Genomic DNA, 56,389 nt, shown 5'->3' with positions numbered 1-56,389 from the left:
GCCAATCCTCGCGACATTATCATCAGACCCATTGTGACCGAAAAGACTTCTGACATGATGAAGGACAACAAATACACTTTCCAGGTGGCAATGGGCGCAAACAAGACTGAAATCCGCCAGGCCATTGAAGCCATCTTCAATGTGAAGGTTGTGAATGTCAACACCATCCGCGTTCTGGGCAAAACCAAGCGTATGGGCAAATATGAAGGCAAGCGTTCCGATTACAAGAAAGCAATTGTAAAACTGGCTGAAGGTAATACAATTCCGCTCTTCGAAGGAATGTAATTCGTCTAAGGAGGTCAAACAATGGCTATTAAAAGCTTTAATCCGTATTCTCCTTCCAGACGCAGCATGACTGTGTCCACCTTTGAAGAGATCACTACGGACAAGCCCCATCGCCCTTTAGTTGTTAAACTGAACCAGCATGCCGGCCGGAACAACACCGGTAAAATGACGGTTCGTCATCAGGGCGGCGGTCACAAAAGACAGTATCGTATCATCGATTTCAAACGGAATAAAGACAACATCCCCGCAAAAGTTGCGACCATCGAATATGATCCCAACCGGAGCGCCAACATTGCTCTGCTGAACTATGCAGACGGTGAAAAACGCTACATCCTGGCTCCTCAGGGCCTGAAGGTGGGCGACGTTGTTGTCAGCGGTCCCGAAGCCGATATCAAAGTGGGCAACGCACTGCCCCTGCAGAACATCCCTCTGGGTACCATGGTCCACAATGTGGAACTGAAGATCGGCAAAGGCGGCCAGATGGGCCGGAGCGCCGGTGCTGCCATCCAGCTGATGGCCAAAGAAGGCAGCTATGCCCTGCTGCGTATGCCTTCCGGCGAACTGCGTCAGGTACACATCAACTGCCGTGCCACCATCGGTCAGATCGGCAACCTGGATCATGAAAACCTGACTCTGGGTAAAGCAGGCCGTTCCCGCTGGCTGGGTGTCCGTCCCGCCAACCGTGGTGTGGCAATGAACCCGAACGACCATCCTCATGGCGGCGGTGAAGGTCACTCCCCTGTTGGTCGTAAGCGTCCTGTTACTCCCTGGGGCAAGAGTGCTTTTGGTACCCGTACCCGGAAGAACAAGAAGGCTTCTTCCAAACTGATCCTGAAACGCAGAACGAAATAACAGAGTTTGTTGAAAGGAGGCATACAGAGTGTCCAGATCCGTTAAAAAAGGACCTTATGTCCAAGCTAGTCTGCTGAAGAAAATTGAAGCGCTGAACGCTGCCCAGGATAAGAAAGTCGTTAAAACCTGGTCCCGCAGCTCCACGATTCTCCCTGAATTCCTGGGTCACACCATTGCTGTCCATGATGGCCGCAAACATGTGCCTGTGTATATCACCGAAGATATGGTCGGCCATAAATTAGGCGAATTCGCTCCTACCCGTCTGTTCAAGGGCCATGGCGATAAAGCCGCTGCCGTAACGAAATAATCAGGGGAAGGAGGATAAAATAGATGCAAGAAGCTAAAGCTGTTGCCAAATACATCCGTATCGCACCTCGCAAACTGCGCATCGTGATCAACCTGATCCGGGGCAAGTCTGTGAACGAAGCCTTTGCAATCCTCAAGTTTACCCCGAAAGTTGGTTCTGAGGTTATTGAAAAAGTTCTTCGCTCCGCTGTTGCGAATGCTGAACACAACTTTGACATGAACGCTGACAATCTGGTCGTTTCCAACGCTTTCGTTGACCAGGGTCCCACCATGAAGAGAATCCATCCGCGGTCCCGTGGACAGGCCTTCAAGATCCTGAAACGTTCCAGCCATGTCACCGTGGCTGTTTCCGAAAAATAATCATCCTGACAGAAGGAGGGAATGAATAGTGGGTCAAAAAGTTAATCCACATGGTTTCAGAGTGGGCGTAATCGATGATTGGGATTCCAAATGGTTCGCCGACAAGGACTATCAAAAGAATCTGTTGGAAGACATCAAGATTCGTGATTTCATTAAAGATAAACAATTCCAGGCTGGTATCTCTCGGGTTACCATCGAAAGAACGGAACAGAAGATGCGGATCAGCATCTACACCGCTAAACCTGGTATCGTCATCGGCCGTCAGGGCAGCAACATCGAACTGCTGAAAAAAGACCTGGCCAAAATGACCGACAGCAAACTGGACATCAACATCATCGAGGTTAAACAACCGGATATGGATGCCACCCTGGTTGCTGAAAACGTTGCTTCCCAGCTGGAACGCCGGATCGCTTTCCGCCGTGCCATGAAGCAGTGCGTGGGCCGTACCATGCGTCTGGGTGCCAAAGGGATCAAGATCCAGTGCGCCGGCCGTCTGGGCGGGGCTGAAATCGCCCGTACCGAAAGCTATCGTGATGGCAGCATTCCTCTGCATACCCTGCGTGCCAACATCGACTATGGGACTGCTGAAGCTCATACTACTTACGGCCGGATCGGCGTAAAGGTATGGATCTACAAAGGCGAAGTCCTGCCGACCAAGGCCGTGAAGAAGGAAGCTCCTGAAGCGCAAGAAGGAGGGGCGAAATAATGTTATTACCGAAGAGAGTACAGCATCGTAAACAGCATAGAGGCCGCATGAAAGGCCGTGCAATGCGGGGCAACAGAGTGGCTCATGGTCAGTTCGGCCTGGTGGCCCTGGAACCGTCCTGGATCACCAACCGGCAGATCGAAGCCGCCCGTATCGCCATGACCCGTTACATCAAACGTGGCGGTCAGGTATGGATCCAGATTTTCCCTGACAAGCCTGTAACTGCCAAAGCTGCTGGCAGCCGTATGGGTAGTGGTAAAGGTTCTCCTGAATACTGGGTAGCCGTGGTTAAACCTGGCCGGGTTCTGTTCGAAATGGCAGGCGTTACTGAAGATATCGCTAAGGAAGCTATGCGTCTGGCCGGCAACAAGCTGCCGATCAAGACCCGCTTCGTTACGAAGGAACAGCTGGATGCCGAAGTCACCGCGCGTGAAAATGGAGTAGGTGGTGAAGCTTAATGAAAACTAACGAAATCAGAGAAATGTCTGTTGAAGAGCTGGAATCCAAGCTGGCAGGCTTAAAAGATGAACTTTTTAATTTGCGTTTTCAAATGGCAACCGGACAACTGGACAATCCGATGAAGATCAGAGAAGTCAAGAAATCCATTGCCCAGATCAAAACGATCCAGCGGGAACGCGAAGTGAACGCTTAATCCGGGTTAGACCCTAAGCGAAGGAGGAAACATTCCGTGGCTGAAGAGAGAAACTTGCGTGTTACGCGTACTGGTAAAGTCGTAAGCGACAAGATGCAGAAAACCGTTGTGGTCGCTATTGAACGTCTGGTTCAACACCCTCTTTACAAAAAAGGCGTAATGCATACCATTAAACTGAAGGCTCATGACGAAAACAATGATGCTCATACTGGGGATATCGTGAAGATTGCTCAGACCCGGCCCCTGTCCAAAGACAAATGCTGGCGCGTCGTTGAAATCGTAGAACGGGCAAAATAAGATAGACTGCTGAGCATAGCTTGGCAAGGGAGGTAAACCATGATTCAACAGCAGACTGTGCTGAATGTTGGGGACAATACCGGCGCCAAAAAGATTATGTGCATCCGTGTGCTGGGCGGTTCCTATCGGAGATACGCCAACATCGGTGACATCATTGTGGCTTCTGTCAAAGATGCTACACCCGGTGGCGTTGTCCAAAAAGGTGATGTAGTGAAGGCCGTTGTGGTGCGTTCCGTAAAAGGCACCCGCCGTCCGGATGGTTCTTACATCCGTTTCGACGAAAACGCTGCGGTTCTGATCAAAGACGATAAGACCCCTCAGGGCACTCGTATTTTTGGGCCTGTTGCCCGGGAACTCCGTGATAAAGACTTCATGAAGATCATTTCCCTGGCACCGGAAGTGCTCTAAGAACAAGGAGGTGTTGCAGAAATGGCTGAAGCCGTGAAATTGCACGTGAAAAAAGGCGATACCGTGGTGGTATTGGCTGGTAAAGATAAAGGCAAGGAAGGCAAAGTGACCGCTGCTTTCCCGAAGAAATCCAAGGTGACTGTGGAAGGCGTGAACCAGGTAAAACGGCACACGAAACCTTCTCAGAGCAACCCTCAGGGTGGGATCATTACCAAGGAAGCTCCTATCAGCGTTTCCAACGTAATGCTGGTATGCCCGTCCTGCAAGAAACCGACCCGTATCAAAAAAGTGGCCGCTGGCAATGGTTTTGTCAGAGCCTGCAAAAAATGCGGGGAAGTCATCGATAAATAATCTTCGGGAAAGGAGGAAAACAGATGGCAACGAGACTGCAAGACAAATACAATTCCGAAGCTGTGAAAGGCTTAATGGAAAAATTCAATTACAAGAACGTCAACGAAATTCCGAAACTGGAAAAAGTTGTTTTGAATATTGGCTGCGGTGAAGCAGTGACCAACAGCAAGGCTATTGAATCTGCTGTGGCTGACATGACCATGATCGCCGGTCAGAAACCCATCATCACCAAGGCAAAGAAATCCATCGCTGCATTCAAACTCCGTGAAGGCATGCCCATCGGTGTGAAAGTCACCCTGCGTGGCAGCCGGATGTATGAATTCCTGGATAAATTCATGAACATTGCCCTGCCCCGGGTACGTGACTTCAGAGGGGTCAACCCCAAGTCCTTCGACGGCCGTGGCAACTATTCCATCGGCCTGAAAGAACAGCTGATTTTCCCTGAAATCGACTATGATAAAGTCGACAAAGTCCGCGGCATGGATGTTATCATCGTAACGACTGCTAAAACCGATGAAGAAGGCAGAGAACTGCTGAAGCTTCTGGGTATGCCGTTTGGGGCATAAGGAGGGAAAACCGTGGCAAAGACCGCATTGATTGAAAAATGGAAAGCGGAACCGAAGTTCAAGGTCCGCAAATATAATCGCTGCAAAATCTGTGGCAGACCGCATGCTTACATGCGCAAATTCGGCATTTGCCGTATCTGCTTCCGGAAGTATGCTTACGAAGGCGCTATTCCCGGCGTAACGAAAGCAAGCTGGTAAGAGCGGAAAAAGGAAGGAGGGCTTTTATAAATGACCATGACTGATCCGATTGCCGATATGCTTACGAGAATCCGTAATGCCAATTCGGTTCATCACGATAAAGTTGAAATCCCCTGCTCCAAAATCAAAACTGCCATTGCAGAGATTTTGAAGAGCGAAGGATTCATTAAAGATTTCGAAGTCGTAGCCGGTGAACACCAGAATGTGATCCGTGTACAGCTGAAATACGGTCCCAACAAGGAAAAAGTTATTTCCGGCATTAAGCGTATCTCCAAACCCGGTTTGAGAGTCTACACCCAGAAAGACCAGCTGCCTCGCGTACTGGGCGGCCTGGGCATCGCCGTAATCTCCACTTCCAAGGGCATGATGACCGACAAGGCTGCCCGGAAAGCTGGATTGGGCGGCGAAGTAGTGGCTTACGTTTGGTAAGATATTCCCTAGACCGGAGGTGCTTATAAGTGTCAAGAATTGGAAAAGCTCCGATTACCGTCCCTGATAAAGTTACGGTAACGGTGGAAGATAACCTGGTCTCCGTTAAGGGACCGAAAGGCGAACTGAGCCGTCAAATCAGCAAAGAACTGACCGTGGCCCTGAATGATGGGGTGATCACCGTGACCCGTCCTTCCGACGACAAGGTGCACCGCAGCCTCCACGGCCTGTCCCGTACCCTGATCAACAACATGATCATCGGCGTTACGGAAGGGTATTCCAAACACCTGGAAATCCAGGGTGTTGGGTACCGTGTAGCCAAGAAGGGCAAAGCCCTGAGCTTCACCCTGGGCTTCTCCCATCCCTGCGTGATGGATCCTCCCGAAGGCATTTCCTTCGACTGCCCGAACTCCACGGAAATCATCGTTTCCGGTATCGACAAGGAAAAAGTTGGTGCTGTGGCTGCTGAAATCCGCAGCCTGCGTGCTCCCGAACCCTACAAAGGCAAAGGGATCCGCTATGTAGGCGAACATATCATCCGCAAGGTTGGTAAAGCCGGCGCCAAAGGCAAGAAATAATTTCTAATAGGAAGGAGTGAATCTCTTGCTGAACAAGAAAGATAAAAACGCAGCACGTCAGAAACGTCACCTGCGTATGCGCAGAAATATTGTGGGAACGGCTGAAAAACCCCGTTTCAATGTATATCGCAGCCTGAGCAACATCTACGCTCAGATCATCAACGATGAAACTGGTGAAACTCTGGTTTCCGCCAGCACCGTGGAAAAGGCCAACAAAGCCAACTACGGCGGCAACATCGAAGCTGCTAAAGCTGTCGGCACTGAAATCGCCAAAAAAGCTCTGGAAAAGGGCATCAAGACTGTTGTATTCGACCGCGGTGGTTACCTGTATCACGGCCGTGTAGCAGCCCTGGCTGAAGCGGCTCGCGAAGCTGGTCTGGAATTTTAACAGAGGGAGGACAAAAGAGTGGCTAATTACGAAAAACAAGATGATGGCTTCAAAGAAAGAGTAGTCTTCATCAACCGCGTAGCTAAGGTCGTAAAAGGCGGACGTCGTTTCTCCTTCTCTGCTTTGGTTGTTGTTGGTGATGAAAACGGCAAGGTTGGCATGGGCCTGGGCAAAGCTGCCGAAGTTCCCGAAGCAATCCGCAAGGGTGTGGATGATGCCAAAAAGAACCTGATCACCGTTCCTCTGAAAGGCACCACCATTCCTCACGAAGTAATCGGTGTGTTCGGTGCAGGCCGCGTCCTGCTGAAACCGGCTATGGAAGGTACCGGGGTTATCGCCGGCGGTGCTGTCCGTGCCGTCCTGGAACTGGCTGGCGTTCGGGACATCCTGACCAAATCTCAGGGTACTTCCAACCCCAACAATGTGGTCCGGGCAACTCTGCAGGGTCTGAAATCCCTGAAGAACGCCAAAGAAGTTGCTGCTCTGCGCGGCAAAACTGTTGAAGAACTGTTAGGCTAAGGAGGTAGCATGATGGCACAGGTAAAAATCACGCTGACCCGTAGCTTAATCGGGTATCCCAAAGACCAACGCGCTACTGTCAAGGCTCTGGGTCTGACCAAGATCCGTACCAGCGTTGTGAAAGAAGACTCTCCTGCTCTGCGCGGTATGATCCACAAAGTGGAACATATGGTCAAAGTAGAAGAAGTGAAGGCGTAATAAGGAGGTCTGCAAATGTATTTGCATGAATTGGCTCCCGCTGCCGGCTCCAAAAAAGCTCGCGTCCGTGTAGGCCGCGGTCTTGGTTCCGGCCTGGGCAAAACATCCGGCAAAGGCCAAAAAGGTCAGAAATCCCGTAGCGGCGGGGTGAAACGTCCTGGGTTCGAAGGTGGCCAAAAGCCGTTGTACCTGCGTCTGCCGAAACGCGGTTTCTACAATAAATTCGGCAAACATTACACTGAGATCAATGTGGAAGTATTCAACTGCTTTGACGACGGTGCTGTAATCGATCCTGTAGCCCTGATCGAAGCCGGCCTGGTGAAAAACATCCGTGACGGCATTCGTGTCCTGGGCAATGGCGAACTGACCAAAAAGGTCACGGTAAGAGCCATGGGCTTCAGCAAAACTGCTCAATCCAAGATCGAAGCTGCCGGCGGTAAGGTAGAGGTGATCTAATTGGCATCAGCCCTTGATAACCTGTTAAAGGCTACGGAACTCCGAAAGAAAGTATTATTTACCCTTGCGATGTTCATAGTATTCAGGGCTGGTACGCAAATTCCCGTTCCGGGGGTTAACGCAGCCATGATCGAACGGCTTTTCACCAGTGGAAACCTGTTCGGTCTTCTGGATCTGTTCTCCGGCGGTGCTCTCAGCAAATTCTCCATATTTGCCATGAGCATTACTCCTTACATCAATGCGTCAATTATTACGCAGCTGCTGACAGTGGTGATCCCGACTTTGGAAGAATGGTCCAAAGAGGGAGCGGAAGGAGCAAAAAAAATCAACAAAATCAACCGCTATGCGGCGGTGGGCCTGGGCGCCATTCAGGCAATCGGGATGGCATATGGCTTGCGGGCGGCAGTCAACAACCCTGACTTCTTCTCCTTTGCCATGATCGTCATCACCCTTACCGCAGGCTCTCTGCTGCTGATGTGGATTGGGGAACAGATTACGGCCAAAGGGATCGGGAACGGGATTTCTCTGATCATCTTTGCCGGGATCATTTCCCGACTGCCCAACGGGCTGGCTGTGATCGGCCGGTACCTGCAGGCAGGAACTATCAACGTCTTCAACGTATTGATCTTCGCTGTGCTGGCTGTACTGATGGTGATGTTCGTGGTGGCCATTACGGTTTCCTACCGGAAAGTCCCCGTCCAGTACGCAAAGCGGATCGTAGGTCGGAAGATGTACGGCGGACACACCACCTACATTCCCCTGAAGGTGAATCAGGCTGGTGTTATGCCCATCATCTTCGCTTCTTCCGTATTGATGTTTCCTGTGACCATTGCGCAGTTCATCAAGATCCCCTGGATCCAGAAAGTGGCCGGCTATTTAGCATGGGGCACACCGTTGCAGACCTCGCTGTACATCCTGCTCATCCTGTTCTTCACTTACTTCTATACCGCAGTAAGCCTGAACATCCCGGATATGTCCGACAACATCAAGAAATACGGCGGCTTCATCCCCGGGCTGCGGCCTGGCAAACCGACCACGGACTATCTGGACAAGGTGATGAACCGGATCACCCTGGCGGGTGCTGTTTTTCTGGCGTTCATTGCTATTATGCCCAACATGATCGTCTGGCTCACAGGAATTTCCGGAGTATACTTCGGCGGAACGGCTTTGTTGATCGTAGTTGGCGTAGCGCTTGACACAATGAAACAGGTAGAGTCCATGACCCTCATGCGGCACTACCAGGGTTTCATGAAATAAGGAGAGAGAACATGCATATTCTTTTAATGGGACCTCCTGGCGCAGGCAAGGGGACCCAAGCGGAAAAATTAGTTGCCGATTTCCCCATTCCCCATATTTCTACGGGAGATATGTTCCGTGCGGCTGTGAAAAATGGGACGGAATTGGGGAAAGAAGCCAAGAAATATATGGACGCCGGCGGTTTGGTTCCGGACAGTGTCACAATCGGCATTGTGAAGGAACGTCTGAGCCAGCCGGACTGTGCCAAAGGATTCATCCTGGACGGTTTTCCCCGTACCAAAGATCAGGCAGAAGCCCTGGACGACATCCTGAAGAATCTCGGGATCTCCCTGACTGCTGCGGTCAACATCAGCGTGCCTGATGAAGACCTGGTAGCCCGGGTTACCGGCCGGCGGATCTGCAAAAACTGTGGTGCCACCTATCATGTGGTGTACAATCCTCCCAAACAGGAAAACGTATGCGACAAATGCGGTGGGGAACTTTACCAGCGGGATGATGACAAAGAAACCACTGTGAAAAAACGTTTGGAAGCGTACCATAGCCAAACTGCTCCTCTCATTGCGTATTACAAGGCGGAAGGCGTGTACAGGGAAATTGACGGCACTCAGCCCATCGACAAGGTGTATGCTGACGTGGTCGCTGCTGTAAAAGGGTAAGGAGGCATAAGCGTGTCAAAACAAGATGCGATCGAAGTAGAAGGTACTGTCTTGGAATCTTTACCCAATGCGATGTTCCGGGTAAAACTGGAAAACGATCATGAAATCCTGGCACATATTTCCGGAAAAATACGTATGAACTTTATTAAGATCCTCCCAGGGGATAAGGTGACCGTAGAGCTGACGCCCTATGATCTGAACCGGGGTCGGATTACTTATCGGTTCAAATAAGAGGATTGGCAAGAGGAGGTTCAAGCAACATGAAAGTAAGACCGTCTGTAAAACGCATTTGCGAAAAATGCAAGATTATCAAACGCAAAGGCCGCGTCATGGTCATTTGCGAAAACCCGAAACATAAACAGAGACAAGGATAAGAAGGAGGTGCTTTGAATGGCTCGTATCGCCGGTGTAGATTTGCCTAGAGATAAACGTATCGAATACGCTCTGCCGTACATTTACGGGATCGGTCTGACCCTGTCCCGGGAAATCCTGGCTAAAACCGGGATCAACCCTGACACCCGTGTCCGGGATCTGACGGAAGCGGAAATTGCCAAGCTGCGTGAAATCCTGGATCATGAATACAAAGTGGAAGGGGACCTTCGCCGTGAAGAATCCCTGAACATTAAACGCCTGGTGGAAATCGGCTGCTACCGCGGCCGGAGACATCGTGCAGGCCTGCCTGTACGGGGTCAGAACACCAAGAACAATGCTCGTACCCGCAAAGGCCCGAAAAAAGTGGCCGGCGCTAAGAAGTAAGTCTGTCTAAGGAGGGATTAGACGAGTGGCTGGTAAAAAAGTTGTCCGTGCCAAACGGAAAGTAAGCAAGAACATTGAAGCTGGTGTAGCACATATCCGCTCCACCTTTAATAACACGATCGTAACGATTTCCGATCTGAACGGGGCTGTCCTGAGCTGGGCTTCTGCCGGCGGTCAGGGCTTCCGCGGTTCCCGGAAAAGCACTCCTTTTGCAGCTCAGATGGCTGCTGAATCCGCTGCCAAAGCCGCTATGGAACATGGTCTGAAACGGATCGAAGTATTCGTCAAGGGCCCCGGCGCTGGCCGTGAAGCTGCTATCCGCGCTCTGCAGGCTGCAGGCCTGGAAGTGGAATCCATCAAAGATGTGACTCCCATTCCTCACAACGGCTGCCGTCCGCCGAAACGCAGAAGAGTATAATTGGAGGTGAAAGACTAGATGGCTATTGATAAGACTCCTGTTCTGAAAAGATGCAGATCTCTGGGCATGTCTCCGGCTTTCGTTGGGGTTATGAAAGAATCCAACCGGCAGCCGAAACGCCAGTTCAAAAAGAAGAGCGAATATGGTATGCAGCTGGCTGAAAAACAGAAAGCCAAGTTCATCTATGGCGTTCTGGAAAAACAGTTCCGCGGCTACTATGAAAAAGCCAAGAAAATGGAAGGCATCGCTGGTGCCAACCTGCTGATCCTGCTGGAACGCAGACTGGACAACGTGGTATACCGCATGGGCCTGGCCCATACCCGCCGTCAGGCTCGCCAGCTGGTGACCCATGGCCACATTGCCGTAAACGGCAAGCGCCTGGACATCCCCTCTGCTCTGGTTAAAGCCGGGGATGTAGTCTCCGTAATGGAAAACAGCCGCAGCTCTGCCTACTTCAAAGGCATGGCTGAAGTCCTGGGCAAGACCTCCGTTCCTGCCTGGATCTCCGTGGACGCTCAAAACCTCAGCGGAAAGGTTGACCGTCTGCCGGTTCGGGAAGACATCGACGTACCTGTTGAAGAACAGATGATCGTCGAATTGTACTCCAAGTAATCCGATACTGTTCTCCACTTACTTATACCGCGTATTGTGGTAATGCGCGAAAGGAGGCTTCCGCATGAAGGAAATCGAAAAACCTAGCCTGGTTGTCGACGAAATTTCTCCTGACGGACGTTATGGCAAGTTCGTCTGGGAACCTTTGGAACGTGGATACGGTATTACTTTAGGTAACAGTCTGCGTCGTGTACTGCTTTCTTCCTTGTCCGGCATGGCTGTGACGGGCATTAAAATCGATGGAGTCCTCCATGAGTTCTCTACCATTGAGGGAGTCAGAGAAGACGTTGCGGATATCGTATTAAACATCAAAGCCCTGTGCTTCAAAGTGGGTCTGGATGACCAGACCTCCTTTGAACCCAAGACGTTCTACATCAAGAAGGCTGGCGAAGGCGAAGTGACCGGCGCCGACGTGATCACCGATCAGGACACGGAAGTTCTGAATCCGGAGCTGCACATTGCAACCCTGGACAAGAACGGATCCCTGAACATGGAAATCTACGTTGACGTGGGCCGTGGCTACGTCCAGGCGGAGAAGAACAAATCCAAGGATCAGCCCATCGGCTTCATCCCTGTGGATTCCATCTACTCCCCCATCACCCGTGTGAAATTCGGTGTCACCGATACCCGGGTGGGCAACGTGACCAACTACGACCGGCTGACCCTTGAAGTATGGACCGATGGGAGCCTGGGGCCGGATGAAGCTGTGACTTCTGCAGCCGAAATCCTGATCAAGTATCTGGCTCTGTTCAAGACCACCAACGTGCCCCGCATCCAGGGGGACGAAGATGGTACCAAGACCAGCGATGAAGGCACCAAGTCTTCTGTGCTGCAGATGTCCATCGATGATCTGGATCTGACTGTCCGTTCCAACAACTGCTTGAGACGGGCCGGCATCAATACGGTAGAAGATATCATCAACAAGACGGAAGACGAGCTGATTTGCGTCCGCAACCTGGGCAGCAAATCCTTGGAAGAAGTCAAGAACAAAATCGAAGAATTGGGATTGCACCTGCGCAATTCTGATGAAGAATAGGAGGAAGACGAAAGATGTCCTACAGAAAATTCAACCGGAACACCAGCAACCGGAAAGCTATGTTCCGCAGCGTCTTGACCGCCTTCTTCAAAAACGAGAGAATCGAAACCACTGAAACGAAAGCAAAAGAAATCAGCGGTCTGGCTGATAAAATGATCACCCTGGCTAAAAAAGGTGATCTGAGCGCTCGTCGTCAGGTTCTGGCATTCCTCGTGGATGAAGATGCCACCAAGAAGCTGTTTGATGTAATCGCCCCCAAATACGCTGACCGCAACGGCGGTTATACCCGTATTTACAAAACGGCTCCCCGCCGCGGCGATGCTGCTGAAATGGCAATCCTGGAACTGATCTGAGTTCTGTAAAAAAGGGCTGTTGCGCATGCAACAGCCTCTTTTTTGTCACTGGTCAACGGTCACTGGCCGATGGAAAGAACCCGTGGCTGACGGGTTCTTTTTTATTGTATCCGGATTTCACCTTATGATATACTGAGTCTGCCGGATTCATGTTTTCCCGGCAGACTGGTAAAAAATCAGAAAAAACAGAAAGGATGAGATCCATGAAACTGCTGCAAGGCATCCGTACGCTGGTGCTGGGGGGAATCCTGACTATGGCCGGGGCTTCCGGAGCTCTGGCGGAATACACCAGCTGGCAGGATACGGACTATGATTTCAGCCAGGTGAAGACGGTGTACCTGTCGGATATGGATATGAGCGGCTACCATCTCCAGAGTGGTACCAAGGCTCAGAAAATGCTTCAGGACTACCGGAAAAAAGCCGGAAAGGCCAAGGGGGTGAAAGTGGTACTGGCCCCGGAGATCCAGTTCCGGGCTCTTTTGCCGGGAGAAGGGGAAGAAAAAGACCCCCTGGTTTCTGCTGGAAAAACAGAGAAATCAGGGGAAAAAGACGGGAAAAGTCAGGTCCAGACAACAGATGGGGAAAGAAGAGCAGTGGCCATCCCCCAGGCAGCCCTGGACGCAGGGGCCCAGCTGTACATCCTGGCCGCCCTGGACAACTGCCAGGTGGATTCTTACCTGGTGCCCGCCCATACGGAATGGAAGACCCGGGAAATCGATGACAGCTACCGGGATGACCAGGGAAACTGGCATACGTTTTATCGGACCATCACCTATCCGGAATACATCCCGGATTATTACGTGCCCTATGCCAGCGTCACCGTCCGGTTCCTGTGGTTCGACACCAGAACCGGGAAACTGGTGGCCTCCAGCGAAGATGCCCGGGTACGGGACAGTGAAAACGATCCCTTGGGAGTGTACAACCGGATCATCGACCGGTTCTTCAAGAATCTGAGGGAGACGGTGAAAAAGTGAAAGGGGCTGTTGCATGCGCAACAGACCTTTTTTCACAATCGATACGTTACTCCCAGAAGGGCCGTGCGGCCGTAGGCGGGGCAGTCGCCCAGGGTCCGGGAGCCCACGTCTTCGTAACTTTCGTCCAGCAGGTTCCTGAGCTTCAGCCAGGTGTTCCAGTGCTGGTTGAATCTGTAATTGACATTGGCGTCCAGGGTGAAGGCATTGCCGGTGTACCATCCCTTGTCCCGGCCCCAGGCGGCCTGGAACAGCAGGCTGTTGGTCCACCGTTTGTCCCGGTAGGTGAGGGCCGCCTTGACGGCATGGGGCGCCACTTCATCGGTGTATTGGGGATCGATGCCGCTGCCGTAGGTGGTGTCCGTACGGGTCCAGGCGTAGGAGGCGGTGAGACCGTATCGGGGACTGAACTGGTCTTCCCAGGTGACCTGGATCCCGTCCTTGTTCTGGCTTTCCAGATTTTTGGGTGTCCAGGTCCCGGCTGCCCTGTACCATACAATGGGATTGTTGATGTGGGACACAAAGGCGTTGGCCCCCAGGGTGCTGTGGCTGTTGAGCCGGTACCGGATGCCTCCGTTCCATTTGAAGCCGGTTTCCGGCTGGAGGTGCTCATTTCCCCGGATCTTCCAGGCTCCGTCAGAATCCCGGTTGTAATTGTTGTAGTACAGTTCGTCCAGGGTGGGGACGGAATAGATCCGCTGGAGGGATCCGTAAAAGGTCAGTCTGTCGTCCGGCCGGTATTCCAGGGAGTCTCCGTACACATATTCATTATCGAACCGGGTGTTGTGATTGAACAGGGAGGTGCTCTGGAGGGACAGCTTGCCGTACCGGGTCTTGGTGGTCACATAGCCGGACAGATTGCTGATGCCCTGGTTGTAGTTCTTGGCAAAGTTATGGGCATCCAGCAGGTTCTGCTCCGTATCCAGGGAGGTGTGCTGCCAGGTGATCCCTGCCGTGACGGTGGAATGCTTCCCCACTTTCCAGCCGTCCCGCCAGTCCAGTCCGTTGGTGTAAGCCTTCCACCGGCTGTAGCTGGGGAGTTCATCCTGCTCTTCCGTTCCTGCGGGGTAGTAAGAATCAGCCTGGCTGTAGTTGTGATACAGGGAAATCCAGCCGGGAGCCGCTGTGTCCTCTTTGTAGTTGTAGGTCAGATTCACATTGTTGGCCAGCTTTTCCGGGCGTGGGAGATTTTGGCGGCATCCTCCCGGGCCAGAGCCGGCAAAGGCCGGAACCCGGAAGAAACCATTCCCAGCACCGCCAGGAAAAGAGAAAAGGAAATTTTTCTGGAAGGAGTCATGATCCTGGTCCTCCTATTCCAAGGCTTTCCAGAGGGGCCGGTCCTCCTCCAGCACCATATAGCTGTGGGGAGTGCCGGCTTTGGGCAGGGAAACGGAGCCCGGGTTCCAGTACCGATTGTCCTGGCCCCAGGGCTCGTTGGCGGGGATGTGGGTGTGGCCGTGGAGGAGGATGTCTCCGGGCTGGAGGAGAGGCGGGTGCTGGAGGTTGTACCGGTGGCCGTGGGTGACGAAGATCAGGTGATGGTTCCATTCCAGCAGGGCATAGTCCGCCAGCACCGGGAACTGGAGGACCATCTGGTCCACTTCCGCTTCGCAGTTGCCCCGAACGCAGAAGATCCGGTCCTTCAGGCCGTTCAGGAGGGCAATCACCTCTTTGGGGGCATAGCCTTCCGGCAGGTCGTTCCGGGGCCCGTGGTACAAAAGGTCGCCCAAAAGAAGCAGTCGGTCGGCCCCTTCGGCACGGAACCGTTCCAGCAGCTGCCGGGTGAACAAGGCGGACCCATGGATATCAGAAGCAATGAGCCATTTCATGAGTATCAGTCCTTTCATGGGTCCATTATAACAAAAAAGGAGCTGTGAAAAAATAATTCACAACTCCTATATTTGCCAGCGACAGCTGGCTTCCATCAGCTAGAGACTAGTGACTAGAGACTAGTGACAGGGTGTGAAAAGTATTTTCACACCCTTTATTACTTCAATCCCCAATACCGGATCCCGTTCCAGTAGAGAGGTTTGTACACTTCCGCCTTTTCCGGCAGGTGCACGTCCCGGAGGATGTACCGGAGGAATTCTTCCGGACCGGTCCGGTCCACCATGTAGCCGATGTGTTCCTTGCCCCCGGGAGCTTCCGGGTCGATGTACTTCCGGGCGTAGTCATACACATTGCTGACAATCTTCACAACGCTGTCCGCATCCGCCCATTTGATGAAGTCCACACCCATCCGGGGGTTCTTCTTGCCGCTGCGGCCCAAAAGAGTGATCCGGAAATACTGGGTCCTGCTCCGGGTCCAGGCCCGGTTGGGGCAGGCATGGGCGCAGACTCCGCAGCCGATGCATTTTTCCACGTTCCGCACCGGGCGGAATTTGTCCATGTGCAGGGCTTCCACGGAAAGCTGTTTGCATTTCTTCACACAGGCGCCGCAGCTGATGCACCGGGAGGGATCGAACTGGGGCTCGGTCATGCCGATGATCCCGAAATCGTGCATCCGCACCTTGCAGCAGTCGTTGGGGCAGCCGGTAAGGGCCACCTTCACATGGAGGTCGTTGGGGAAGATGGCCTTTTCGATCCGTTTGGCCAGGGCGGTGGTGTCGTAGTTCCCGAAGGGGCACACCCGGTTCCCCACACAGGCCATGATGTTCCGGGTCCCGGAAGCGGGATAGCCGGTGCCGGGGGCTTCCTGGTTGATGTCCAGTTCCTCGATGATGGGCTGGAGAGCCTTGTTCACTTCGGGAACCTTTTCAAAGGGAATCCCCAGGATCTCGAAGCCCTGGCGGATGGTCAGATGGACCTGGCCGTTGCCGTAGGTTTCCGCGATTTCCTGGATCTTCCCCAGTACATCGGCGGTGAGATGGCCGCCGGGCACCCGCACCCGGGAAGAGGTGATGCCCCGGTGCTTGGTCACCCGGTAGGCGTTCTTTTTCAGTTTTCCACAATCCATATCCAGCATGGGACGCCTCCTAGTCAATGAAGGACCGGACCTGGGTGTATTTGAACACCGGTCCATCCTGGCACACGTAGATTTCGCCGATCCGGCAGTGGCCGCATTTGCCCACGCCGCAGCACATTTTCCGGGATTCAGAGACCCAGATCTTTTCTTCGTCGAAGCCCAGGCCCAGCAGGGTCTTGATGGAGAATTTGATCATCATGGGAGGACCCACCACCACGGCAATGGCGTTGTCCGGATCCTGGAGGTTCATTTCCGGGATGTACTGGGTCACCAGGCCCACATGGCCGTCATAGTCCGGGTCGTCATCCGCCTTGTCCACGGTGTAGATCAGGTTCATGCCGCTTTGTTTCCACCGTTTCAGGTCTTCCCGGAACAGGATGTCGTGGGGGGATTTGAAGCCCACGATCACCGTCAGCCGTTCGCATTCGTCCATATGGTCCGCAAAGTAGTCGATGACCCCGTGGATGGGGGAAAGACCGGACCCACCGGCCACCAGGATGATCTCCTTGCCTTTGAACATGTTCACGTCGAACCCGTTGCCGTAGGGTCCCCGGAGGAAGAAATGGTCCCCCACGTAGTTTTCGAAGATTTCGTTGGTGAGGCTGCCCACTTTCCGGATGGTGAAATCCAGGGAATGGTCGGTGATGCCGCTGACGGAAATGGGGGCCTCCCCGTATTTGGGGATGGAGATCTCAAAGAACTGGCCCGGTTTCACCGGATGTTCCTTGCCCCGGTCATAGGCCATCCGGAAGGTGTATTCCAGGTCCGCATGCTTGATCACTTCCAGGATCTCGGAGCGGAAGGGCAGGTAGGTGTTATCTTTCATCTTTCGTGACCTCCTTCATGCCGTCCGCCAGTTTGTCGATGCAGCGGACAAAGGAAATGTATTCCGGGCAGATGGCATCGCACCGGCCGCAGCCCACGCACATCTGGTATCCGGCCCGTTTCTTGAAGTCCAGGACCTTGTGGAGCACCTTGAAGCGCATCCGTTCCCCGCCCTTCTGGCGGAACTTCAGGCCCCCGGCCACGTCGGTGTAGCCGTCGATCATGCAGGAAGCCTGGACCCGGCGCCGTTCCCCGGCTTTGCCGTTTTCCGTGTAGAAAAGATCCTGCATGGACCAGCAGGTGCAGGTGGGGCACACCAGGGTGCACCGGCCGCATTTGATGCACCGTTTGTCGTATTCGTCCCAGATGGTGCTCTGGGCTACGGCACTGGTCAGGTCCTCCGGCACCGTGACGGTGAAGTCGTTGGCTTCCACAGCGTCAGGGACCACGTCTCCACAGAGGGTTCCGGCCTTTTCCAGGGCGGCGGCCAGGAAGCTGTCGGCGGCTTCAGCCTGGTAGCCCTCTTTCCGGCGGTTCAGGGCTGCGTCCCAGCCGGCAGTACGGTTGGTGCCCATGCTGACGCAGAAACAGCCCTCAAAGGAATGGTCACAACCCATGAGGACGAATTTAATCTTGTCCCGGCGGGACCGGTAGTAGGAATCTTCCGGTCCGTTCTGGAGGAAGATGTAGTCGAACCGCTGTACCGCAGCCAGGTCACAGCTCCGGAGCAGGACAATCTTGCCCCGGTCCGGATCCTTGGCTTCCGTGACCGTTTCTTCCGTAAAGTACAGCAGGGTCTGGCAGACCGGCAGCACCGCTTCCTTCCAGGAATAGTCGGACCGCTGGTCCCAGATCACTTCTTCCGGCGCGGTCACCGTCCCATAGCGGATCACATCCGTTTCAGAAAAGCGGCCGGTCCCTTCGAACCGTTTGGGAGCGTAGATGTCATACTCCCGGCTCCAGTCGGCGAATACCTGACGGAGTCCTTCTTGTGTCAGTTGATAACCCATGTTTTTCTCCTCTTGCAGCGCAGTTATAAGGGTCATGGGTCCGCCACCCGTGCGGCAGACCCTTAGCGGGGACATTATAACATACAGTCTGTACAGATGTCTGTTGTTTCTGCAACTATTGGAATCATTGAACGGGAAGAGGATTTTATGGTATACTTAACCGATTATAGAGGGTGAAAAGTATTTTTCACCCTGTCAGCGGTCAATGGTCAATGGCCGAAGGAAGCCAGCTTTGCTGGCGGTGAACGAATCAGCAAAAGGAGTTCTTGCATGAGTGTTTTGGATGTTGCCCATCTTTCCCACAGCTATGGGGGACGGGAAATTTTCGACGATGTTTCTTTCCGCCTGGAAAAGGGGGAACATGTGGCCCTGGTGGGGGCCAACGGGGAAGGGAAATCCACCTTTATGTCCATCATCACCGGGAAACTGACCCCCGATGAAGGGAAGGTGACCTGGGCCCGGCGGACCAAAGTGGGCTACCTGGACCAGCATTCCGCCCTGGAGCCCGGGAAGACCATCCGGGAAACCCTCCGCACCGCCTTCCAGGACCTGGTGGAACAGGAACAGGAAATGCTGGCAGACTACGACAAAATGGAAAGCGCTTCCCCGGAAGAAATGGAACGGCTTATGGAGGAAGTGGGGGAAATCCAGGAACGGCTGGAAGCGGCGGACTACTACAACCTGGATGCCAAAATCGAAGAAGTGGCCGGAGGCCTGGGGCTCCGGGACATCGGCCTGGAACACAAGGTGGACGAACTGTCCGGGGGCCAGCGGACCAAGGTGCTGCTCACCAAGCTGCTGCTGGAGAACCCTGACATCCTGCTGCTGGACGAACCCACCAACTACCTGGATGCGGAGCACATCCAGTGGCTTACCCGGTATCTCCAGGACTACGAAAACGCCTTCATCCTGATTTCCCACGATGTACCCTTCCTCAATGCAGTGACCAACATCATCTGGCATGTGGACAACCTGAAGCTGGACCGGTATACCGGGAACTACGAGAAGTTCGAGGAGATGGCGGCCCTGAAGCGGCGCCAGGAAGAGGCGGCCTACGAACGGCAGCAGGCGGAGATCAAAAAGGAACAGGACTTCATCGCCCGGAACAAGGCCCGGGTGGCCACCCGGGGCATGGCCAACAGCCGGCAGAAGAAACTGGACAAAATGGAGCTCCTTACCAAACGGGCGGAAAAGCCCAAGCCTCATTTCCGGTTCCTGGAAGACCGGACCCCGTCCCGGTTCGTGCTTACTGCCAGCAATCTGGTGCTGGGGTATGATGTGCCTCTCACCAAACAGGTGGACCTGAAGCTGGAACGGGGCCAGAAAATCGCCATCCGGGGTACCAACGGCCTGGGAAAATCCACCCTGCTGAAGACCCTGCTGGGGATGATCCCGCCGGTGGCCGGCAGTGTGGAACAGGGAGATTTCGTGTCCGTAGGGTATTTCGAACAGGAAAGTGCCAAAGGGAACCAGAACACTGCCCTGGAGGAACTGTGGCAGGAATACCCGGGGATGACCAATTCGGAAGTCCGGGCTGCCCTGGCCGCCTGCGGCCTCACCAACGACCACATCACCACCAAAATGACGGCTCTTTCCGGGGGTGAAGCGGCCAAGGTGCTGCTGTGCAAGATCATGCAGCGGCCGGCCAACCTGCTGGTGCTGGACGAACCCACCAACCATCTGGATGTGGAAGCCAAGGAAGAGCTCCGGCGGGCTCTCCGGGAATACAAGGGAACTCTGCTGCTGGTGTCCCACGAACCGGAATTCTACGAAGACTGGGTGGACCAAGTGTGGAACATCGAGGGATGGTCCACGAAAATTGTGTAAGGAGTAAAGAAGTCAGAAGTCAGAAGTCAGAAGCCGAATGATAAATTTGCAGGCAAATTTTTTGAATGTGTAAAACCATTGATCGAAAGGGAATCTCATGATGATTTCGGTCCTGGTTCTGCATCATCAAAAGGACCTGGCTGTTGAGACAGGTCCTATCCGGAGGCTTCAGACTTTGGACTCCAGACTTCCGGCTTGGGATTGCTGCCAGGCAGCAATCCCCATTGACGAGGGGAGAAAAAATGGAAGACAGCAAAGCGAAAAACCTGACTTTGGATGAACTGTATCACAAGATGCTGAAACGGGCGGCGGAAGGGAAGAATGTGGAAGACATCGACAACGCCGATCCCAAGATGATCGAATGCCTGGCCCATCCGGAAGAAACCAGCCTGGTGTGGCGGGTGAAGCCCTGCACCTGTTCGGAAGACAAGCAGGCGGACTGTGTGAAGGTCTGCCAGTGGGATGCCATGCATCCCAGTGCTGACGGGGTCCAGATCGATCCGGACAAATGCGTGGGCTGCCAGGCCTGTGTGGATGCCTGCAAACTGGAATCCCTGAAGACCAAGAAGGACATCATCCCCGTGGTGGAAGAACTGAAGAAGGGAGATACCCCCATCTATGCCCTGGTGGCTCCCGCCTTCTCCGGCCAGTTCGGCCCGGAAGTCACCGCCGGCAAACTGCGGACGGCCCTGAAGCTGCTGGGCTTTTCCGGGATGCTGGAAGTGGCGGTGTTCGCCGATATCCTGACTCTGAAGGAAGCCCTGGAGTTCGACAAGAACGTCAATAAAGAAGGGGACTTCCAGCTCACCAGCTGCTGCTGCCCCATGTGGATCGCCATGATCCGCCGGCTGTACCACCAGCTGATGCCCAATGTGCCCGGTTCCGTGTCTCCCATGATCGCCGGGGGCCGGACGGTGAAGGTGCTCCATCCGGAAGCGAAGACCGTGTTCATCGGGCCCTGCATGGCCAAGAAGGCGGAAATCAAGGAACCGGATCTGAAGGGAGCCATCGACTACGTGCTCACCTATGAAGAGCTCCGGGATCTGTTCTCCACCACCCAGCTGGATCTGACTTCCCTGGAAGAAGACAATGTGCCTCACGCCTCCAAGGCCGGGATCCGCTACGCCTACGCCGGCGGGGTGGCGGCAGCTGTGGATGCCACGGTGAAGAAGCTGAACCCTCACCGGAAGATCGAAATGAAGATCCGCCGGGCGGACAGTGTGCCTGAATGCCGGGCCATGATCGACAGCATCCTGAAGGGGAACCACGAGGGGAACTTCTTCGAAGGCATGGGCTGCAAAGGCGGCTGCGTAGGCGGCCCCAAAGCGCTGGTGAACCGGGAGGAAGGCAAGAAAAACGTACAGGCCTACAGTGATGAGGCCCAGTACAAGACTCCTGCGGAAAACCCCTACGTAATCGAGCTGCTGAAAAAGCTGGGCTTTGCCACGGTGGAAGAGTTCCTGGCCAAGAGCGATCTGTACGACCGGAAGTTTGATTGAGAAAAATCGGGAGTGCCTGAGGCACTCCCGATTTTTGTCAACAGCTCTTTTTTTATTCCGTCTTCCCAAAATTCTGCAGCAGCAGATCCAGGAACCCCTGGACGGCCGGGGTGAACAGCTGGCCCCGTTTCCAGATCAGGCTCATGGTATCCAGAAGGGGAGGGCTGCAGGGCCGGAAGCAAAGGGGACTGCCGCTGGTGTTGATGAGCCCGTCCAGCCCCATGGCCAGCCCCAGCCCCCCGGCCACCATTTTGGCCCCGTTGGTCAAGAGGGTGTAGGTGCCTGCAATATGCAGATGGTCCAGGTCCCGGCCCAGCCATTCCTGGGGGATCCCGGTAAGCATGGCCTGCCGGGACAGGATCAGAGGCTGGTCATGGACCTGTTCCGGGGTCAGTTCCGGGTACAGGGCCAGGGGATGGGTACGGGGCAGAAGGAATCCCCAACGGTCCACTGGGGTCAGGGGAACCACCTTGTATTTTCCCGGATCCGAAGGCCCGTAGATCAGACCAAAATCCACCAGGCCCTTTTCCAGCATTTCCCGTACTGCTTCTCTGTCTCCGCTGCGGATATGGAACCGGAGCTGGGGATGGAGCTGGGCAAACTGGCTGGCCACCTGGGATATCTGCCGGATTACGTCGGTTTCTCCGGCACCCATGTAAATGTCCCCGGCAATCTCAGAAGAGGTGTGGATCTCCGAACGGGTCTTCTGGAACAGCTCCAGGATCTCTTCCGCCCGTTTCCGGAACAGCTGGCCTTCCGGGGTCAGGCTCAGATGCCGCTTTCCCCGGATCAGCAGGGGACGGCCCAGTTCCTGTTCCAGATTCTGCATCTGCCGGGATAAAGTGGGCTGGGTAATATGGATGAACTGGGCAGCCCGGGTAATGTTCCCTTCCCGGGCCACCACTAAGAAGTTTTTCAGGGTTTCACTGTCCATCAGGATCCCTCCTTTGTATTTATTATATCATGCAAAAAATGTATTATAAATGATGAAAACTAACTATTTCACATGAATTCTATCTTCTGTTATACTCAGAACCATCAGAAACAAACCACATGATTTGGAAGACAAAAGGAGAAAACCATGTTAGGAAATTTTACATACTGCAATCCCACCAAACTGTTCTTCGGCAAAGGGGCCCTGGAAAACATCCGGACGGAGCTGGACAAATACGGCAGCCGGGTGATGCTGGTATACGGCGGGGGTTCCATCAAACGGAACGGCATCTATGACCAGGTGGTCCGGGTGCTGGCGGAAACAGGCAAGCAGGTGGCGGAGATTTCCGGGGTCATGCCCAACCCGACGGTGGACAAGCTCCGGGAAGGCATCGCCCTGGCCCGGCAGCACAAGGCGGACTTCATCCTGGCCGTGGGAGGCGGTTCCTGCTGCGACTATGCCAAGGCTCTGGCCGTATCCATCCATTGTGAGGAAGATCCCTGGGAAAAATACTTTGTGAAGTTCGAAGAACCTTCCTGCCCCATTGTTCCCGTGGGCTGCGTGCTCACCATGGTGGGGACCGGATCTGAAATGAATGCCGGGGCTGTCATCACCAACCCGGAACAGAAACTGAAGATCGGCCATGTGTTTGCCAGTGAAGAAGTGATGCCCCGGTTCTCCGTGCTGGATCCCACCTATACCCTGACCCTGCCCCGGTACCAGATGGTGGCCGGCATCTACGACATTTTCAACCACATCTGCGAACAGTATTTTTCCGGGAACGATGACAATACCAGTGATTACTTGGCGGAAGGCCTGATGCGTTCGGTGATCCATGCCAGCCGGATCGCCAGCCAGGATCCTCAGAACTATGAAGCCCGGAGCAACCTGATGTGGGATGCCACCTGGGCCCTGAACACCCTGATTGCCAAAGGCAAGACCACCGACTGGATGGTCCATATGCTGGGCCAGGCCGTGGGAGCTCTGACCAATGCCACCCATGGCATGACCCTGGCTGCCGTGTCCCTGCCCTGTTACCGGTACATCCTGCCCTATGGGCTGTGCAAATTCAAACGGTTTGCGGTCAATGTGTGGAATGTGGACCCTCAGGGAAAAACGGACCGGGAAGTGGCGGAAGCTGGACTCCAGGCTATGGAAGACTGGATGCACGGCCTGGGTCTTGTGATGAAGACTTCCCAGTTGGGGGCCACCGAAGCCATGATCCCGGATCTGGTCCGGGGCACCCTGATCCTGGAAGGGGGCTACAAAGTCCTGGACCAGGAAGAAATTGCCGCCATTTTCCGGGAAAGCCTGTAAAAAGAGAAAATTACGGACAGGGAAGGAGAAAAACATGAAAGCAAAAAAAATCAGTGCATGGACCAGCAGTCTGCTGCTGGTACTGACTCTTTTCGGAAGCACCGTGGCAGGAGCTTCTGAACGGGTGGCGGATCAGTCCAAAGATCCCTGGTTCGCTCCTCTGCCCAAAGTAATGCCGGCTCCCCGGTATGCGGACCACGGGGTGGACAATTTCTACAAGAGCAGCAAGGTGACCAGGAAGCCGGTGACCTTCAAGAACCAGTTCAACATGAAGGTGGCCGGGAACCTGTACATTCCCAAGACTTACCAGAAGGGCCAGAAACTGCCGGCGGTGATCGTGGGCCATCCCATGGGGGCCGTGAAGGAACAGAGCGGTACTCTCTATGCCCAGAAAATTGCGGACCAGGGCTTCGTAACTCTGGCGGTGGATACGCCGTACTGGGGATCCAGTGAAGGGACGCCCCGGAACAGTGTGCTGCCGGACATTTATTCCGAAGCCTACATGGCCGCCGTGGATTATCTGGGGACCCGGGATTTCGTGGACCGGGACAACATCGGGGCTTTGGGGGTATGCGGCAGCGGCAGTTTCATCATCAGCGCCGCCAAGATCGATCCCCGGATCAAGGCCATCGCCACCGTTTCCATGTACAACATGGGGGCGGCCAACCGGGACGGGCTCCATCATTCCCAGACCCTGGAACAGCGGGAAGCCTATATTGCCGATGCGGCCCGGCAGCGGTATGCGGAATTTGAAGGGGCACCCCGGAAGCTGCTGGGGGGAACCACCCATACCCTGAATGAGCAAACCGATCCCATCCAGCAGGAATTCTACGATTTCTACCGGACCACCCGGGGTGCGGCAGCAGGCAAAGGGCAGGATATGAACACCACCACCCATCCCACCTACACCAGCAATGTGAAGTTCATGAACTTCTATCCTTTCCAGGATATCGAGACCATTTCTCCCCGTCCCCTGCTGTTCATCACCGGTGATCAGGCCCACTCCAGAGAATTCAGCGAAGACGCCTACCGCCGGGCCAAGGGACCCAAGGAGCTGTATTATGTGAAAGGGGCCGGCCATGTGGATCTGTACGATAAAACCGAACTGATCCCCTTTGACAAGATCACCTCTTTCTTCAGCCAGTATCTCCATTTGAAAAAATAAATAAAGGAGCTGTGAAAAATCATTTTTTCACAGCTCCTTTTCCTTTTTCTCCTTCCCAAGCCCCGGCACCGTGTCTACATTGGGTCCCTGGACCGTGTGGCCGGCGCCGGCAGGGGCATGGGGTGCGTCCGCCAGGCCTGGCTGGGGATGGGGACCGTGGTAGGACAGGTTGTTTTCCAGGATCCCGTCCGGATTGGTGGCCACATGGGGATGGACATAGGTGGTGCCTCCCCCGGGGGTGGATCGGAAATAGCCGTTTACGTGGTGGACGGGAACCGGGTGATCGCCTGTGGGAGCGTATCCGTCCCCGGTGCCGTGGAACCCATCTGGAGCCATATGGCCTCCATGGCCGGCGTCGGTAAAGGCGGCTCCGTCGAAGGCCCCCAAAATCTTCAGGAACGGCAGCAGGAAGGAAATCACCACCAGGGGCAGGCCGAACAGCACCGTAAGAGCGTTGCGGCTTTCATACCCTTTCCGGTAGGCCATCCAGAGAAACAGATGGACCAGGAGCACCGGCAGCCCGGCGGCCAGGAGAATGGCCAGGTAGGCCAAAAAGTGCCGGAGCTGCCAGGACAGGGCAAACAGGTGGTTCAGGGTCACCAGCTTGTAGCAGGCTTCCACCAGTTTCCCGCCCAGGTGCATGTGATCGGCGAAGAGATGATAGTACACCAGGTACACCAGGAAGCCGCTGGCCAGCAGCTGGGCGTTCTGGATCACGTACCGGATCCGGAGGATGAAGAACACGATGCCGATGATGAGAAAGATAATGGCCGCCGGTGGAAATATCCGGGACAGGAACAGCATGGCTCCCGCAAAGGCCAGCATGGTCCACAGCATGGGGGCGGTTTCCACCAAAAGGAAAAGCCCCCAGCCTGCCATGGCGGCGGTCATATGCCCCCGGCCTGCCCAGCCCAACGTGTAATATCCCAGTCCCCACAGTGCCAGCATACTCCCCCAGTGCCAGGGGCTCCGTATCTGGCTCCGTACCCATTCTGCCCTTGTCATTTCAACAGCTCCCTTTGAAAAAGTCTGTCATACGTTATACGACGCTTAAAAAATAATTTTAGCAAATTGATCGGAAATTTTCAAAGTTCTTTTGCAGGGCTGTGATAAAACCGGATAAAAAGTTCACCCTAGGAGGGGGGGCAAGGTATAATTTTCTCTTCTTCATTTTTTTATTGACTCTACTACAAAGCAGCATTGCCAATTACGGACCCAGCTGCAGTCCCCATGGGACACTTGGACGCAGCCCTGAAATGGTGATGGGAACGGACCCAAAGTCCGCCCTGGGAGGGGCGGGGGACCATCCGCAAGGATGGTGGTGGGGGCATCGGCGCCAGCCGATACTTTGCAGGTACGGCAGACAACAATGGAGTGAACGGGTAGGAGCAAAGTCTCTGGGTCTACAGTTTCCATTGCTGCATTTCCAGCCGCTGAGCCCGTACCCATGTCAAGGTATTCGGTCCTTTCAGGACCTCATGCCCCCACCACCGGGCAAGCCCGGTCCCCCGCCCCTGCAGGGCGGACTTGGCCTCCGGCCTTGCTGGTACTTTGTACGAATATACATCGATTCTCCAGGAGCCGGGAGGGCAGGCCCAGGAGGAGTCGGCGGGACAACGCCGGGTGTTGTCGCTCCTGGGGTGGAGCACGCGGGCGATGGGGTCCGGTTTCCTGGTCCGTAGCCGCAGCCTTTGACCGACAGGGCAAGGCGATAGGCTGTGAGCCTCCCGCCAGGGACGAACGGGCCTGTCCTCCCGGCGGAGAGCCCTTGCGGGTGTATGGGTATAGAAGTTTTTGCCCTCTGTGCGGCCGGGACGGGTTTGCCTGCGGCGAAACCCCTACATCGTTGGGGTCAAAGACTCGTACATCTGGCGAGCCGCCGGTTGTGCGGTCTCTGCGGGCCCATGCTCTTCACTCTGCACTCTTCACTTTCGGACATGAATGAATAACTATACTGTGATGAAGGTTTTACTGAGAACTTGTTGACACATACGGGAAAACAAGATGAAATTGACAACGGGGTGGGGGTATGTTAAAATTTTTACGGTTTGAAGATTCGTTCATGGATTTTCAGAAATTTCACGGACCACTGGACAGGGGTACTGCCTTTTCGGGGCAGCTGTCCGGTCAAGGCCATACGGACAGCCGGGTCCACTGCCGAATTGGCGGCAACTGGTTTGCAGCCTTATTGATTGAACTTTTGGGTTCAACTTTTATAAGTTGGTTACTTCATAACCGCAATGCGTCTGTGCGCAGACTTGTGAAACGGTCAATAAGAGTCGTTCGTAACGGGGGATCCCCTGATAGAAGCAAACCGAAATACCGGATGAGACCTTAAAACGCAAGCTGCAAGGGGGCAGCTTGCGTTTTTTTGTACAGAAGTAAAAAATGAACTGGGGAGGGAAAAAGCTTGGAAAAGCAATATCGGTTGAAACAGGATCGGGCGCCCATCTACGAAGCTCTGGAAAAGTTCCGGAAAATGCGGGTGGTGCCCTTTGACGTACCCGGCCACAAACGGGGCCGAGGCAACCCGGAACTGACGGAGTTCCTGGGCGAAAAATGTGTGGGGGTGGATGTGAACAGCATGAAGCCCCTGGACAACCTGTGCCATCCGGTGTCGGTGATCCGGGAGGCGGAACAGCTGGCCGCTGACGCCTTCGGAGCCAGCCAGGCCTTCCTGATGGTGGGGGGCACCACCAGTGCCGTCCAGTCCATGATCCTGTCCGCCTGCAAACGGGGAGACAAGATCATCCTGCCCCGGAACGTCCACAAAAGCATGATCAATGCCCTGGTGCTCTGCGGAGCCATCCCGGTGTACGTGAACCCGGACGTGGACAAGCGGCTGGGGATCAGCCTGGGGATGAAGCGGGATGCAGTGGCCAAGGCCATCCGGGAGAACCTGGATGCGGTGGCTGTGGTGGTGAACAACCCCACTTATTACGGAGTGTGCAGTGACCTCCGGGCCATTGTAAAGATGGCCCACGATGCGGGGATGCTGTGCCTGGCCGATGAAGCTCACGGCACCCATTTCTACTTCGGCAGCGGGCTGCCCGTTTCCGCCATGGCCGCCGGGGCCGACATGGCCGCCATCTCCATGCACAAAAGCGGGGGCAGCCTGACCCAGTCCAGCTTCCTGCTCACCGGTCCCAAGGTCCACGCCGGCTATGTGCGCCAGATCATCAACCTGACCCAGACCACCTCCGGCAGCTACCTGCTCATGTCCAGCCTGGACATCAGCCGCCGGCGGCTGGCTCTCCACGGACGGGAAATCTTCCACAAAGTGGTGGACATGGCGGAATACGCCCGGCAGGAAATCAACAACATCGGAGGCTACTATGCCTTTGGCCGGGAACTGATGAACGGGGATTCCGTGTTCGACTTCGACAACACCAAACTGAGCATCCACACCCTGGATATCGGTCTGGCCGGCATCGAAGTGTACGACATCCTCCGGGATGATTACGACATCCAGATTGAATTCGGGGATATCGGCAACATCCTGGCCTACCTGTCCATGGGGGACCGGATCCAGGATCTGGAACGGCTGGTCAGCGCCCTGGCGGAAATCCGCCGCCGGTATCAGAAGGATCCCACCGGCATGCTCACCCAGGAATATGTGGAACCGGTGGTGGTCACCAGTCCCCAGGAAGCTTTCTATGCCGAGAAGGTGAGCCTGCCTCTGGAGCAGTGTGAGGGCCGGGTGTGCAGCGAATTCGTCATGTGCTATCCTCCGGGGATCCCGCTTCTGGCCCCTGGGGAAAAAATCACCAAAACCGTGCTGGAACATATCCGGTACGCCAAAGAAAAGGGCTGCAGCATGACCGGTTCGGAAGATCCGGAACTGCTCCACCTGAATGTATTAGCATAAGAGGGGGATACAACCAATGGAAATGTGGTTCAGTGAATTCCATACCCCGGATGTAAAACACAGCCTCCGGGTCAACCGTCACCTGTTCTCCAAACAGAGCGACTTCCAGCGGATCGATATTTTCGAGACGCCGGAATTCGGCCGGGTGCTCACCCTGGACGGGAACGTGATGCTGACGGAACGGGATGAATTCATCTATGACGAAATGATGACCCATGTGCCCATGGCCGTCCACAAGGGCATCAAGGACATCCTGGTAATCGGCGCCGGGGACGGGGGCGTGGTCCGGGAACTGACCCGGTACGACCGGGTGGAGAAAATCGACCTGGTGGAAATGGATCCCATGGTGGTGGAAGCCTGCCGGAACTATCTGCCCGGGAACGCCTGCCGGATGGACGACCGTCGGGTGCACATCTACTTTGAAAACGCCCTGAAATTCATCCGCCACCGGGAAAATTCCTACGACCTGATCATTGTGGATTCCGTGGATCCTTTCGGTCCCTCCGAAGGGTTCTTCACCCGGGAATTCTACGGCAGCTGCTACAATGCCCTCCGGGAAGACGGGATCATGGTGAACCAGCAGGGGAGCCCCTTCTACAAGGAAGACGCCATTGCCATGCAGCGGAGCCACCAGCGGATCGTCAGCACCTTCCCCATCAGCAAGGTATACCAGGCCCACATCCCCACCTATGCGGCAGGGTACTGGACCTTCGGCTTTGCCAGCAAGAAGTACCATCCCATCAACGACCTGGACGCTCCCGCCTGGGAAGCCCTGAACATGCACACCCGGTACTACACCACCCGGCTCCATGTGGGAGCTTTCTGGCTGCCGGCTTTCCTGGAGGAAATGCTCAAAGAAGTGGAAACGGAAGAAGGCTGCAAAAATGCTGACAAATAATGTGGAAACCTTCCTGGCCTGCGACGCTCCTTACGAAAAGGCCAAAATCGTCCTGTTCGGAGCCCCCTTTGATTCCACCACCAGCTATCGGCCCGGCACCCGGTTCGGGTCTTCCGCTATCCGCCACGAAAGCTTCGGCCTGGAAACCTACAGTCCCTACCAGGACAAGGATCTGACGGACTATGCAGTGTTCGACAGCGGGGACCTGGAACTGTGCTTTGGCAGTTCGGAAATGGCCCTGAAGGACATTGAGGACCGGACTGCCACTATCCTCCAGGACGGGAAGCTGCCCTTTATGATCGGAGGCGAACACCTGGTGACCCTGGGCGCCTTCCGGGCAGTGCTGAAAAAGTACCCGGACCTCCAGATCGTCCACTTTGATGCCCACACGGACCTGCGGGATGACTACCTGGGGGCGAAACTGAGCCATGCCTGTGTGATCCGTCGGTGCCACGACCTGATCGGGGACGGGAAAATCCACCAGTTCTGCATCCGCAGCGGGGAACGGGAAGAATGGCAGTTCGCCCATGCCCACACGGACCTGCATCCCTTCAGTTTCGGAGGGCTGGAACAGCTGGTCCGGGATCTGGAAAAGAGCCAGGCTCCGGTGTATTTCACCATCGACCTGGACTGCCTGGATCCTTCCGTGTTCCCGGGCACCGGGACCCCGGAAGCCGGGGGCATCACCTTCATGCAGCTGCTGAACGCCCTGCGGCTGGTGGCCAGGACCAATGTGGTGGCTGCCGATGTGAACGAACTGGCCCCCATGCTGGATGCCAGCGGAGCCTCCACAGCCGTGGCCTGCAAAGTGGTCCGGGAACTGCTGCTGGCGCTGTTGTAAAGGTATGCTGCAAAAGCAGCATACCAGCTGTAGAGCCGCACAGCGGCTCAAGTCTGAAGTCTGGAGTCTGGAGCCGAAGGATAAATTTGCAGGCAAATTTATGAATGTGTAAATCGGATCCGGTTTTACAAATTACTGAGGACCCGGCCATAAAGACGGGTCCTATCCTGGGGCTTCAGACTTCCGACTCCAGACTTCCGACTCAGGTCTGCTGCTTGTGCAGCAGACCTCTTAGACACAATATTCCAAGGAGGAAAATATCATGAGCAGAGTCCTTGTTATCGGCTGCGGCGGAGTTGCTTCTGTAGCCATCCAGAAATGCTGTCAGGTCAGCGATGTGTTCACCGAGCTGTGCATTGCCAGCCGGACCAAATCCAAATGCGATGCCCTGGCGGAAAAACTGAAAGGGAAGACCGCCACCAAAGTCACCACCGCCCAGGTGGATGCGGACCATGTGGACCAGGTGATCGCCCTGATCAAAAGCTACCAGCCGGACCTGGTGATGAACATTGCCCTGCCTTATCAGGATCTGACCATTATGGATGCCTGCCTGGCCTGCGGGGTGAACTATATGGACACCGCCAACTACGAACCGGAAGACACGGACGATCCCAAATGGCGGGCCATCTACGAAAAACGCTGCAAGGAAGAAGGATTCTCCGCCTACTTCGACTACAGCTGGCAGTGGGCCTACAAAGAAAAATTCGAAAAGGCCGGCCTTACCGCCCTGCTGGGCTGCGGCTTCGATCCGGGGGTGACCCAGGCTTACTGCGCCTATGCCCAGAAGCATGAATTCGATACCATCGACACCATCGACATCCTGGACTGCAACGGCGGGGACCACGGGTACGCCTTTGCCACCAACTTCAACCCGGAAGTGAACCTGCGGGAAGTGTCCGCTCCCGGCAGCTACTGGGAAAACGGCCACTGGGTGGAAATCCCGGCCATGAGCATCAAACGGGAATACAACTTCGACCAGGTGGGAGAAAAGGACATGTACCTGCTCCACCACGAAGAAATCGAAAGCCTGGCCAAGAACATCCCCGGGGTGAAACGGATCCGGTTCTTCATGACCTTCGGCCAGAGCTATCTGGATCATATGCGCTGTCTGGAGGATGTGGGCATGCTGTCCACCACCCCCATCAACTTTGAAGGCCACGAAATCGTTCCCATCAAATTCCTCAAGGCCCTGCTGCCGGATCCGGCCAGCCTGGGTCCCCGGACCAAGGGCAAGACCAACATCGGCTGCATCTTCACCGGGAAGAAAGACGGGAAGGAAAAGACCTACTACATCTACAATGTGTGCGACCATCAGGCCTGCTACCGGGAAGTGGGCAGCCAGGCCATCAGCTACACCACCGGCGTGCCGGCCATGTGCGGCGCCCTGATGCTGCTTACTGGGAAATGGACCACTCCCGGGGTCCACACGGTGGAAGAATTCGATCCGGATCCCTTCCTGGATGCCCTGGACAAGCACGGCCTGCCCCGGAGCGAATCCCATGATCCGGCTCTGGTGAAATAATGGACTGGAACAAGGTGCGGGAAGAGCGGCCCGCCTTTGCAGGGCTCCGGGGGAAGACTCCGGAAGCCGCCTTCGGAGGGCTGACCACTCCCTGTTACATCCTGGACAAGGCAGCCCTCCGCCGGAACGGGGAGATCCTGAAAGGGGTCCAGGACCGGACCGGCTGCCGGATCCTCCTGGCCCAGAAGGCTTTTTCCAACTACGACCTGTACCCGGTGCTGGAGCCCTACCTGGCCGGCACCGAAGCCAGCGGCCTTTATGAGGCCAAACTGGGCCGGGAAGCCATGCCCGGGAAGGAAGTCCATGTGTTCTGCGGGGCCTACCGGGAAGACCAGATGGAAGAAGTGTGCCAGGTGGCGGACCATATTGTGTTCAATTCCCCCCGGCAGCTGAAGACCTGGGGCCCCATGGCCAAAAAGGCCGGGAAAAGCGTGGGGCTCCGGATCAACCCGGAATGTTCCACCCAGGAAGGCCATGCCATCTATGATCCCTGTGCCCCCGGCAGCCGGATGGGCACCACCCGGGCCCAGTGGGATGCCTGGATGACCCCGGATCTGGTGGAGCTTCTGGACGGGATCCACTTCCACACTCTGTGCGAACAGGATGCCCAGGACCTGAAAAAGACCCTGGATGCTGTGGAAGAAAAGTTCGGGGATGTGCTGCCCCACATGAAATGGGTGAACATGGGGGGCGGCCACCACATCACCCGGCCAGGGTACCATATTCCCCTGCTGGAGGAATGCATTCGCAGGGCCCAGAAGGCCTGGGACGTTACCGTGTACCTGGAACCGGGAGAAGCCTGTGCCCTGAACGCCGGGTACCTGGCCACCCGGGTGCTGGATGTGGTGGAAAACGGAGAGGTGAAGATCGCCATATTGGACACCAGCGCCGCCTGCCATATGCCGGATGTGCTGGAAATGCCTTACCGGCCGCCCCTTTACGGAGCCGGGGAACCGGGAGAGCGGCCTGTGACCTGGCGGCTGGGCAGCGGAACCTGCCTGGCCGGGGACGTGGCCGGAGACTACAGCTTCGACGGGGAACTGGAAGTGGGGGACCTGCTGCTCTTCGGAGACATGGCCATTTACACCACCTGCAAGAACAACACCTTCAACGGCATGCCCCTGCCGGATATCGACGTGCTGGAAGAGGACGGGACGGTGAAGGTGCTGAAACGGTTCGGCTATGAAGATTTCAAGATGAGGTTGGGAAGGTAAAGGGCGGCGCCCTTTGCCTGTCAATTGACGAGAGTGTCGCAAAAGCGACACTCTCTTTTTTTTACAATTCTTTACAAAACTCTGCCCTTACTTTTTACATGGCTCTGGTATCTTATAGCTATAGACAAAAGCAATACTACTGTCATCATGGATTTTCTGTAAGGGAGCGATGAAGATGATTTTGAAAAACAAATGGAAAAAACTGGCTGTGACAGTCCTGGCTGGGATGATGGTCATGGGCGCTTTGGGGTGCGGCGGCCAGAAGGCTGCTGACACCAAGAAGCCGGCTGCGGTCAGCGGAAACATCACCGGGTCCGGTTCTTCCGCCCTGCTGCCTCTGGTCAAGGATGCTGCCGAAAGCTTCAAGAAGCAGCATAAGGAAGTGAGCATCAGCCTGAACGCCGGCGGTTCCGGCATGGGCCTGAAACAGGTGTCCGACGGGTCCGTGGATATGGGGAACTCCGACGTACCGGCGGCTTCCAAACTGCCCAAAGACAAGGCTGACAAACTGGAAGACCACAAGATCTGCGTCATGACTGTGGCCACCATCGTGAACAAGGATGTGGCTGAAAAAGTCAAGAGCCTGACCAAACAGCAGCTTACCGACATCTTCACCGCCAAAGTCACCAACTGGAAAGAAGTGGGCGGCCCGGATGAACCCATTACCCTGGTAACCCGGCCCAAGACCTCCGGTACCCGTGCCCTGTTCGCCAAATACGCCATGGGCGGTGCGGAAGAAGCTTCCAACAAATCTCTGGAAACCGATAACTCCGGCCTGCTGGTACAGAGCGTAGCCCAGAACAAAGGGGCCATCGGTTATGTGGCTCTGCCTTACCTGACCAAGAATGACACCGTAGCCACCATCTCCATCGACGGTGTGGCTCCCACCCTGGAAAACACCTACTCCGGCAAATACAATGTGTGGGGTTATGAACACATCTACACCAGCAAGAATCCGAAAGCTGCCGTCAAAGCCTTCCTGGATTACATCCTGTCCGCCGACTACGGCAAACGGATCGAAGAACTGGGTTATGGTGTGAGCAGCAAGATGCAGGTTAAAGATACCGCTCATGATTAATGAAAAAGGTTTACAAAAGCTGGTACAGGTTCACCGCAAAGAGTCCTTGTCACAGACTGTAATCACGGCCTGCGGCATTGCAGCGGCCCTGCTGCCTTTCCTGATGGCCGCTTTCCTTCTCGTGAAGGGAAGCGGCACCTTTTGGGATTTCGGCCACAGTATTACGGAATTCCTGTTTTCCGCCCAGTGGAAACCCAGTGATACCATGGAGGGCGGCGGCCAGGTAGGGGCGGCCATGTTCATCAGCGGCTCCCTGGTCACCTGCTTCCTGTCCCTGGTATTTGCCCTGCCGGTGAGCCTGGCAGCGGCCATCTACATGTCGGAAATGGCATCTCCGGCGGTACAGCGGCTGATCCGCCCGGTGGTGGAAATGTTCACCGGGATCCCTTCTGTTATTTACGGCTGGGTGGGCCTTACCGTACTGGTGCCCTTCCTCCGGAAAATCTTCCCCATGCCCTTCGGGTTCTCGGTACTGGCCGCGTCCCTGGTGCTGGCGGTGATGATCTTCCCGGTGATCACCACCATGGCCGCTGACGCCATGCTGGCGGTACCCAAGAGCTGGCGGGATGCTTCCTACGGTCTGGGAGCCACCCGGTGGGAAACCATCCGGAACGTGATCCTCCCGGCTGCCCAGCGGGGCATCTTCACCGGCGTGGTGCTGGGCCTGGCCCGTGCCCTGGGGGAAGCCCTGGCCGTGGCCATGGTCATCGGCCAGATGAAACGGTTCCCCACGTCCCTGTTCCTGCCGGCGTCCACCATGACCACGGTGATCGCCAACGACATGGGAGGTGCCATGGAAGGCGGGGAATACAGTGCAGCCCTGTGGACGTTGGGTCTGCTGCTGTTTGTGATTTCGTTCATCCTGATCTTTATCATCCATACCTTTGGTAAAGATCCCCTGAAACTGAAAGAGGAGGACTGACCATGGGAGACATTGCCAAGAAAAAGACCATGGACCGGTTCATGAGCCTGCTGTTCACCGCCGGCGCAGCCGGGTCCGCAGTCCTGCTCTTCGCCTTTATCCTGGATGTGGTGGGACAGGGCCTGGGAGCCCTCAGCACGGATATCCTGCTGAGCCTCCGGGACATGTTCTTCAACACCCTGTACCTGGTGTTCCTGGCCCTGGTGATCAGTGCCCTGTGGGGCATTCCCGCCGGGATCTACTTGGCGGAATACGCCCAGGACGGGAAACTGACCAACTGGGTGCGGATGGCGGTGGAGACCCTGTCTTCCCTGCCTTCCATCGTAGTCGGCTTGTTCGGCTACCTGGTGTTCATCGTCATGACCGGTTCCCAGTGGAACCTGATGGCCGGCGCCCTGTCCGTTTCCATCCTGACTCTGCCCCTTATGGTGTCGGTGACGGAAAACGCCCTGAAGGACCTGCCTCCTGAATACACCCTGGGCAGCCTGGGACTGGGGGCTTCCAAATGGCAGACCATCTGGAACGTGCTGCTGCCGGCCTGCCTGCCCCGGATCATGACTGGCCTGATCCTGGCAGCGGGCCGTGGCTTTGGGGAGGCCGCCGCGCTGATGTTCACCGCCGGGATGTCCACGGACATCGATTGGGGCAACTGGGACTTCAGCTCCACCACCTGCCCTTTGAACCCCTTCCGTCCCGGGGAAACCCTGGCCCTCCATGTGTGGGTCATGCGGACAGAAGCCCTGAGCCCGGATGCGGGCAAGATCGCCGGGGTCACTTCCGCCATCCTGATGCTGGTGGTGGTGCTGTTCAACGTACTGGCCCGGTACATCAGCTGGAGACTGGAAAAGAAGATGGAGGGAACTGCCGATGAGTGAGCAAGGAAACGGACCTGTTTCTCCGGAAACACTGGTCTTCGATATCCAGCACCTGAACCTGTTCTACGGGAAGCACCAGGCCCTGAAGGATATCAATATGAAAGTGAAGCGCAATGAAATCACCGCCCTGATCGGGCCTTCCGGGTGCGGCAAAAGTACCCTGCTGAAGACCCTGAACCGGATGAACGACTGGGTATCCGGCTGCCGGGTGGAAGGGAAGATCCTGTTCGAAGGAAAGGATATTTTCAAGGAAGTGGATCCTCTGGCCCTCCGGTACCGGGTGGGCATGGTGTTCCAGCAGCCTTCTCCTTTCCCCAAGAGCATTTTTGACAACGTGGCCTACGGTCCCCGTGTCCAGGGCATCACCAACAAAGCCCAGCTGACGGAGATCGTGGAAAAGAGCCTGCGCCAGGCGGCCATCTGGGATGAACTGAAGGACCGTCTGGACAAAAGCGCCCTGGGCCTGTCCGGCGGGCAGCAGCAGCGGCTGTGCATCGCCCGTACCCTGGCTGCCCAGCCTTCGGTGATCCTTATGGACGAACCCACCTCCGCCCTGGACCCTATTTCCACCCAGAAAATCGAAGACCTGGCCCTGGAACTGAAAAAGGATTACACCATCGTCATCGTAACCCACAACATGCAGCAGGCCAGCCGTATTTCTGACAAGACCGCCTTCTTCTACCTGGGAGAACTGGTGGAAATGAACGATACGGAAACCCTGTTCACCAATCCTTCCGAACCTCGGACGGAATCTTACATCACCGGCCGGTTCGGCTGAGAGAGGAGCCATTATGAGAGATGCCTATGTAAAGACCCTGGCGGAAATCCAGGACGATGTGCGGGTGCTGATCACCAGCCTGGAAAAGACCCTGGAAGAGACCAAGACGGCCCTGTTCAGCCAGGACCTGGACAAAGCCCGGATGGTCCGGGACGGGGACGACAAGTTCGACGAACAGATCCGGGGGATCATGCGGAAAGACCTGACCGTCCAGGTGCTCCAGTCTCCGGTGGCTTCCGACTGGCGGAGCCTGATGGGGACCTTCCGGGTGCTCAGCGAACTGGAACGGATTGCGGACCACTGCTCCGACATGGCCCTGTACATTGCCCGGATCCTGGAGCGGAATCCGGTGGTGAAGCCTCCTGAAGGGTTCAAAGAGATGTACGAGGACATGCAGTCCCTGCTGGAAGAAAGCTTCCGGTGCTACCTGGAAGGGGACGACGAAAAGGCCCGGTACATCGGGGACAAGGACGACATCGTGGATGCGGATTTCGAACGGCTGCTGCCCAGACTCACCGACGAGATCAAGAAAGATCCTGATGACGTGGCCTCTTACGTGGACTACGTGCTGCTCCTGAAATACATGGAACGGACCGCCGACCACGGCACCAACATCGGCAACTGGGTGCTGTACATGAAGAAGAACCTCCTGAAGGGGGACAATGGATTTACCATGGACTGAGGAAAAAGGGGAGTGTGGAACGTGGAAAAACGCACGTTCCACACTCCCTTTTTATCAGCTGTCAATAGTCAGCGGTCAGCGGCCGGTGGTAGGCCTCTACCTGCCTTCCTTTCGGCTGGAGGAGGGGGAAGCCTGGGGGGTGGAAGGCCCTTGTGGCAGGGCTTCCTGGCCCCGCTGCTCCTTGTGGGAGACGGCACCCTGGGCGGGGTGATCCCCCTGTGGCTGCTGCGGAAAAAGGATATTGCCCCGTATCTCTGAGGGGCTATGGTATAATGAGAACCATACGGACGGAAGAAACCGAAAGAAAGCAGGAAAAACCATGACTTTACAACAATTGCGCTATATTGTGGCCATTGCTGAGGCAGGGACCTTCAGCGGGGCGGCCAAAGCCCTGTTCATCACTCAGCCCAGCCTGACCAAGATGGTCCGGGAACTGGAACGGGAAATGGGTATCCAGATCTTCGAACGGACCAACAAGGGGGTCCATCTGTCCAGGGACGGGGAAATCTTCCTGGGCTATGCCCGGCAGGTGCTGGAACAGGCGGATCTTCTGGAATCCCGGTACAAGAAGCAGGCGGGAGGCAAGCAGGAATTTACCGTGTCCACCCAGCATTATTCCTTTGCGGTGAACGCCTTTGTGGACCTGATCAAGGAATACGGCCGGGACGCCTACGACTTCAGCCTCCAGGAGACCCAGACCTACACCATCATCGACGATGTGGCCCATATGCGCAGTGAAATCGGGATCCTGTACTACAACGATTTCAACCGAGCCGTGCTCCAGAAGATCTTCAAGGCCAACGACCTGGTGTTCCGGGAACTGTTCGTGGCCCGGCCCCATGTGTTCCTGAACGCCTCCCATCCCCTGGCAGGACGGGAAAGCGTCTCCATGGAAGAACTGGCCCCCTATCCCTATTTGTCCTATATCCAGGGGGACCACAACGCCTTCTATTTCTCCGAAGAGATCTTCAGCACCGTGGTCCGCAGCAAGAACATCCGGGTCACCGACCGGGCCACCCTGTTCAACCTGCTGATCGGCCTTAACGGATACACCGTTTGCAGCGGGGTCATCGACCAGAAGCTGAACGGGGCCAGCATCATCGCCGTGCCCCTCCAGAAAGAAGGGGACATGCACATCGGCCTTCTGACCCACAAACAGACCCATCTCAGCCGCCTGGGGAAAGCCTATGTGGAGGCCCTGGAGCGGTATATCGCCGGGCAGGTGGGGGAGGAGACAGTGAAGAGTGCAGAGGGAAGAGGAGGACGGCGAACCCTGAGAAACCATTGCGGGTCCGCAGGGGCTCCACGCCGGGAGGCCCGCACCAGGCAACAGCCGGATCTGCACGGATCCGTAGGGGCCTCACGCCGGGAGGCCCGCCTCATCATAGCCAATATGTAAAGACATATTGAAAAATAATCCATACATCAATATGGATACATGTAACAAAATACATGGATTTTGCCATATTATCAGTTTTATTGTATAATACCTTTTATAGAACTATAAGAGAAACCAATACTCCTTATGAGGAAAATAAAAGGGAGACACAGCACAAGGTGGGAGACGCAATGGAACTGAAAGAACAGCGGTATGTGTGTACGCTGGCGGAATACGGAAACCTGACCCGGGCGGCGGACCGACTGTATATTTCCCAGCCGGCTCTGAGCATCTACATCAGCAATCTGGAAAAACATCTGGGGACCCCTCTTTTCGACCGGGAAGGCAAAAAATTCGAACTGACCAAAGCCGGGGAACGGTATGTCCTTCATGCCCGGAAAATCCTGGAAGAATCCAACCAGTTCAATGAAGAACTGAACATGATACTCAGTGACGAAGTGGGACGGCTTCGGCTGGGGATTTCCCTGCTCCGGGGCCCCTGGCTGCTGCCCCGGGTACTGAAGGCCTTCGGAGAAAAATGGCCCCATGTGGAACTGACCCTGCGTCAGGGGAACATCATGTTCCTGAATGAACTGCTGAACAACCATGAACTGGACATGATCATCGTCAACGGAGAAAACTGGGACCGGACCATGGAGTTCCGGGAACTGTTCGAGGAGGAATTCCTGGTGGCTGTGCCCCAGGGCCATCCTCTCAACAGCCAGGCGGTGTTCCGGGAAGGCCATCCCTACGGGATCCTGGAGCCGGAAGCCCTGAACGGCCAGGTGCTTCTGTCCACCACCCAGGAACAATCTTCCCGGGACCTCCAGGACAGGATTTTCCGGAAGTACCAGATCCATCCCAGCCAGATCTATACCATCCGGAGCATCGAACTGATCCTCCAGATGGTGGCGGAAGGGTTCGGTATCACCCTGGTCCGGGAAGCCTATACAAAAACCTTCCGGTATTCCAAACCGGTGAACCTGTACCAGCTGGATGTGCCGGAACACCGGCGGAAGGTGGTGGCCGCCTTCCACCGCCGGGAAAAAGTGCCCCGGTACATGGAGGACATGATGGAAATGCTGAAAAAGAGAGGGCTGGAAATCATGGCCGGAAGACTGTAACGGAAAAGAGCCTTTTTAGTTTTTAAATATGACTCTTAAGAAAAATATATTTCGAAAAAATCCATTTTACTGCTATCCTTTAGTTGGGTAAAGGGGGCAGTGAAATGGATTTTTTTGCATTTCAGATGAGGACGAATGTCTAGTCATGTGAACCTGGAACAGGAAAAGAGATGGTCAGTAGATGGCATGGAACCAGACATGGATATTTACATAATTATTAAATAAAAAGTATAAAAACTAAATGAAATGTATCAAAAACCATGGTATAATTTGAAATGTTTTTATGCAAGAAATACTTGTTCTTAATTTAGTAACAACTTTATGCATGCAGGTATCTTTGCCAGGAGAAATCCTTTTAGCAGGAAGTAAGGAAGGGGAAAACATGGACAATCAGACGAGAAGAGAAAAACTGTATGAAATGCTGGAAACTGCGGAAGCACCATTGACCGGGGTGGCCCTGTCCAAAGCCCTGAACGTGACCCGGCAGATCATTGTGGGAGACGTGGCCTTGCTCCGGAGCAACGGGAAAAAAATCATTTCCACCGCCCGGGGATACCAGCTGGCATGGGAGGTCCCGGAAAAAGGCTTTCACCAAGAACTGCCCTGCCAGAGCCAAAGTATGGATGAAGCAGAACTGGAAGCGGAACTGAATGTGGTAGTAGACAATGGGGGCATCGTCCATGGCCTGGTCCTGTCCCATGAGGTCTACGGGGTGATCCGGGTGTCCATGAAACTGTACAGCCGGCGGGATGTGCGGCAGTATATGGACCGGATTAGAGAGGAAAAGGGGCCCCTGATTGTGGCACTGACCCAGGGACGGCACGTACTCCAGGTGGAAACCCGGAATGACGAGGACATGGATGCTCTGGAAGAGGGCTTAAAAGAGATGGGTGTACTGGCATAGGAAACGCGGGACTGTTGCGCAGGCAATGGTCCTGCTTTTTTATATAAAAAATCAAATAATTCCATTTATTATCTTTATGCTTATTGATTCAGCTGCAGACCGACCTGCAACAACTGTTTTTTCGGCACAAGACAAATCTGGGATAAATCATTATAAAGAAATATTACTGTAAGGACAAATTATATGTAATTTTCAAAATAACTGTCTGCTGATAGCATGAAAATGAAGATTGAACTTTTTCTCAGGACATTTGGGATATTTTGCACTTGTCTGATGATAATTTTTATCATTGGATAAATACTAGCAAGCAATTAATTTTTAGAACCGGAAGGGAAGGACAGATTGTATGAACAGAATCTACAAAGTCATCTGGAGTAAGGTTCGGAATGCCTATGTGGTGGTATCTGAATTGGCCAAAAGCCAGGGAAAGGACAAAAGTGAAAAAAATGGCTGTGCTGGCAGAAATGGTTTGAAAGCAGGCCTGCTGGCTTTCTGCATGGCAGGCGGCCTGATGGTGGGAGAAATCCAGCCTGTATGGGCAGCTTCCGTGGATGCCGGGACTACGTCTAATGGGGACGCCAATACTTTGGCAGTGGGGAGCGGATCTTCTGCTACTGGAAAGGGAGCCCTGGCCGTGGGCGGCGGCAGCCAGGCTTCTGGAGACACAGCAGTGGCTCTGGCCTGGGGAAGCCAGGCGCTGTCCGACTATGCCATAGCCATCGGTCATTCGGCCCATGTGGGGGGCAGTTATACGTACGCCCAGGATGGCAGTACCTCCGGTATCCGGGGGACGGCCCAGAATGCCATTGCCATTGGCAACACCGCTGTTGCCAATGGGAAGGACGATGTAGTCATCGGGGCCAACAATACAGCTGAGACGCCCACGGCTTCCTATGTGGAAACCAATAAAACCGGAGCTTATGCCCAGGGCGGCCGGGTCATTGTGGGCCATGACAACAGTATCAATGGGCGTTCCGGGAATTCCATGGCCATCGGTTCAGCCAACGCCGTCAATGCGGTCCATGGCATTGCCATTGGACAGAATGTCCAGGTCGGGCAGAAAGCTGGGGCTACAGGAACAAAAGTTGATAAGACTTCAGTGACGCTGGAGTATGAAAACAGCATGGGCATCGGTGTGAATGCCAAGTCCCTGTCCAGCAACTCCATTGCTTTGGGAAATGGGGCAGTCGCTGGAAATGAGCGGACCACCGATATCGATACGGATTGGAATGGCAAGGGCGCTGTTGCCATTGGAGAAACAGCGCAGGCAACGGGATATTATTCCCTGGGCCTGGGGGCAGAGAGCCGATCTACAGGCGACAGGACAGTCGCCTTGGGCCATGGAACCCAGGCTTCGGCGCAGCTGGCCACGGCTCTTGGTTCAGAAGCTAGTGCCAGCGGGGCCCGCAGTACCGTTGTAGGGGAAGAAGCCAGCGCTACGGCTACCCGGGCCATTGCAGTAGGCGCCAAAGCAAAAGCAGCTGGGCGTTTTGCAGTAGCGATAGGCGAAGAAGCGGATGGCAGCGGTGAGAATGGAACGGCTGTGGGTCCGGAAGCCAAAGCACAGGGGAAAAACAGTGTGGCTGCCGGTTATCAGGCGGCGGCTCTTTCCGAAGGGGAAATTGCCATTGGCACCAGTGCCGGCAATGGGGATAACCGGAGCAATGTCAACAATGCTGTTTCCATCGGTACCAGTGCCCATGCCCGGGAAGCCGGCGGTGTGGCTTTGGGGAATGAGGCTTTGGCCAATCTGGGGAAATCCGTGGCTATCGGTGACAGTGCCAAGGCCAACAATGCGGACAGCATTGCCATCGGCAGCAGAGCCACGGCCAGTGGCAGTGCCGGCAGCATAGCCCTTGGCAGCAACTCCTCCGTGGGCCGTGCTTCTGGTGCAACGGGTGGTCCCCGCTGGGGCACTTCGAATGATATAGGCGGTCGCTGGTATACTTGGGCATCGGCTAAAAACTCTACGAAAGGCACGGATGGTACCTGGACTACCACTATCGACCCCAAGTCTACCGTATGGCAAAGCAATCTGGGCGCTGTTTCCATTGGGACCGACGGCCTGAGCGGCACCACCTACACCCGCCAGCTGACCGGACTGGCTGCAGGGACCCAGGATACGGATGCAGTGAACGTGGCCCAGTGGAAGAACACCATGCTGGCCACCATCGGGGATGCCAAGGAAGACAGTATCAACACCCGCTATGGAACGGACGGAGTGGCCCGCAATGTGACCCGGCTGGTGAATGAATATCTGACCCTGACCGGTGCTGCCGACGACGGCACGACTCTGACCAAGGATCAGCTGACCACGGAGGCCAACATCGGTACTGTTGTAGGGGACAACAAGATCACCTTCCGGCTGGCCAAAGACCTGAAGGGACTGGATTCTGTCACCGCCGGCAATACAAAAATGGAATCGAAAGGCATCACCATCACCAATCCCGATGATAACAAGAAGAACATTACCCTGGATGGAAGCACGGGCAGGGCTGCTATCGGTGGCGTGACCGTTGGTCATGTAAATGATGGGGAACTGGAGACTTCAACCCACGTTGTAGTACCGTCGGGGAACTATGTGTACCATTTGACCAATACCACTTGGGATCCGTCGACTTACGTATCAGGCCGGGCTGCTACGGAAGATCAGCTGCACCAATTGGGCAGCCAAGTGACCGGTGACATCAATACGATAAACCAAGTGCTTGGTAACGGAACCTTCGGGCTTTCCGCAGATGATGATGCAAGTACAACGACAAGTCTGGACAGTACGATTAAGGTGAAAGGCGATGGCACCAATATTACCACCAAGGTGGATGGTACGGATCTCAAAATCGAACTGAACAAGGATTTGAACCTGGGAACAACGGGTTCCGTGACCATGGGGAATACCCTGCTCAACGGGTCCGGATTGACTCTCAGCGGGGCCGATGAAAACAGCAGGATCCAGATTTCCCAGGGGAATGTTTCCATGGGCGGGCAGCAGATCCACAACGTGGCCAATGGTACGGATGACCATGATGCGGTGAACCTGTCCCAGCTGAACGAAGTGAAAAACCTGGCGGGCAAACAGACTGACGTTACTGTGGAAGGAGGAACGGCAGCAGGGACGGATACCTATACCGGGACCAATCTCCAGCTGAAGTCTTCTACTGCAAACGGAGTGACCACCTATGATCTCAAGCTCAGCGATACCCTGAACATCGGCGGTGCCGGGAAAGACGGTGCTCCGGGCCAGGATGGCCATATGGGCATCAACGGGGCAGACGGGAAATCCGGCGTGGCCATCGACGGTAAGGATGGAATTTCCATCAAAGGAGAAAACGGCAAGGACGGTGTGACCATCAAAGGCATCGACGGGAAAGACGGTGTCAATGGTGCCGAAGGCCATATCGGTCTCAACGGCAAGGACGGAATCACCGACATCTGGACTACGGCCGGGACCCCTGGCCTCAATGGCAAGGACGGGGAAACCATGACCCGTATCGTCTACAAGGATCCGAAGGGGAATACCCATGAAGCGGCAACCCTGGATGACGGTCTGAAATTCGGCGGTGACTTTGGCACGGCTTCTGCTGTGAAACTGAACAAGGAGGTCAATGTCAAAGGGAACGCCAAGAATGAAGACGACCTGACCGATGGCAACATTGGCGTCGTTTCCAGCCAGGACAGCGACAACGGCCAGCTGCTGATCAAGCTGAACAAGGACCTGAACTTGGGGAATACGGGTTCCGTGACCATGGGGAATACCCTGCTCAACGGGTCCGGATTGACTCTCAGCGGGGCCGATGAAAACAGCAGGATCCAGATTTCTCAGGATAATGTTTCCATGGGCGGGCAGCAGATCCACAACGTGGCCAACGGTACGAATGACACGGATGCGGTGAACCTGTCCCAGCTGAACGAAATCAAAAAGGCCGGGGCCAACGGCGGCTTTGGCCTGAAGGCCGATGACGGGAACTCCGTGAAGAAAAACCTGGGAGAAACGGTTACTGTCAAAGGAGACGGCGCCAACATCTCCACCAAGGTGGACAATGGAGCCATCCAAGTGGAACTGAACAAGGATATCCAACTGGGTACGGACGGCAGCGTCACCGCCGGCCATACCACCATCAACACTGATGGAGTGACCACGGACAAGGTTACTGTAGGAGACATCACCATTACGGAAAACGGCATCAACGGCGGCCAGCAGCAGATCACCAACATCGGCAGCGGTATCAAAGGGCAGGTCTACGACACCAGTGCGGCCGGCCAGGAAAACTGGAACAATGCTGCCAGTGTGGGGGATGTGCATATTATTGCCGGAGAAGAAGCCGGCAAGGCGGCGGAGGCGGTGAAAGCCAAGAGCGGCAAGAACATCACCGTGGATGCCGACAACAAAGTGAACCTGAACGATGATATTACCCTGGGAGATGCGGATGATACGTCCAAACAGGTGAAAATCGATGGAAACAAGGCTCAGATCACCCTGGGCGGCAAAACCGTCCTGGGGACCCAGGATGGGGGCGGAGCCAACCCGGATAATGGCAGCTATCTGACCGGCTTGGACAACAAGACCTGGGATGCTTCCCGCATCCAGTCCGGCCGGGCCGCTACGGAAGACCAGCTGAAAGCAGTGGATGACAAGATTTCCGGAGGACGGAAGTTCACCGGGGACGACGACCAACAGCTGACGGTAGGACTGGGCCAGGATCTGAGCCTTACCGGCGGCGCCCAGGCGGACAATCTGTCCGACGGGAACATCGGCGTGGTGAAAAATGGGGACAGCGGTCTGTCCGTGAAGCTGTCCAAAGATCTTACCGGCCTGAACAGCGTTACCACCGGCAACACCACCATGACCAGCGACGGAATCACCATCAAAAGCAGCGACAGCCGCAAAGGTGGGGATATCAGATTGTCCACGGGAGACGTGTCCATGGGCGGCAGCCAGATCCACGATGTGGCTGCGGGCACCAAAGGCACGGATGCGGTGAACAAAAACCAGCTGGATTCTGCGGTGAACCAGGTAGGCCGGAGCCTTACCAAACTGGATGCCCGGGTGGACCGGGTGGGGGCCAATGCGGCAGCCCTGGCGGCCCTCCATCCTCTGGATTTCGATCCGGACGACAAGCTGGACTTTGCGGTGGGGGCCGGCAGCTACAGCGGCGCCAACGCCGTGGCCCTGGGGGCCTTCTACCGGCCCAACGAGGACGTGATGCTCAGCCTGGGAGGCAGCGTGGGCGGCGGTGAAAACATGGTGAATGTGGGCGCCACCTTCAAGTTGGGCCAGCACAATCATGTATCCAACACCCGGGTAGCCATGGCCAAGGAACTGAAGGACCTGCGGAAAGAAGTGGAATCTCTCCGGGGCGCCCTGGCCGATGTGGCTGCCGGACGGAAACTGGATCCCACCCTGACCAAACTGTTCCCGGATGTGGAAAAGAACCACTGGGCCTACAACGAAATCGCCCAGCTGTACGGAAACGGTATCGTGGAAGGGTATCCGGACGGAGAATTCAAGGGCGACCGGATGATGACCCGGTATGAATTCGCCATGATCGTCTACCGGGAAATGCAGAAAGGCGCCCAGCTCAGCGAACGGATCCTCAACGAATTCGAACCGGAACTGGAACGGATCCGGGTGGACACCATTGCCAAGGATAAAAACGGCAATCCCACCATCCAGCGGGTCCGGGTGATCAAAGGAAGAGGATAAAAGGGATAGTGCAGAGTGAAGAGGGAAGAGTGAAGAGCGGACCGGTTTGACTGGAGAATCCCATTGCGGAACCGTAGGGGCGTCACCAAGGCCGGCGGAGCCGTGCCGCCCGGTGCGCCCGCAACAGGCAACGGCAGGATATGCGCCGGTCCGTAGGGGCCTCACCGCCGGGAGACCCGCCAGATTACAGAGAGACTTCTGAAAAAAACCGTAGGGGACGCAGGCCCGGCGCCCCTCCTGCTGTACAGGGACAAGCGTCCGCCCGGCGGGCTCTATGAAAAGGCGTTGGACACGTGTCTGACGCCCTTTTCTTTCTGCATAAATTATCCAAGAATTCCCTTCAACAAGCGGTTAATTTTCAGTTATAATAAAACCGTGCACTTTACTACGGTACAATTGGAAAGGAGGGTAGCGAAGGTTCAGCAGTTCGATTTTTTTTGTATCAGAATTTACAGAATTAAACGACAAAGATTGGAGGAACAACCCATCATGAAAGAATCCAACTGGAGTGTACTGCTGGGGGCGGCCTTCCTGATGGCCACCTCGGCCATCGGACCGGGGTTCCTGACCCAGACCACCGTGTTTACCGGCAAGCTGGGGGCCAGCTTCGGTTTTGTGATCCTGGCCACCATCCTGATCCACGCCATTACCCAGCTGAATGTGTGGCGGATCATTGCGGCGGCCAAAAAGCCCGGCCAGGATATTGCCAACGCCCTCTTGCCCGGGCTGGGGTATTTCGTATCGGCTCTGGTGGTGGCCGGGGGCCTGGCCTTCAACATCGGCAATGTAGGGGGCGCGGGCCTGGGGCTCAATGTGCTGCTGGGGGTGTCCCCGGTGACCGGGGCTCTCATCAGCACGGTGATTGCTGTGTTCATCTTCCTGAATAAAAGTGCCGGAGCCCTCATGGACCGGTTCGCCCAGATCGTGGGGGGCTTCATGGTGCTCCTGACCATCTATGTGGCCGTTACCTCCCATCCTCCGGTGGGGCTGGCTCTGGCCAAAACCGTCATGCCGGATACGGTGGATGTGATGTCCATCGTGACCCTGGTAGGGGGCAGCGTGGGCGGCTACATCACCTTTGCCGGAGGTCACCGGCTGCTGGATGCGGGGATCACCGGGGTGGAAAACATGAAGGAGGTCAACAAGAGCTCGGCCATGGGCATCGGCATCACCAGCCTGATGCGGCTCCTGCTGTTCCTGGCCACACTGGGGGTCATTTCCCAGGGACTGAGCCTGGATCCGGCCAACCCTCCGGCTTCCGTGTTCAAATTGGCAGCCGGTGACCTGGGCTACAAGATCTTCGGACTGGTCATGTGGTCTGCGGCCATTACCTCCGTGGTGGGCTGTGCCTATACCTCCGTTTCCTTTATCCGGACCTTCAGCCCTACCCTGGAAAAATACCACCGGTATCTGATCATCGGCTTCATCCTGTTCTCCTCCTTCATTTTCTCCTTCATCGGCAAACCGGTGACGGTGCTGGTGGTGGTGGGGGCTCTCAACGGGCTGATCCTGCCCATTGTGCTGGGCTCTCTGCTGCTGGCCGCCAAGAAGGAAAAAATCGTGGGGGCCTACCGGCATTCCTCCTTCCTGTTCTATACAGGCTGGCTGGTCTTTGCAGTGATGCTGTACATGAGCCTCCAGACCATCCTGAAGATGCTGGGCTGACAGAAAGGGCAGGAATTTATAACAAACTTGACAGGTTGGAGGTGTGTATACAGTATAATGTGAAGAAAATGTGACACAGTTAATTGAAAACGAGAAACATGGTAATATCCTAAATGTTCGGTACGTAGCAAAAGAAAGGGGTAATATTATGAAAATCGATTTGAACTCTGATCTGGGAGAAAGCTTCGGCGCCTACAAAATCGGCATGGATGACAAGGTCCTGCCGCTGGTGACTTCCGCCAACATTGCCTGCGGATTCCATGCAGGGGATCCTTCCGTGATGAAAAAGACGGTGGATCTGGCGGTAAAGAGCGGCGCAGCCCTGGGGGCTCATCCCGGATACCCGGACCTGGTGGGTTTCGGCCGTCGGAAAATGGCCGTTTCTCCGGCAGATGTGTATGCCATGGTGGTGTATCAGGTGGGGGCGCTCAGTGCTTTTGCCAAAGCGGCGGGCACCCGGCTCCAGCATGTAAAGCCCCACGGGGCCATGTACAATATGGCGGCCAAGGATCCGGCCCTGGCGGAAGCCATTGCCCAGGCCATTTATGATGTGGATCCGGAAATCATCCTGTTTGCCCTGGCCGGCAGCGAAAGCGTCAAGGCTGCGGAAAAGATTGGTCTGAAGGTGGCTTCGGAAGTGTTTGCAGACCGGAGCTATCAGGAAGACGGTTCCCTGACGCCCCGGACCCAGCCCGGTGCCATGATCACCGATGAAGAGGCCTCCATCGCCCAGGTGCTGTCCATGGTGCTGAAGGGCCAGGTGACCACTCTCAGCGGTAAGGTGATCCCGGTGAAGGCGGATACCATCTGCGTCCATGGGGACGGGGAAAAGGCCCTGCTGTTCACCCAGAAAATCCGGAAAGCCCTCCAGGAAAACGGAGTGGAAATCGCCGCGGCCGGTACCTTCCTGAAATAATTTCATGCAAAGGAGAATCTGCTTATGGATTACAGCCAAATGAAACCCGCCGAAGTCCGGAAACTGATCCGGGAGGGGAAAATCACCAGCTTCACCAGCGGTATGTGCAACGGATATGCCCAGGCCAACCTGGTGGTTCTGCCCAGGGAACTGGCCTTTGATTTCCTCCTGTTCACCACCCGGAACCCCAAACCCTGTCCGGTCCTTGACGTGACGGAAGTGGGGAGCCCGGAACCCAAAGCCGTGGCTCCCGGGGCGGATCTGCGGTATGACATCCCCAAATACCGGATCTACCGGCACGGGGAACTGACCGACGAAGTAACGGACCTGAGCGGGTACTGGCGGGACGACCTGGTGGCTTTCCTGCTGGGATGCAGCTTCTCCTTTGAAGGGCCCATGCTGGATGCGGGGCTGGATGTGCGGCACATTACGGAAAACCACAATGTGCCCATGTACATCACCAACATTCCCTGCACTCCGGCCGGAGTGTTCCATGGGCCCATGGTGGTTTCCATGCGTCCCATGACTCCCAAAGCGGCCATCCGGGCCATCCAGGTGACCAGCCGGATGCCCAATGTCCATGGGGCTCCCATCCATTTCGGCGACCCGGCGGCCATCGGCATCCAGGACATCAGCAAACCGGATTTTGGAGATCCCTCCACCATCCGGGAAGGGGAAGTGCCGGTGTTCTGGCCCTGCGGGGTAACGCCTCAGGCAGTGGCCATGGCGGTGAAGCCGGAATTCATGATCACCCATGCGCCGGGACATATGTTCATCACCGACGTGAAGAATGCGGATCTGAGCGTGCTGTAAAAAAAGAGAAAAAAGCAGCCGGACCGTTTCCAAAAGCCCAGAAAAACCATAACAGGATCCAAATGAGGGGGAAGTTGTTATGAAAAAAGAATCCAACATCAGCGTGCTGCTGGGGGCAGCCTTTCTGATGGCCACATCCGCCATCGGGCCGGGCTTCCTGACCCAGACCACTGTCTTTACCGGCCAGTTGGGAGCCAGCTTCGGCTTCGCCATCCTGGCCATGATCATCATCGATGCCATTGCCCAGCTGAATGTGTGGCGGGTGATTGCCGTAGCCAAAAAGCCCGGCCAGGACATTGCCAACATGGTGCTGCCCGGCCTGGGATATCTGGTGTCCGCCTTTGTGGTATTCGGGGGCCTGGCCTTCAACATCGGCAATCTTGGGGGTGCCGGCCTGGGGCTCAATGTGCTGTTCGGGATCTCTCCCATTGTGGGGGCTCTCATCAGCGCGGCCATTGCCATCTTCATCTTTTCCAGCAAAGAGGCGGGAACCCTGATGGACAAGTTCGCCCAGATTGCCGGAGGCGTCATGGTACTGCTCACTGTCTATGTGGCGGTGACCTCCCATCCTCCAGTGGGGGAAGCGGTGGCCAGGACCTTTATGCCTGAGCACATCGATCTGATGTCCATCGTCACCCTGGTGGGAGGCAGCGTAGGCGGATACATCACCTTCGCCGGCGGCCACCGGCTGCTGGATGCGGGAATCTGCGGAGAAGACAAGCTGGACCAGGTGAACCGGAGCTCTCTGACTGGCATCGGCATCACCAGTGTTATGCGGGTATTCCTGTTCCTGGCGGCCCTGGGGGTCATCAGCCAGGGCTTTACCCTGGATCCTTCCAACCCGCCGGCTTCCGTGTTCAAGCTGGCTGTGGGGGAAGTGGGGTACAAGATCTTCGGCGTGGTCATGTGGTCCGCGGCCATTACCTCGGTCATCGGCTGCGCCTATACTTCCGTTTCCTTCATCCGTACCTTCAGTGAAGGACTGAACAAAAACTACCGGTATCTGATCATTGGATTCATCATCTTTTCCGCTGCTGTGTTCGCTTTCATCGGCAAACCGGTGAAGGTACTGATCCTGGCCGGGGCCCTCAACGGGCTGATCCTGCCTCTGGTACTGGGAGCACTGCTCCTGGCATCCCGGAAAAAGGCCATTGTGGGGGATTATCAGCATCCCCGGTTCCTGTCGGTCACCGGCTGGATCATCTTCGCTGTGATGCTTTGCCTGGCAGTGGAAACAGCAGGCAAATTACTCCCCAAACTGTTGGGATAAAAAGGTGGAATAACCATGGAAAAAGCAACAGCATATCTGCAGGCTGCCCAGATCCGCCCGGTGGGAGAAGGGGCCCTGATGGTCTCCTTCGGCAATACCATCGACCCGGAGATCCTCCGGTGTGCCCGGGCTCTGGTGACGGAACTGGAACAGCATCCTTTCCCGGGACTCCTGGAATTTGAAGCTTCCTACACCGGTGTGACGGTGTTCTACGATCCCCTGGTACTGGCCCGGGAATCTACTCTGCCGGAGGACCACTGGCTGTCCAAAGGCTACCGGGAAGCGGCGGCCCGGGTGAAAAAACTCCTGGAAGGGATCCGGTTCACCAAGGAAAAGAAAGGGGACCGGATCCGGATCCCTGTGTGCTACGGCGGGGAATACGGACCGGACCTGGAAGAAGTGGCGGAGTACCACCATATGACGCCGGAAGAAGTGGTGAAAATCCATACTGGCGGGGACTATCTGGTGTATATGATCGGGTTCGCCCCCGGTTTCCCCTATGTGGGAGGACTGCCTCCGGAAATTGCCACCCCCCGGAAGAAGACTCCCCGGCTGGCCATCCCTGCCGGGTCCGTGGGCATTGCCGGTTCCCAGACCGGTGCCTATCCCCTGGAAACCCCTGGAGGCTGGCAGCTGATCGGCAGGACTCCCCTGGCCCTGTTCCGTCCCTGGGATCTGGAACATCCCAGCCTGCTCCAGGCCGGTGACCGGCTGGAATTTGTCAGCATAACTCCTGAGGAATACAAGGAACTGGCAGCGAAAGAGAAGGAAGGTGGCCGGAAATGAAGATCATGGTGAAAAAAGGCGGCCCTCTCACTACGCTCCAGGATACGGGCCGGTACGGATTCCAGAAATACGGGGTCCTGGTCAGCGGGGCCATGGACCTGTTCAGTTTGAAACTGGGGAATATCCTGGTAGGCAACAAAGCCCGGGAAGGGGCTCTGGAAATGACCATGAGCGGGCCCTTCCTGAAGCTGCCGGCAGGACTGGTGTTCGCCCTTACCGGGGCGGACCTGGGGGCGAAACTGGGGGGCAGACCGGTGCCTCTCAACCGGGCGGTGTATGTGAAGGAAGACAGCACCCTGTCCTTCGGCTTTGCGGCCCAGGGGGCCCGGGGCTATCTGACGGTGGCCGGGGGCTTTGCCGTGCCGGCAGTGATGAACAGCAAAAGCACCTATCTCCGGGCCAAAATCGGCGGAGTGGGAGGTGCTCCTCTGGCTGACGGCACGGAACTGGAAACCGGGGAACTGACGGCGGAACAGGAAGGGCTGAAGGCTGTGCTGGCCAAAACGGGAGGCAAGCCTTTCAGCACCCTGGGCTGGTCTGTGGAAACCACTGGCCTCTTTACCGGGGAGCCCATTCGGGTGACCCAGGGACTCCAGGCGGACTGGTTCGACAATGCCACCCTTCAGGAGTTCTTCCACAGCGGCTACACCATTACGGCCCAGTCGGACCGGATGGGATACCGGCTCAGCGGAGCACCGCTCCACTACCGGGACAGCAGCCTGGAGATGATCTCCGAACCAGTGACCTTCGGGTCCATCCAGGTGCCGGCGGACGGGAATCCCATCATCCTGATGGCGGACCGGCAGACCACCGGGGGCTATGCCAAGATCGGACAGGTGATCCAGGCGGATCTGCCCAGGCTGGCCCAGATGAAGCCGGGACAGACCATTTATTTCCGGCCGGTGACCCTGACCCAGGCGGAAAAAGCCCTGGCCCGGCAGGAGGATTTCCTGACAGATGTGAAAATGATGGTACAGCGGTAAAAAAGAAAGGGTGCTGCGCAAGACGGGCAGTACCCTTTCTTTTTTCACCGAGAACAATTTACACGAAGCTGATATAATAGAGCCAGTACAGTGCCGGCAGGGAGCCGGGAGAAGGAGGAATCGGACATGACATTGGCAGTGCAGGACTATCTGAAAGATCTGGAAACCCTGGTGAATACGGAAAGCTTCAGTCGGGACCCGGAAGGGACCGCTCAGGTGGCGGCCTGGATCCGCCGGCGGCTGGAGGGAGCCGGCTGGCATACAGAAACCATTTCCGTGGGAGACCAGGTGGGCCCCTGCGTAAAGGCAGTGTGGGGGAACCCGGACCATTATGACGTAATCCTCCTGGGCCATATGGATACGGTGTTCCCCAAAGGCACCGTAAAGGACCGTCCTTTTTCCATTGAGGGAGACCAGTACAAAGGCCCGGGCTCCGCGGATATGAAATGCGGGGACCTGTTCATGGTGTACCTGGCGGAAGCGGTGAGCCGGGAAAAAATCCAGGGGAACATCTGCCTGCTGTTCAATCCGGATGAGGAAATCAGTTCCCGGTATTCCCGGCCGGTAATCGAACGGGAAGCCCGGAAGGCGGACCATGCCCTGATCATGGAAAGTGCCCGGCCCAATGGGGACCTGGTGAACCAGCGGAAGGGCATCTGCAAGTACACACTGACCTTTACGGGCATTGCATCCCACGCCGGGGTGAACCCGGATAAAGGAGCCAGCGCCATCAATGAATTCATCCGCTGGGGAGAAAAGATCATTGCCCTGGCTGACCGGGCTGCCGGCACTACTGTGAATATCGGACTGGTACAGGGGGGCACCGCTGCCAATGTGGTGGCCGCCCAGTGCCGGTGTGTCATCGATGTGCGGATCGAAAAGAGCAGCGAAGGGGAACGGATCGACCGGGCCATCCGGGAACTGGAAGCTCATCCCTTCGATGACCGGGTGAAGGTCCAGGTGGAAGGGGGCGTGGCCCGTCCGCCCATGAAGCCTACAGAAAAATCCCTGGCCTTCTGCCGTCTGGCAGAGCAGGTGGCTCAAAAAGAGGGTATCTCCTTCCAGTGGCAGGCTGCCGGCGGGGGAAGCGATGGCAACTTCACCTCCGCCCTGGGGATCCCCACCCTGGATGGCCTGGGCCCCATTGGAGGCAATGGCCATGCGGTAACGGAATACGGCCTGATCAGCAGTCTGGAACCCCGGTTCCGGTTCCTGAAGGCCCTGGTGGAAGCGGTGCTGACCAAATGAGGGATACGTCACTGGTGTATCTGCTGGACGGAGAAAACCGGGTGCTCCTGGGCCGGAAGCGACGGGGCATGGGCGTGGGCAAGTGGAACGGCTTCGGAGGGAAAATCGAGCCGGGAGAAACCATGCGCCAGTGCGCCGTACGGGAGCTCCGGGAAGAAAGCGGCCTTGAGGTCCGGCCGGAAGACCTGGACCTGATGGCGGATCTGTACTTTGACCAGCCTTCTGACGGCACATGGTCCCATGGAGGCATGGTGTATTTTGTCCGCCGGTGGCAGGGAGTGCCCCGATTGTCGGAAGAAATGGAACCCAGGTGGTTTTCCCTGGACCAGCTGCCCTATGAGGAAATGTGGGAGGCGGACCGGATCTGGCTGCCCCGGCTGCTGGCCGGGAAACAGCTCCGGGGGACCATCCTTTTTGCCCCGGACGGGGACCATGTAATCGATTCTGTGTTCCAGGAGGTCCATCTGGATGAAACCAAATAACTGGACGGAAACTCTCCTGGCCTGGTTCGATGGCTTTCGGCGGGAGCTGCCCTGGCGGGAGTCCCATCCCCGGAATCCCTACCATGTGTGGGTATCGGAAATCATGCTCCAGCAGACCCGGACGGAAACGGTAAAAGGGTATTTCCACCGGTGGATGGAACAGTTCCCCACCATCCGGGATCTGGCCCAGGCACCGGAAGACCAGGTGCTCCGGGCCTGGCAGGGGCTGGGGTATTACAGCCGGGCACGGAACCTCCACAAGGCAGCCCGGCAGGTGATGGTGGAATGGGACGGTCAGCTGCCCCGGGACCGGAAGGCCCTGGGGGACCTGCCAGGCATCGGAGCCTATACGGTGGGAGCCATCCTGTCCATGGCCTTTGGGGAAAAGGTTCCGGCAGTGGACGGAAACCTGCTCCGGGTGCTGGCCCGGCTTTACGGAGTGGAAGAAGACATTACCGGCACCCAAGGAAAGAAAACCATTACGGCCCTGGCAGAAGCCGCCATACCGGCAGACAGGCCCGGGGACTTTAACGAAGCTATGATGGACCTGGGAGCGGAAGTATGCATCCCCAAACATCCCCGGTGCGGGGAATGTCCCCTGCGGGAATCCTGCCGGGCTCTGAAAGAGGGGAAGACGGAGGTTTTGCCGGTGCGCAAAGCCAAAGCCCCCCAGAAGGAACTGGCGGCAGCCTGCGGCCTGGTGTGCCGGGAAGGCCGGTATCTGCTCCACAAACGGCCGGCCAAAGGGATGTTGGCTTCCATGTGGGAATTCCCCATGGTGCTGGATCCGGACCCGGACAAGGCCAGGGCAGGACTGGAACAGCTGCTGGAGGGAGCTGCAGGGCCGGAGCTGTGGCATCACAGGCATGTGTTCACCCACCAGATCTGGCACATGACCGGCTATGGGATGAACGGAGGAGACTGTCCTGAGGAGGGATCTCCGGACTGGGCCTGGCTGGCTCCGGAAGAGTGGGACCAGCGCCCTCTGGCAGGACCTCATGCCAAATTGGCTGCCTGGCTGAAAAAAACTGTTGACAGCAAAGAGAAGGTTTGATATTATATACAAGCTTTCTCTTTGAGGAAGCAGACAAGTCAGAGGAATGAAAGACAAAGAAAAAAGTTGTTGACAAATTCCAAATGATTTGTTAATATAAATGAGCTGTTACAAACAGCGAGGTTGGAACCCTGAAAACTGAATATTGTTGACAGATGTGCGGGTCAAGTCACTTTTAGTGATGAGATCGAGTCACCTGGATGACAACCAGGTTAAAAAATCAAAGCTAGTTTTTCG

Annotated in this window: 62 protein-coding genes and 1 pseudogene (1 of these 63 cut by a window edge); 55 read left to right on the top strand and 8 right to left on the bottom strand. The window is 55.9% G+C overall.

Annotation, left to right across the window (positions count from 1 at the left end; genetic code table 11):
• The 28 genes from rplW to ACZOF8_RS08305 form a co-directional block, all read left to right on the top strand.
• On the top strand, positions 1-285 hold the 3' portion of the coding sequence (gene rplW, locus ACZOF8_RS08440) for a 50S ribosomal protein L23 (protein WP_012939260.1). It extends 6 nt beyond the left edge of the window; the window shows 285 of its 291 coding nt (coding positions 7-291); its start codon lies off the left edge, out of view; its stop codon occupies positions 283-285.
• Positions 286-306: 21 nt separating this feature from the next.
• Positions 307-1,137 carry a 50S ribosomal protein L2 gene (gene rplB / locus ACZOF8_RS08435; protein WP_022486700.1) on the top strand — a complete coding sequence of 277 codons (831 nt, stop codon included), beginning with the start codon at positions 307-309 and terminating at the stop codon, positions 1,135-1,137.
• Positions 1,138-1,165: 28 nt separating this feature from the next.
• A complete protein-coding gene (rpsS, locus tag ACZOF8_RS08430) occupies positions 1,166-1,444 on the top strand; it encodes a 30S ribosomal protein S19 (protein WP_022486699.1) in 279 nt (92 codons plus the stop codon).
• Positions 1,445-1,467: 23 nt separating this feature from the next.
• The gene (gene rplV / locus ACZOF8_RS08425; RefSeq protein WP_022486698.1) at positions 1,468-1,803 is read left to right on the top strand and encodes a 50S ribosomal protein L22; all 336 of its coding nucleotides are present in this window, start codon (positions 1,468-1,470) and stop codon (positions 1,801-1,803) included.
• Positions 1,804-1,831: 28 nt separating this feature from the next.
• Positions 1,832-2,509 (top strand): 30S ribosomal protein S3, encoded by a 678-nt coding sequence (gene rpsC, locus ACZOF8_RS08420; RefSeq protein WP_022486697.1) that lies wholly within the window; start codon positions 1,832-1,834, stop codon positions 2,507-2,509.
• A complete protein-coding gene (gene rplP / locus ACZOF8_RS08415) occupies positions 2,509-2,967 on the top strand; it encodes a 50S ribosomal protein L16 (protein ID WP_022486696.1) in 459 nt (152 codons plus the stop codon). Before rpsC ends, rplP begins: the two co-directional genes overlap by 1 nt.
• Positions 2,967-3,161, top strand: a complete 195-nt coding sequence (rpmC, locus tag ACZOF8_RS08410) for a 50S ribosomal protein L29 (protein ID WP_022486695.1) — start codon at positions 2,967-2,969, stop codon at positions 3,159-3,161. The genes rplP and rpmC overlap by 1 nt, the downstream gene beginning before the upstream one ends.
• Positions 3,162-3,197: 36 nt before the next feature.
• Entirely contained in the window at positions 3,198-3,458 is a 261-nt protein-coding gene (rpsQ, locus tag ACZOF8_RS08405; RefSeq protein WP_012939253.1) for a 30S ribosomal protein S17, read from the top strand.
• A 39-nt stretch (positions 3,459-3,497) separates the two neighbouring features.
• Positions 3,498-3,866, top strand: a complete 369-nt coding sequence (rplN, locus tag ACZOF8_RS08400) for a 50S ribosomal protein L14 (RefSeq protein ID WP_012939252.1) — start codon at positions 3,498-3,500, stop codon at positions 3,864-3,866.
• A gap of 21 nt (positions 3,867-3,887) precedes the next feature.
• Positions 3,888-4,217 (top strand): 50S ribosomal protein L24, encoded by a 330-nt coding sequence (gene rplX / locus ACZOF8_RS08395; protein ID WP_012939251.1) that lies wholly within the window; start codon positions 3,888-3,890, stop codon positions 4,215-4,217.
• Positions 4,218-4,240: 23 nt separating this feature from the next.
• Positions 4,241-4,783, top strand: coding sequence for a 50S ribosomal protein L5 (rplE, locus tag ACZOF8_RS08390; protein ID WP_022486694.1), 543 nt, complete (start codon positions 4,241-4,243; stop codon positions 4,781-4,783).
• A 12-nt stretch (positions 4,784-4,795) separates the two neighbouring features.
• The gene (locus tag ACZOF8_RS08385; RefSeq protein ID WP_012939249.1) at positions 4,796-4,981 is read left to right on the top strand and encodes a type Z 30S ribosomal protein S14; all 186 of its coding nucleotides are present in this window, start codon (positions 4,796-4,798) and stop codon (positions 4,979-4,981) included.
• A 30-nt stretch (positions 4,982-5,011) separates the two neighbouring features.
• Positions 5,012-5,410, top strand: coding sequence for a 30S ribosomal protein S8 (gene rpsH, locus ACZOF8_RS08380; protein ID WP_012939248.1), 399 nt, complete (start codon positions 5,012-5,014; stop codon positions 5,408-5,410).
• Between the two features lie 29 nt (positions 5,411-5,439).
• Positions 5,440-5,988, top strand: coding sequence for a 50S ribosomal protein L6 (rplF, locus tag ACZOF8_RS08375; protein ID WP_012939247.1), 549 nt, complete (start codon positions 5,440-5,442; stop codon positions 5,986-5,988).
• Between the two features lie 25 nt (positions 5,989-6,013).
• Positions 6,014-6,376, top strand: coding sequence for a 50S ribosomal protein L18 (gene rplR / locus ACZOF8_RS08370; protein ID WP_012939246.1), 363 nt, complete (start codon positions 6,014-6,016; stop codon positions 6,374-6,376).
• Between the two features lie 18 nt (positions 6,377-6,394).
• Complete coding sequence (rpsE, locus tag ACZOF8_RS08365; protein WP_022486692.1) at positions 6,395-6,895, top strand: 30S ribosomal protein S5; 501 nt, start codon at positions 6,395-6,397, stop codon at positions 6,893-6,895.
• A gap of 12 nt (positions 6,896-6,907) precedes the next feature.
• A complete protein-coding gene (gene rpmD / locus ACZOF8_RS08360) occupies positions 6,908-7,093 on the top strand; it encodes a 50S ribosomal protein L30 (RefSeq protein WP_154488505.1) in 186 nt (61 codons plus the stop codon).
• A 15-nt stretch (positions 7,094-7,108) separates the two neighbouring features.
• Positions 7,109-7,549: a 50S ribosomal protein L15 gene (rplO, locus tag ACZOF8_RS08355; protein ID WP_022486690.1), complete on the top strand. Its 441-nt coding sequence runs from the start codon at positions 7,109-7,111 to the stop codon at positions 7,547-7,549.
• On the top strand, positions 7,550-8,806 hold the full coding sequence (secY, locus tag ACZOF8_RS08350) for a preprotein translocase subunit SecY (RefSeq protein ID WP_154488473.1): 1,257 nt from the start codon (positions 7,550-7,552) through the stop codon (positions 8,804-8,806). It abuts the gene before it with no gap.
• An 11-nt stretch (positions 8,807-8,817) separates the two neighbouring features.
• A complete protein-coding gene (locus tag ACZOF8_RS08345) occupies positions 8,818-9,462 on the top strand; it encodes an adenylate kinase (RefSeq protein WP_022486688.1) in 645 nt (214 codons plus the stop codon).
• Between the two features lie 12 nt (positions 9,463-9,474).
• Positions 9,475-9,693: a translation initiation factor IF-1 gene (gene infA, locus ACZOF8_RS08340; protein WP_009015367.1), complete on the top strand. Its 219-nt coding sequence runs from the start codon at positions 9,475-9,477 to the stop codon at positions 9,691-9,693.
• A gap of 29 nt (positions 9,694-9,722) precedes the next feature.
• Entirely contained in the window at positions 9,723-9,836 is a 114-nt protein-coding gene (gene rpmJ, locus ACZOF8_RS08335) for a 50S ribosomal protein L36 (RefSeq protein ID WP_009015366.1), read from the top strand.
• Between the two features lie 16 nt (positions 9,837-9,852).
• Positions 9,853-10,218, top strand: coding sequence for a 30S ribosomal protein S13 (gene rpsM / locus ACZOF8_RS08330; protein ID WP_012939240.1), 366 nt, complete (start codon positions 9,853-9,855; stop codon positions 10,216-10,218).
• Between the two features lie 25 nt (positions 10,219-10,243).
• Positions 10,244-10,636, top strand: coding sequence for a 30S ribosomal protein S11 (gene rpsK, locus ACZOF8_RS08325; RefSeq protein ID WP_022486687.1), 393 nt, complete (start codon positions 10,244-10,246; stop codon positions 10,634-10,636).
• 18 nt (positions 10,637-10,654) lie between these two features.
• Positions 10,655-11,248, top strand: coding sequence for a 30S ribosomal protein S4 (rpsD, locus tag ACZOF8_RS08320; RefSeq protein ID WP_022486686.1), 594 nt, complete (start codon positions 10,655-10,657; stop codon positions 11,246-11,248).
• A gap of 64 nt (positions 11,249-11,312) precedes the next feature.
• Positions 11,313-12,284: a DNA-directed RNA polymerase subunit alpha gene (locus tag ACZOF8_RS08315; RefSeq protein ID WP_022486685.1), complete on the top strand. Its 972-nt coding sequence runs from the start codon at positions 11,313-11,315 to the stop codon at positions 12,282-12,284.
• Between the two features lie 14 nt (positions 12,285-12,298).
• A complete protein-coding gene (rplQ, locus tag ACZOF8_RS08310) occupies positions 12,299-12,637 on the top strand; it encodes a 50S ribosomal protein L17 (RefSeq protein WP_012939236.1) in 339 nt (112 codons plus the stop codon).
• A 203-nt stretch (positions 12,638-12,840) separates the two neighbouring features.
• Positions 12,841-13,611: a hypothetical protein gene (locus tag ACZOF8_RS08305; RefSeq protein WP_308664153.1), complete on the top strand. Its 771-nt coding sequence runs from the start codon at positions 12,841-12,843 to the stop codon at positions 13,609-13,611.
• Positions 13,612-13,643: 32 nt separating this feature from the next.
• Here ACZOF8_RS08305 and ACZOF8_RS08300 read toward each other — a convergent pair.
• The 6 genes and pseudogenes from ACZOF8_RS08300 to asrA all read right to left on the bottom strand — a co-directional run.
• A pseudogene (locus tag ACZOF8_RS08300) lies at positions 13,644-14,810 on the bottom strand (TonB-dependent receptor plug domain-containing protein); the annotation flags it as partial.
• Positions 14,762-14,905, bottom strand: a complete 144-nt coding sequence (locus ACZOF8_RS08295) for a hypothetical protein (RefSeq protein WP_022486682.1) — start codon at positions 14,903-14,905, stop codon at positions 14,762-14,764. The gene ACZOF8_RS08295 and the pseudogene ACZOF8_RS08300, both read right to left, overlap by 49 nt.
• 13 nt (positions 14,906-14,918) lie before the next feature.
• Positions 14,919-15,437, bottom strand: a complete 519-nt coding sequence (gene yfcE / locus ACZOF8_RS08290; protein WP_022486681.1) for a phosphodiesterase — start codon at positions 15,435-15,437, stop codon at positions 14,919-14,921.
• Between the two features lie 158 nt (positions 15,438-15,595).
• Positions 15,596-16,573, bottom strand: coding sequence for a sulfite reductase subunit C (gene asrC / locus ACZOF8_RS08285; protein ID WP_022486680.1), 978 nt, complete (start codon positions 16,571-16,573; stop codon positions 15,596-15,598).
• 10 nt (positions 16,574-16,583) lie between these two features.
• Complete coding sequence (gene asrB, locus ACZOF8_RS08280; protein WP_022486679.1) at positions 16,584-17,399, bottom strand: anaerobic sulfite reductase subunit AsrB; 816 nt, start codon at positions 17,397-17,399, stop codon at positions 16,584-16,586.
• Positions 17,389-18,408: an anaerobic sulfite reductase subunit AsrA gene (asrA, locus tag ACZOF8_RS08275; protein ID WP_308664152.1), complete on the bottom strand. Its 1,020-nt coding sequence runs from the start codon at positions 18,406-18,408 to the stop codon at positions 17,389-17,391. Before asrA ends, asrB begins: the two co-directional genes overlap by 11 nt.
• Before the next feature lie 270 nt (positions 18,409-18,678).
• On the opposite strand from asrA, the gene ACZOF8_RS08270 reads away from it, so the two are divergent.
• Both ACZOF8_RS08270 and ACZOF8_RS08265 read left to right on the top strand, forming a co-directional pair.
• A complete protein-coding gene (locus ACZOF8_RS08270) occupies positions 18,679-20,235 on the top strand; it encodes an ABC-F family ATP-binding cassette domain-containing protein (RefSeq protein WP_487426760.1) in 1,557 nt (518 codons plus the stop codon).
• Between the two features lie 242 nt (positions 20,236-20,477).
• On the top strand, positions 20,478-21,734 hold the full coding sequence (locus tag ACZOF8_RS08265; RefSeq protein WP_022486649.1) for a [Fe-Fe] hydrogenase large subunit C-terminal domain-containing protein: 1,257 nt from the start codon (positions 20,478-20,480) through the stop codon (positions 21,732-21,734).
• 52 nt (positions 21,735-21,786) lie between these two features.
• On the opposite strand, the gene ACZOF8_RS08260 is transcribed toward ACZOF8_RS08265, so the two are convergent.
• Positions 21,787-22,668, bottom strand: a complete 882-nt coding sequence (locus tag ACZOF8_RS08260; protein ID WP_022486648.1) for a LysR family transcriptional regulator — start codon at positions 22,666-22,668, stop codon at positions 21,787-21,789.
• 147 nt (positions 22,669-22,815) lie between these two features.
• Here ACZOF8_RS08260 and ACZOF8_RS08255 point away from each other — a divergent pair, with 147 nt between their 5' ends.
• Together ACZOF8_RS08255 and ACZOF8_RS08250 are read left to right on the top strand one after the other, a co-directional pair.
• On the top strand, positions 22,816-23,985 hold the full coding sequence (locus ACZOF8_RS08255; protein WP_487426759.1) for an iron-containing alcohol dehydrogenase: 1,170 nt from the start codon (positions 22,816-22,818) through the stop codon (positions 23,983-23,985).
• 172 nt (positions 23,986-24,157) lie between these two features.
• Positions 24,158-25,150, top strand: coding sequence for an alpha/beta hydrolase (locus ACZOF8_RS08250; protein WP_487426762.1), 993 nt, complete (start codon positions 24,158-24,160; stop codon positions 25,148-25,150).
• Between the two features lie 27 nt (positions 25,151-25,177).
• Here the strand turns inward: ACZOF8_RS08250 and ACZOF8_RS08245 are convergent, their stop codons facing one another.
• Entirely contained in the window at positions 25,178-26,155 is a 978-nt protein-coding gene (locus ACZOF8_RS08245; protein ID WP_022486645.1) for a hypothetical protein, read from the bottom strand.
• A 1,405-nt stretch (positions 26,156-27,560) separates the two neighbouring features.
• Between ACZOF8_RS08245 and ACZOF8_RS08240 the strand changes: the two genes are divergently transcribed.
• The 23 genes from ACZOF8_RS08240 (at position 27,561) to mutY (ending at position 56,152) form a co-directional block, all read left to right on the top strand.
• On the top strand, positions 27,561-29,018 hold the full coding sequence (locus tag ACZOF8_RS08240) for an aminotransferase class I/II-fold pyridoxal phosphate-dependent enzyme (RefSeq protein WP_487426758.1): 1,458 nt from the start codon (positions 27,561-27,563) through the stop codon (positions 29,016-29,018).
• A gap of 16 nt (positions 29,019-29,034) precedes the next feature.
• Entirely contained in the window at positions 29,035-29,916 is an 882-nt protein-coding gene (gene speE / locus ACZOF8_RS08235; RefSeq protein ID WP_022488190.1) for a polyamine aminopropyltransferase, read from the top strand.
• Positions 29,903-30,757 carry an agmatinase gene (gene speB / locus ACZOF8_RS08230; protein WP_154488480.1) on the top strand — a complete coding sequence of 285 codons (855 nt, stop codon included), beginning with the start codon at positions 29,903-29,905 and terminating at the stop codon, positions 30,755-30,757. The genes speE and speB overlap by 14 nt, the downstream gene beginning before the upstream one ends.
• A 262-nt stretch (positions 30,758-31,019) precedes the next feature.
• Positions 31,020-32,279: a saccharopine dehydrogenase family protein gene (locus ACZOF8_RS08225; RefSeq protein WP_154488481.1), complete on the top strand. Its 1,260-nt coding sequence runs from the start codon at positions 31,020-31,022 to the stop codon at positions 32,277-32,279.
• A complete protein-coding gene (locus ACZOF8_RS08220) occupies positions 32,279-33,493 on the top strand; it encodes a carboxynorspermidine decarboxylase (RefSeq protein ID WP_154488482.1) in 1,215 nt (404 codons plus the stop codon). The genes ACZOF8_RS08225 and ACZOF8_RS08220 overlap by 1 nt, the downstream gene beginning before the upstream one ends.
• 175 nt (positions 33,494-33,668) lie before the next feature.
• Positions 33,669-34,571 carry a phosphate ABC transporter substrate-binding protein gene (locus ACZOF8_RS08215; RefSeq protein WP_022488194.1) on the top strand — a complete coding sequence of 301 codons (903 nt, stop codon included), beginning with the start codon at positions 33,669-33,671 and terminating at the stop codon, positions 34,569-34,571.
• The gene (pstC, locus tag ACZOF8_RS08210) at positions 34,564-35,493 is read left to right on the top strand and encodes a phosphate ABC transporter permease subunit PstC (RefSeq protein ID WP_353844367.1); all 930 of its coding nucleotides are present in this window, start codon (positions 34,564-34,566) and stop codon (positions 35,491-35,493) included. Before ACZOF8_RS08215 ends, pstC begins: the two co-directional genes overlap by 8 nt.
• A 2-nt stretch (positions 35,494-35,495) precedes the next feature.
• Positions 35,496-36,368, top strand: a complete 873-nt coding sequence (pstA, locus tag ACZOF8_RS08205) for a phosphate ABC transporter permease PstA (RefSeq protein WP_022488196.1) — start codon at positions 35,496-35,498, stop codon at positions 36,366-36,368.
• Positions 36,361-37,146 carry a phosphate ABC transporter ATP-binding protein PstB gene (pstB, locus tag ACZOF8_RS08200; RefSeq protein WP_154488486.1) on the top strand — a complete coding sequence of 262 codons (786 nt, stop codon included), beginning with the start codon at positions 36,361-36,363 and terminating at the stop codon, positions 37,144-37,146. The genes pstA and pstB overlap by 8 nt, the downstream gene beginning before the upstream one ends.
• Positions 37,147-37,159: 13 nt before the next feature.
• Positions 37,160-37,828, top strand: coding sequence for a phosphate signaling complex protein PhoU (phoU, locus tag ACZOF8_RS08195; RefSeq protein ID WP_154488487.1), 669 nt, complete (start codon positions 37,160-37,162; stop codon positions 37,826-37,828).
• Between the two features lie 319 nt (positions 37,829-38,147).
• Positions 38,148-39,227, top strand: coding sequence for a LysR family transcriptional regulator (locus ACZOF8_RS08190; protein ID WP_487426757.1), 1,080 nt, complete (start codon positions 38,148-38,150; stop codon positions 39,225-39,227).
• A 170-nt stretch (positions 39,228-39,397) separates the two neighbouring features.
• A complete protein-coding gene (locus ACZOF8_RS08185) occupies positions 39,398-40,330 on the top strand; it encodes a LysR family transcriptional regulator (protein WP_441373909.1) in 933 nt (310 codons plus the stop codon).
• Positions 40,331-40,712: 382 nt separating this feature from the next.
• Positions 40,713-41,234, top strand: coding sequence for a 3H domain-containing protein (locus tag ACZOF8_RS08180; protein ID WP_487426756.1), 522 nt, complete (start codon positions 40,713-40,715; stop codon positions 41,232-41,234).
• 346 nt (positions 41,235-41,580) lie between these two features.
• Positions 41,581-46,935 carry an ESPR-type extended signal peptide-containing protein gene (locus tag ACZOF8_RS08175; protein ID WP_487426755.1) on the top strand — a complete coding sequence of 1,785 codons (5,355 nt, stop codon included), beginning with the start codon at positions 41,581-41,583 and terminating at the stop codon, positions 46,933-46,935.
• A gap of 489 nt (positions 46,936-47,424) precedes the next feature.
• On the top strand, positions 47,425-48,600 hold the full coding sequence (locus ACZOF8_RS08170) for an NRAMP family divalent metal transporter (RefSeq protein ID WP_487426754.1): 1,176 nt from the start codon (positions 47,425-47,427) through the stop codon (positions 48,598-48,600).
• 145 nt (positions 48,601-48,745) lie between these two features.
• Positions 48,746-49,516 (top strand): 5-oxoprolinase subunit PxpA, encoded by a 771-nt coding sequence (gene pxpA, locus ACZOF8_RS08165; protein ID WP_487426761.1) that lies wholly within the window; start codon positions 48,746-48,748, stop codon positions 49,514-49,516.
• Positions 49,517-49,540: 24 nt separating this feature from the next.
• Positions 49,541-50,329: a putative hydro-lyase gene (locus ACZOF8_RS08160; protein WP_022487589.1), complete on the top strand. Its 789-nt coding sequence runs from the start codon at positions 49,541-49,543 to the stop codon at positions 50,327-50,329.
• Positions 50,330-50,408: 79 nt separating this feature from the next.
• Complete coding sequence (locus tag ACZOF8_RS08155; RefSeq protein ID WP_022487588.1) at positions 50,409-51,599, top strand: NRAMP family divalent metal transporter; 1,191 nt, start codon at positions 50,409-50,411, stop codon at positions 51,597-51,599.
• 15 nt (positions 51,600-51,614) lie between these two features.
• Positions 51,615-52,385 carry a 5-oxoprolinase subunit PxpB gene (gene pxpB, locus ACZOF8_RS08150; RefSeq protein WP_022487587.1) on the top strand — a complete coding sequence of 257 codons (771 nt, stop codon included), beginning with the start codon at positions 51,615-51,617 and terminating at the stop codon, positions 52,383-52,385.
• Positions 52,382-53,368, top strand: a complete 987-nt coding sequence (locus tag ACZOF8_RS08145) for a 5-oxoprolinase subunit C family protein (RefSeq protein ID WP_288310995.1) — start codon at positions 52,382-52,384, stop codon at positions 53,366-53,368. Before pxpB ends, ACZOF8_RS08145 begins: the two co-directional genes overlap by 4 nt.
• Before the next feature lie 126 nt (positions 53,369-53,494).
• On the top strand, positions 53,495-54,616 hold the full coding sequence (locus ACZOF8_RS08140) for a M20 family metallopeptidase (protein ID WP_022487585.1): 1,122 nt from the start codon (positions 53,495-53,497) through the stop codon (positions 54,614-54,616).
• Positions 54,613-55,098, top strand: a complete 486-nt coding sequence (locus tag ACZOF8_RS08135; RefSeq protein WP_022487584.1) for an 8-oxo-dGTP diphosphatase — start codon at positions 54,613-54,615, stop codon at positions 55,096-55,098. Before ACZOF8_RS08140 ends, ACZOF8_RS08135 begins: the two co-directional genes overlap by 4 nt.
• Positions 55,085-56,152, top strand: coding sequence for an A/G-specific adenine glycosylase (mutY, locus tag ACZOF8_RS08130; protein ID WP_022487583.1), 1,068 nt, complete (start codon positions 55,085-55,087; stop codon positions 56,150-56,152). Before ACZOF8_RS08135 ends, mutY begins: the two co-directional genes overlap by 14 nt.
• Positions 56,153-56,389: the final 237 nt, after the last annotated feature.

The organism is Acidaminococcus sp., assembly GCF_057597765.1.
Note: the sequence above shows the minus strand (reverse complement) of the source record. Positions and strands in the feature narration are given on the sequence as shown.

Excerpts from the sequence above, each read along its gene's own strand:
- rplB (WP_022486700.1), top strand. The coding sequence starts at position 307 with ATGGCTATTAAAAGCTTTAATCCGTATTCTCCTTCCAGACGCAGCATG.
- rplV (WP_022486698.1), top strand. The coding sequence starts at position 1,468 with ATGCAAGAAGCTAAAGCTGTTGCCAAATACATCCGTATCGCACCTCGC.
- rplP (WP_022486696.1), top strand. The coding sequence starts at position 2,509 with ATGTTATTACCGAAGAGAGTACAGCATCGTAAACAGCATAGAGGCCGC.
- rpmC (WP_022486695.1), top strand. The coding sequence starts at position 2,967 with ATGAAAACTAACGAAATCAGAGAAATGTCTGTTGAAGAGCTGGAATCC.
- rplN (WP_012939252.1), top strand. The coding sequence starts at position 3,498 with ATGATTCAACAGCAGACTGTGCTGAATGTTGGGGACAATACCGGCGCC.
- rplX (WP_012939251.1), top strand. The coding sequence starts at position 3,888 with ATGGCTGAAGCCGTGAAATTGCACGTGAAAAAAGGCGATACCGTGGTG.
- rplE (WP_022486694.1), top strand. The coding sequence starts at position 4,241 with ATGGCAACGAGACTGCAAGACAAATACAATTCCGAAGCTGTGAAAGGC.
- rpsH (WP_012939248.1), top strand. The coding sequence starts at position 5,012 with ATGACCATGACTGATCCGATTGCCGATATGCTTACGAGAATCCGTAAT.
- rpmD (WP_154488505.1), top strand. The coding sequence starts at position 6,908 with ATGGCACAGGTAAAAATCACGCTGACCCGTAGCTTAATCGGGTATCCC.
- rplO (WP_022486690.1), top strand. The coding sequence starts at position 7,109 with ATGTATTTGCATGAATTGGCTCCCGCTGCCGGCTCCAAAAAAGCTCGC.
- ACZOF8_RS08345 (WP_022486688.1), top strand. The coding sequence starts at position 8,818 with ATGCATATTCTTTTAATGGGACCTCCTGGCGCAGGCAAGGGGACCCAA.
- rpmJ (WP_009015366.1), top strand. The coding sequence starts at position 9,723 with ATGAAAGTAAGACCGTCTGTAAAACGCATTTGCGAAAAATGCAAGATT.
- rpsM (WP_012939240.1), top strand. The coding sequence starts at position 9,853 with ATGGCTCGTATCGCCGGTGTAGATTTGCCTAGAGATAAACGTATCGAA.
- rpsD (WP_022486686.1), top strand. The coding sequence starts at position 10,655 with ATGGCTATTGATAAGACTCCTGTTCTGAAAAGATGCAGATCTCTGGGC.
- ACZOF8_RS08315 (WP_022486685.1), top strand. The coding sequence starts at position 11,313 with ATGAAGGAAATCGAAAAACCTAGCCTGGTTGTCGACGAAATTTCTCCT.
- rplQ (WP_012939236.1), top strand. The coding sequence starts at position 12,299 with ATGTCCTACAGAAAATTCAACCGGAACACCAGCAACCGGAAAGCTATG.
- ACZOF8_RS08305 (WP_308664153.1), top strand. The coding sequence starts at position 12,841 with ATGAAACTGCTGCAAGGCATCCGTACGCTGGTGCTGGGGGGAATCCTG.
- ACZOF8_RS08295 (WP_022486682.1), bottom strand. The coding sequence starts at position 14,905 with ATGACTCCTTCCAGAAAAATTTCCTTTTCTCTTTTCCTGGCGGTGCTG.
- yfcE (WP_022486681.1), bottom strand. The coding sequence starts at position 15,437 with ATGAAATGGCTCATTGCTTCTGATATCCATGGGTCCGCCTTGTTCACC.
- asrC (WP_022486680.1), bottom strand. The coding sequence starts at position 16,573 with ATGCTGGATATGGATTGTGGAAAACTGAAAAAGAACGCCTACCGGGTG.
- asrB (WP_022486679.1), bottom strand. The coding sequence starts at position 17,399 with ATGAAAGATAACACCTACCTGCCCTTCCGCTCCGAGATCCTGGAAGTG.
- asrA (WP_308664152.1), bottom strand. The coding sequence starts at position 18,408 with ATGGGTTATCAACTGACACAAGAAGGACTCCGTCAGGTATTCGCCGAC.
- ACZOF8_RS08270 (WP_487426760.1), top strand. The coding sequence starts at position 18,679 with ATGAGTGTTTTGGATGTTGCCCATCTTTCCCACAGCTATGGGGGACGG.
- ACZOF8_RS08265 (WP_022486649.1), top strand. The coding sequence starts at position 20,478 with ATGGAAGACAGCAAAGCGAAAAACCTGACTTTGGATGAACTGTATCAC.
- ACZOF8_RS08260 (WP_022486648.1), bottom strand. The coding sequence starts at position 22,668 with ATGGACAGTGAAACCCTGAAAAACTTCTTAGTGGTGGCCCGGGAAGGG.
- ACZOF8_RS08255 (WP_487426759.1), top strand. The coding sequence starts at position 22,816 with ATGTTAGGAAATTTTACATACTGCAATCCCACCAAACTGTTCTTCGGC.
- ACZOF8_RS08250 (WP_487426762.1), top strand. The coding sequence starts at position 24,158 with ATGCCGGCTCCCCGGTATGCGGACCACGGGGTGGACAATTTCTACAAG.
- ACZOF8_RS08245 (WP_022486645.1), bottom strand. The coding sequence starts at position 26,155 with ATGACAAGGGCAGAATGGGTACGGAGCCAGATACGGAGCCCCTGGCAC.
- speE (WP_022488190.1), top strand. The coding sequence starts at position 29,035 with ATGGAAATGTGGTTCAGTGAATTCCATACCCCGGATGTAAAACACAGC.
- speB (WP_154488480.1), top strand. The coding sequence starts at position 29,903 with ATGCTGACAAATAATGTGGAAACCTTCCTGGCCTGCGACGCTCCTTAC.
- ACZOF8_RS08225 (WP_154488481.1), top strand. The coding sequence starts at position 31,020 with ATGAGCAGAGTCCTTGTTATCGGCTGCGGCGGAGTTGCTTCTGTAGCC.
- ACZOF8_RS08220 (WP_154488482.1), top strand. The coding sequence starts at position 32,279 with ATGGACTGGAACAAGGTGCGGGAAGAGCGGCCCGCCTTTGCAGGGCTC.
- ACZOF8_RS08215 (WP_022488194.1), top strand. The coding sequence starts at position 33,669 with ATGATTTTGAAAAACAAATGGAAAAAACTGGCTGTGACAGTCCTGGCT.
- pstC (WP_353844367.1), top strand. The coding sequence starts at position 34,564 with ATGATTAATGAAAAAGGTTTACAAAAGCTGGTACAGGTTCACCGCAAA.
- pstA (WP_022488196.1), top strand. The coding sequence starts at position 35,496 with ATGGGAGACATTGCCAAGAAAAAGACCATGGACCGGTTCATGAGCCTG.
- pstB (WP_154488486.1), top strand. The coding sequence starts at position 36,361 with ATGAGTGAGCAAGGAAACGGACCTGTTTCTCCGGAAACACTGGTCTTC.
- phoU (WP_154488487.1), top strand. The coding sequence starts at position 37,160 with ATGAGAGATGCCTATGTAAAGACCCTGGCGGAAATCCAGGACGATGTG.
- ACZOF8_RS08190 (WP_487426757.1), top strand. The coding sequence starts at position 38,148 with ATGACTTTACAACAATTGCGCTATATTGTGGCCATTGCTGAGGCAGGG.
- ACZOF8_RS08185 (WP_441373909.1), top strand. The coding sequence starts at position 39,398 with ATGGAACTGAAAGAACAGCGGTATGTGTGTACGCTGGCGGAATACGGA.
- ACZOF8_RS08180 (WP_487426756.1), top strand. The coding sequence starts at position 40,713 with ATGGACAATCAGACGAGAAGAGAAAAACTGTATGAAATGCTGGAAACT.
- ACZOF8_RS08175 (WP_487426755.1), top strand. The coding sequence starts at position 41,581 with ATGAACAGAATCTACAAAGTCATCTGGAGTAAGGTTCGGAATGCCTAT.
- ACZOF8_RS08170 (WP_487426754.1), top strand. The coding sequence starts at position 47,425 with ATGAAAGAATCCAACTGGAGTGTACTGCTGGGGGCGGCCTTCCTGATG.
- ACZOF8_RS08160 (WP_022487589.1), top strand. The coding sequence starts at position 49,541 with ATGGATTACAGCCAAATGAAACCCGCCGAAGTCCGGAAACTGATCCGG.
- ACZOF8_RS08155 (WP_022487588.1), top strand. The coding sequence starts at position 50,409 with ATGAAAAAAGAATCCAACATCAGCGTGCTGCTGGGGGCAGCCTTTCTG.
- pxpB (WP_022487587.1), top strand. The coding sequence starts at position 51,615 with ATGGAAAAAGCAACAGCATATCTGCAGGCTGCCCAGATCCGCCCGGTG.
- ACZOF8_RS08145 (WP_288310995.1), top strand. The coding sequence starts at position 52,382 with ATGAAGATCATGGTGAAAAAAGGCGGCCCTCTCACTACGCTCCAGGAT.
- ACZOF8_RS08140 (WP_022487585.1), top strand. The coding sequence starts at position 53,495 with ATGACATTGGCAGTGCAGGACTATCTGAAAGATCTGGAAACCCTGGTG.
- ACZOF8_RS08135 (WP_022487584.1), top strand. The coding sequence starts at position 54,613 with ATGAGGGATACGTCACTGGTGTATCTGCTGGACGGAGAAAACCGGGTG.
- mutY (WP_022487583.1), top strand. The coding sequence starts at position 55,085 with ATGAAACCAAATAACTGGACGGAAACTCTCCTGGCCTGGTTCGATGGC.